Below are 45,222 nucleotides of genomic sequence, written 5' to 3' on the forward strand. Positions count from 1 at the left end.
TCAGCGAACTGATGCTCTAAACCTTGTTCGGGAGCTTGGAAAGACGCCGTTAAATAGAAAATGTTTTTACCATTTTGAATGGCTTTAACGCGACGAGTTGAAAAACTTCTACCGTCTCGGACATTTTCAACTTCATACACCACTGGATAATTGGCATCTCCTGGTAGTAGAAAATAGGAATGAAACGAATGGGATATCCTACCTTCTGGCAACGTATTATGAGCGGCAGCTAACGCTTGCCCCATAACTTGACCACCAAATAAAGCGCGAAAACCAAGATCCCAGCTTTGCCCTCGATACAATGAATCTTCAATTTTTTCTAACTGCAATAAAGACTTTAAAGTCACTTCTGCCATGCAATACTCCCCGTTGTTTATTGCGCTAATTTGTTTTTAATTTTTTTGGATGAAATTTTTCTGGTAAACCCGAAGCATGTTCAAAGTAACGCGTGTCTTTATACGGCAATTTCATAAATCCTGAAATCCCTAATCCTTCTATTTCTGGCACTAACTCAATTATGGTTTTTAATAAGGCTTTAAATTCCTTCTCCATACTGTGATCAAGTAAGGTGTAATAACTGTGTATTTTTAAATTCGTTGGTAATGCTTCAAATATTATACAGCCAGTATGATGAATATTATTTAATTGCCGAATAATGACCATCATTTTGTCAGGTAGAACTAGCAGCTCATCCGGGTCTTCGCCATCTTCAAAGTAAGAATGATTACGACTTTGATCCTCTGTTATCGAGGTGTGACTTAATTCATAGGGGATTTGCATGTCAGTTTCAACTTGATAAGGTATGTTTTCACTATCTCGTTCTATGTGCAAGGTATCACGTGCATTGAACATGCAGCTTTTAAACACCCCTACTCTGTGAATAGCCCTCGCTAGGGTAATAACATTGTTTACGGATACATCAAATGAACGTTTCAAGGTCGGATCATACAAATTTAAACTAGAGTCAATATAAACGCCTTCTGGTTGCCACCTCAGCACTAAACCACCTACAACGGGATATTTACCTAGTCTCCCTACTGCAGAGATAAAGGCTTTTTCGGTCTCTCCCATTCCCTGCATGTAATTTTTGTAATAACGTTCGAATTGCGCATCGTTTACATAATGTAATTCAGTAGAAATATCACTATTTTCAAGCTTTAAAAATGAACGCCTTGAGCTATATACCACGGTATCGATGTCTTTTTTCTTGGCAAAACTCCAAGTGGGGATAAGTGCAATATGTTCATTTACATCTGATTTGGCAAACACAACATTTTTCATGAATTTCATATTTTTCATATAATAGTCACCGCCCAATCGACGTTTATCAGCATCATCACTTAACATCGCAGTTAGCACCTCTGACAACTCTTTTGGCAATCCTAATGAGTTAGGCGTGATAATATGCCGTCCAAAGCGACTAGATTGGCCAGACGCCAACGCATAAAGTGTGCTCGCCAAACCTTGTTCATCAAACCTCGGACTAGATAACTGACCGTTTAATTGTTCGTCACCAATGAAATATACATCTCCAAGACGTGCGTTTGTTTGTTGCAAATCACTAGACATTAAATCCATAACATTGTTGGCAATATATTGTCCTTGGTGATCCATTTGCGCAAACACGCTGGATCCCCAATCGATTAAACCGATGGTTTCTGTGTGCTCATCAAACACAATATTAGAAGGTTTAATATCACCGTGCACGATTGGTTTAGTTGTGCCTTGCTCTTGATGTTGGCGTAAAAATAACAAAATATCGCAAAGTTGAGCGGCAATTTTAGTGATCAGTCGCGCTGACAATGGACCTTTTTGTAGGGAGTATACTTCTAAGTCAACACCTTTAGCTCTTTCCATTACCAATATGGCTTGCTTTTTAATTCGCTGAAACTCGATTAGTGAAGGTACGTTGGGGTGTTCAACCTGACTTAGCATAAATGCCTCGTCTTCCAGCTGTTCCTGAACATGTTGAGGCAGGTTAATACGCGAGAACTTAAACACTAATTGATTTTGGCGAGGATCACTTCCTGCAAATGCAAATCCAAACGCGCCTTTACCGATAAGCTCGATGTTACTGTAACCAAGCAACTCGAGTTGCTCTTTACATAATTTGATCCAATCTTTTAATTTTTGAGCATCTTTATGAGACAAAAGATAAATCGATTGTTCATCTGGAATATAAAAATGTTTTAGATCAGCAACCGTCATCTTAGGTGACCTTAGTTAGTCAGGCTTTTTCAGCCACTCAACGTAGGCTTTGCCAGGCACTTTGTCTGGAGTTAGGTGGGCTAATAATTCAGGCAGTAGGTCGTTTAAATCAGAATCCAGTTGCCATGGCGCATTCACAATTATTAAACCAGAGCCATACATACCCGCATCTCCTGTATTTTGTGTAATCTGCATTGCAACATTGAGTACACTTTTACAGTCAAACTGAGCAATTTCGTCGAGCATTTTTTCACTTAATCCAGCTTTCTGACCTGCTCGACTGGATAAAAGAGGATACCAAATAGCGAAAATCCCCACCGACCATTTTGTTATTGCCTTTTTGAGGGTCGTCACAACTTGCTGATATTCACTGGCAACTTCATAGGAGGGATCGATCAGGACAAGACCTCTTGCTGGAGTTGGCGGTAAAATAGCTAGCAACCCTTCATATCCGTCTCTGTGATGAACACCAATGGTTGCTAAACTGCCATAAGCAGATAGATTGGTTCGCAAGTTGTCAATTTCAGTATTGTGTAATTCCATACACACCATCTTGTCTTGCTCACGAAGCATATTGGCTGCGATAAGTGGCGACCCAGGGTATTGATTAGCAGTGATGAATTCATTTGTGAGCTGTTGATATTCTGCAATACCCTGTTGCTTCGACTGATAATCTTGAATGGCCGTGATACCACTTTTAAATTCTTGGGTTTTTTGGGCCTCTTCACCTTTTAGTTCATATAAACCTGCGCCACTATGGGTATCAATATAGATCGCAGGTTTGCTTTTCATTTTCAGTTTTTTGATGATCAACATCTGGGTAATATGCTTTAAAACATCAGCATGATTACCTGCATGAAAACTATGACGATAACTTAACATCTCAATCGTTACTTTTATAACTGTACATCAGTCAATGATACTTAAATAAGGCGCTACCACCAAGGTTTAAAAACCATCTGCCATATTGGTAAAATATGGCAAACCATAAAATTAACTCAATTCAGTCAGCATACGGATTGGGTTTTCCAAGTAGGACTTCCACAGGTTACTAAACTTCAGCATAGTTGCGCCGTCAATAATGCGGTGATCTCCAGACCAACTGATGTGCATAATATTCACTGGGATCACATTATCATCTTCATCGAACCTGGGTAGTCGTTGTATTTTGCCTAAGGCAACGATGGCGCTTTCAGGTTTATTGATCACCGGTGTTGCTGTGGTACCTCCAATTACGCCGACATTGGAGATACTAATCGTCCCGCCTTTTAAGTCTTGATTAGACAGTTTACCTTCTCGAGCTAAGCCTACTAAACGTTCAACTTCTTGGGCAACTTCAAACAGTGAGAGGTTTTCAACGCCTTTAATGTTTGGCACCAGTAAACCAAGTTTTGAATCAACAGCAATGCCTATATTGTGTTGTTTTAAATAGGTTATCTCTGTGCATTGGGGGTTAACTTGGCTATTAATGATTGGAAACTGTTCTAACGCCAAAGAGAGGGATTTAATGAAAAATGGCATCATACTTAACTTAACGCCTTTTTCTGCAAACTCTTTTTTCAGATCTCGACGCACATCCATTAACCTATCCATTTCAATTTCTTCACTCACACTAAAGTGAGGAATAGTGTATACAGAATCAGTCATTTGTTTAGCCATTATGGCTTTGATGCCACGAATGGGCTCAACCCTATTATTGTGTTGCGAACTTTCTTTAAGATTGCCTTGGGTTACATTATTATCCGTTGGGTTATCGTTTTGTTTCGATACTTCATTGTGGTTGATTTTATTCATGTGAACGGCAATATCTTGTTTTAACACTCGCCCTTTTTTACCACTTCCCAATACGCTGGCTATATCAATGTTATTTTCTCTGGCTAAGCGGCGAACGGCAGGACTGGCTAAGGCTTTCTTTTTAATTGCTTGTTGTTCCGGCGCGCTGCTTTTCTCATTTTGATTCTGTTTTGTCGCTTTATTCGAATCCTCGTTAACATTACGGTGAGTCTTTTCCCCCTCAGCGGTGTTAAGTGAATATAAGGGACTATGAACCTTCGCAATGTCACCTTGTTGATAGTGTAATTGATTAATGAACCCTGAATATTTTGCTGGGATTTCAACCAAAGCCTTATCAGTCATAACCTCGACCACGGCTTGGTCTTCTTCTACTTTTTCACCTTCCTCAACTAGCCATTTTACGATTTCACACTCAACTATCCCTTCACCTATATCGGGTAGAATAAAATCGATGATTTGTTGAGAAGTCAAATCAGATTCCGAGGAGTTGGTTTGCTGAGTGAGCTTTTCGCTGTTAGGTGTTGAATTTTCAGTATTAGGTTGTTTACGGGCGTCATCCTTAGAACTGTTTTGAATATTTTGCTTATCTTCAATGTCTCCATCTAACGCAAATAAAGGTTCATGAACCTTAGCCACTTCCCCCACTTTGTAATATAACTTGCTCACTTTTCCAGCGTGCATCGCTGGAATTTGAACAGTGGCTTTATCTGTCATGACTTCTGCAACGGGTTGGTCTTCTTCTATCAAATCCCCTTCTTTTACTAGCCACTCTAAGAGTTCACATTCTACAATTCCTTCGCCAATATCAGGCAATATAAAGTCGTGCATGGTATGTCTCCTGATTAATAATTGACTGAGCGTTTAATGGCTTCATAGGTTTTTAAATGATCGGGCATGTATTCCTTTTCATGTGACAAAGGATAAGGAGTATCTAAGCCACAGACACGAGCGATGGGAGATTCTAAATGTAAAAAACATTTATCTTGAACCGTCGCCGCAATTTCACTGGCAAAACCACCTGTTTGCGGTGCTTCATGGTTAATTAACAAACGTCCTGTTTTTATCACTGATTCGCACACTGTTTCTACATCCCAAGGCAATATGCTGCGCAAATCGATAATTTCACAGGAAATACCGTCGTTTTCTGCCATTTCTGCGGATTTTTGCAGTATTTCCACCTGAGCACCCCATGCCAGTAAGCTAATATCAGTACCTGATTTCACCAATTCTGCTTTACCTAGGGGGAGTTCGTAATCTTCTTCTGGTACCTCTCCTACAGAGGCTCGATAAAGACGTTTAGGTTCCATAAATAGAACGGGGTTGTCGTCTCGAATTGAGGCGAGTAACAACCCTTTAGCTTGGTATGGATTTCGAGGAATGACTATTTTCATACCTGGAATATGAGCGAAAAAAGCCTCTGGAGATTGTGAGTGATAATGGCCACCGGCAATGCCACCGCCGTAGGGTGTTCTTATGGTTAAACTTCCGCAGGTAAATTGTCCGCCGGAGCGATATCTAAATTTAGATGTCTCATTTACGATTTGATCAAAAGCAGGAAAAATATAATCAGCAAACTGGATTTCAGCAATGGCCGTTGATCCCTGCGATGCTAATCCGTTGGCGAACCCTATTATTCCCTGTTCAGTTAACGGTGTATTAAAGCAACGCGCTTTACCAAACTTTTCTTGTAAATTGCTTGTGGCTCTAAATACTCCACCAAAGTGACCCACGTCCTCACCAAAAACCATTGCAGTTTTATCTGCTTCCATAGCCGTAATTAATGCATTATTCACGGCTTGTAACATGTTCATTTTAGTCATTTTTAATTCTCCCTGAAGTCTTCGGATAGGCATCTGGGTACTGACGAATATGTTGCTTAAGTGATTGAAGTTGTTCTTTTAAATGCCATGGTGGTGCGTCATAGACATCTTCTATGATATCTTCAATGGGATTGATGGGCTCTTTTTCCACTTGTTTTAAGGTTTGCAATACTTCCTGACGGGACTCACTGGCAAAGTGTTTAATTGCCTCCTCGTCTAGCCAGCCTTTACTTTTCATCCATTTTTCAAAGCGTAGCAGTGGATCTTTTAATCTCCATTTAGCCTCTTCCTCTTTAGAGCGATACCCAGTGGGATCGTCCGAAGTCGAATGGGCTGCAAGTCGATACGTCATAGCTTCAATTAATACTGGACATTTTTCTTTAAGTGCAACCTCTCGCGCTTTTTTTGTTGCCGCAAAAACGGCCAAAACATCATTGCCGTCGACTCGAATCGTGCGAACACCGTAACCAATCCCCCTCGATGCAATGCCATCTCCTGCAAATTGCTCCTCCGCTGGTGTGGAAATCGCGTATCCATTATTTCTACATAAGAAGATAACGGGACAATTTAACACTGCCGCCATATTTAAACCGGCATGAAAATCGCCTTCGGATGCTGCTCCTTCGCCAAAGTAGCAAATAGTTAGCGCATCTAACCCCGCCATTTTTTGTCCGTATGAATAACCTGATGCTTGTGGGATCTGCGTTCCCAAAGGAGAAGAAATAGTCATGAAATTTAATGCTTTATCGCCGTAGTGAATGGGCATTTGGCGACCTTTATTTGGGTCTTTTTGATTACTAAACATTTGATCCATAAATTGTTTAGTTGTATATCCGCGGTATGCTAACGAGCCTTGCTCGCGGTATTGAGACATGATCATATCTTGGGGTTCTAATGCTGCTGCACTGCCGATTGTAGCGGCTTCTTCGCCTGTGCAAGCCAAGTAAAAACTGATCCTTCCTTGCCGTTGTGCAGCAATCATGCGCTCATCTAAAATTCTAATGTAGTGCATGGTTTTTAGAATTTTTTCTGAGGTTTCTTGGTTTAACTCAGGACAGGGCTGATGATTATGCTCCGTACCTTCAGGGGATAATAATTGCAGCATGGGTATGTCCACTAATCCATTGGTAATCATTTGTACTTCATGGATCATCCCGATATCGGAAAGGTGATTTCTGTCTTTCATTTAAGAACCTATGTTAGGAGTTAAATAAACTGTTATTAATATGTTAATTCTAGTTCACAATTACGGGAGATGTGTTGCGAAAATGAATGGTGCAAAATACAGATGAGATAGAAGTATTCTAAGAACACCAAACTAATTAGGATGTTTATCCTATTTAATTATTCACTCAATTAAGTTTGTTTAAGTAAGCTGGAAAATTAATACATAGTTGCGGGATATAGAGGTGAATGAGGTTATTAATCACTCATGGAGAAAATAGTTAAGTAATAGAAGTTTGCATCTAAGGCTAACAAAACCAAATAAGTCTTTGTTGACTGCTTACTTAAGGAATAAATTAACGGATCTAGTTGCTAGACCCGTTATTTAATGGGATGGATTACTCAAATTTGCGTTCGCGTTTGGTTTGAATTGTTTCAATATATCCGTGCCATGTGGCATACCCTATTAGCGGCATGAGTAGCACAAATCCAACAAAACCAGTTAAAAACCCTATGACCACTGCCACAAAAATAATCATTGCCCAAACAAACATAGGGCCTTTATTCAACCAAACTGCGTTAACCGTAGTTAATACTGCAGTAGCCAAGTCTACTTTACGTTCCATTAAAATAGGTTGGGTAAATGCACTGAGCAGAAATACGATGCCAGTGAAAACCGCACCGACACAGGTTCCTAACACTAAGAATGGTAATAACTCTTCTAAGTTATCTCCCAGGTATGATGGGTATAATGCATGTATCATTGAGGCAACTCGTAACCAAAAAATCATCAACACCATAAGCAAAATGCCAAATCCCCACTCGTTCACCGCATTACGTTTCACCGCTTTTACCGCGTGCCATAGTGTTGGCTTATGTCCTTTTCCGAATTCCCAACTAATATCGTACAACCCCGCCGCCAAAAAAGGCCCAATAAGCATAAAGCAAACCATCGCAGGTAAAATAACCAAGTGCCAACCAGTCAGTGCAACTAAGTAGGTTATAACCCAAGGTATGAGAGCAAAAAACACACCAAAGAAGACGGTTAAAATAGGTGCTCTTAACAGATCTCTAAATCCTAATGCGAGCCATTTGAAAGGGTCTGAAAATGCTAGTTCATTACATGGAATAACGCGGGCAATGCTGCTATCTGTTATTGCATTATGGGGTTCTTCTTGGAAATGCTGTGACATACTTAACTCCAAAATTTTAAATCGATTCGGTTGGAAACACATTTATCATTCAAATTGGACATATCAATAAGTATAAGCAAGCAATGAAAGTTTGCCATTTATTCGCTGAAATATTGTTCAACTAAACAATTTTCTAAAGACTAGGAGTCCACATGAATAGAACCATAATTAACACAATAATAACAATATAGAAACAATATTTAATCGCCAGTAGCAAGGGTTAAGCATTAAAATTAGCAGGACGCCAACTTAAAGAGGAATCAAAATAACCAAAAAGAGCTTTATTGAGATCAGAAAAACTAGTGATCGCTTCTTCAGAATGAGACACACAATTCCACACAAAACGATGACAATTATTTTTAATTAAATCATAGTCACTATAGGTGTATAGCTTAGAAGCGGCTATTGAAGCCGCATGTTTAGATATGAGTGGCAAACCTAAATCATCACATAAAACGTATATACATTTACCACTTCTATTGGATAAAAAACGCTGCGGAGAAATCCCCCGAATTAGCCCATTCCCTTTCAGTTCAATTATATTGCCATCCACCCAAATCCCAGAATGTTCAAACACACCAAATATGCCACAACACACAATAGCTCCGTCTTGAAGATGAACTAGAGTTTGTTCTTCACCCGGATAATGTTTCACATACTGACGCTTAATTTTATTTGCTTGGTGTACTTTATCACTAGCATATAAAGCTGCGATTCCAGCTCCTAACCAAATTAATGGAACAGGCATAATGGTGTATTCCTAAATATACTTCGACCTTAGAGTGCTAGATCTAAAGATTTTAGACAAGATTAAGTTTGTAAACAGATGTTATGCAAAAAATACGAGTCATATATAAAAATAATTATTAGATCCCTCTTAACACTAACCCCTTGGTTGTATTATTCTGTGTTATCAAATTAAGGTGTGGGCATTCATGAAAATAATTAACAAATCCAACAAATTAGAGGGCGTATGTTACGACATTAGAGGACCTATCCTCGATGCGGCTAAAAAAATGGAAGACGAGGGACATAGGATCCTCAAACTTAATATTGGTAACCCTGCCCCATTTGGATTTGCCGCACCAGAAGATATTCTAAAAGATGTTATTCATAATTTGCCCACCGCGCAGGGTTATTCTGATGCCAGTGGTATATATACGGCACGTGTAGCCGTAATGCAGTATTACCAACAAAAGAACATTAAAAACATTTCCGTTGATGACGTATTCATCGGCAATGGTGTTAGCGAATTGATTGTAATGGCAATGCAAGCATTGTTGAATAATGGCGATGAAGTCCTTATTCCTAGTCCTGATTATCCATTGTGGACTGCTGCCGTTAGCTTATCGTCCGGTACCCCAGTACATTATAAATGTGATGAACAAGCTGGATGGTTCCCTGATATTACTGATATTCGCAATAAAATAACTGCCAACACTAAAGCGATTGTATTGATTAACCCGAACAATCCTACTGGTGCTGTGTACAGTAAAGAAGTGCTGCAAGACATCATTGAAGTTGCCCGTGAGTTCAACTTGGTTGTATTTAGTGATGAAATTTACGACAAGATTTTATACGACGATGCACAACATAATTGCATTGCTGCTATGGCCGATGATTTGTTTTTTATTACCTTAAGTGGTCTTTCAAAAAATTACCGAATTGCTGGTTTCAGAGCAGGTTGGTTACTGGTTAGCGGTAACAAACGAATAGCTAAAAACTATATCGACGGAATCAATATGCTAGCTTCGATGCGCATGTGTGCCAATGTCCCTTGCCAATATGCAATTCAAACTGCGCTCGGTGGATATCAAAGTATCAATGATTTGATCGTGGATGGTGGACGTTTAAAAACACAGCGGGACATTGCCACCAGAATGTTAAATTCCATTGATGGTATCAGTTGTGTCGTGCCAAAAGGTGCAATGTACTGTTTTGCTAAAGTGGATGCTGAAAAATTCAATATTACCAATGATGAGCAAATGATTTTAGACTTACTGACTAAAGAAAAGATTTTGTTGGTTCACGGTAAAGCATTTAACTTTTCTGATGGCTGCTATTTTAGATTAGTATTTCTTCCCCATAAAGATGAATTGGAAACGGCTATTAATCGTATTGGTAATTTCTTCTCCTACTATCAGCAAGTTTAACTTCATTTAAATAAGTGAGAGTGTAATTAACTACACTCTCATAGTTTAACTATTAAAATTAATCAGTAGTTTGCATTACAAACATCAGAAAAATTCAACACTTCAATGTATCATTTAGCTTAACAGCGGATTGTTTACGTAGATAGGTCATTGTAAACCTATCCCTTCATCAAAAACGCATTATTACTTCGTAGATTCAAAGGTCTTAAATATGAACCAAAGTACATTTATGGCATGGATTATTAGAATGCCATTGTTAGAGCGCTGGGCGCTAATGCATTGCTTTCAATCAGAAAATGTATCTGAACACTGTCACCAAGTAGCAGTGATCGCGCATTTGCTAACTGTGATAAAAAATAAACGTTTTAACGGAAAGTTAAATCCTGAAAGAGCGGCAACGTTAGCTCTGTATCACGAAGTTTCAGAAACTAAATTACAAGATATCAACACTAATACCAAATATCATAATCCTGAATTTACGAAGGCATTTAAGATGCTAGAAGACCTAGCAGAGAAAGAATGTTTGTCAACGTTGCCTGAAGACCTTCGTAGTGAAATGGAACCATTGCTGGTGCAATCAGAAGTTGATCCTGAATATAAAGCCATTGTAAAAGCTGCGGATATTTTGCAAGCCTATGTGAAAACAATGAATGAACTTCGTTTTCACAACGATGAATTTTTACATGTTAAAGACAAGTTAGATAAAACCATTCAAGAACTTATTGTTACTATGCCTGAAGTCGAATGTTTTGTAGAAATATTTTTAGATAGTTGTACTACTACCTTAGATAAATTATCAGAAGCTCAGTTATAAATGGGATAACAATAATCCCAACTACTCTACTTTCAAAAGTGGTTTAACACATGTTTTGTTGAGTCACTTTTATCAACCTCATGTCAGCGATTCAGCTGATAAAATGTTGCAAATCTTTAATGGTTATTATCAAACGTTTACCCATCAGATGGATTAGGAATTTTTCCTATATGAAGTTTATTTAACGATGTATAGCATGTGTTTTTTGTTAAATAAAAGTGAATAGAAAACATGATTCTGAAACCAACACTGATCAACACCGCCATAGTGTCATCTTTATTACTCGCTACTCATCCGTCTGAAGCTCAAGACAAACCAATAGCCGATATTGAAAGGCTTGTGGTAAATGGTATTTTACCCAGCCGAATTGAAACTGTTGGTGGGTCATTTGATACCCTTGAAGAAGAATATATAAAAGCTCGCCGACCACTGTCTATCAATGAGCAGTTAAGAACCATGCCCGGCATAATGGTGGTAGCAGATGGCAGTATGAGTTTTGATTTAAATATTGGTATCCGCGGCCAAAACCCTCGTCGAAGTGCCAAAGCGATGGTGATGGAAGATGGCATGCCTCTGCAATTAGCTCCTTATACAGATCCTGTAAATCATTATGCAACACCCTCTACATCGATTACACGTGTGGAGGTTGTCAAAGGTGCAGGTCAAATTCTCTATGGTCCGCAAACTCTAGCTGGCGCAGTAAATTTTGTGACAAAACCGGTTTCCAGAAATGGCGATATTGTTGGGAGCTTAACATCACGCTTTGGTAATCAAGACTTTCGTGGTTTACATGGGAGCATTGGCTTTGGCAACGCCCGTGGTGGCGTAGTGTTAGATGTTTCACAAAGTAAAGGTGACGGTATATTCGAGAACAGTGACTTCGATATGAAAGATTATCGAATTAAAGGTGAATACAACCTTTCAGAAAGCCAAGTAATAGGGCTAAAAGTGGTTCATACCCATGATCGTCGCAATCAAACTGAAAACTATTTGACCCGCGATGAATACGCTACTGACCCCTACTCTCATCCAACAGCTGCGCTCGATAAATGGCAACAAGATAGAGATGTCGTGCAACTAACCCACAAATTTGAAATAAACAATAATGTTACATTAAGCTCTCAGGCTTATTATACGGACATTTTCCGTAATGGTTTGCGGGGTTCCAATAGTGGACGAGAAGTTGATGGCATTTGGGAGTCACGCTTACGTAACTGTGACGCAATAGGCGATAACAATGGAGATGGCAACATAACGGTATCAGATGTAGAGGGTTCTGATATTAATTTATGTGGCGGTCGTCATGCGCCCCGCCAGTATTTCACTTGGGGTGCAGAAAGTCGAGCTGACTTTGGGCATAGCATATTTGGTCTTGAAAATGATGCCATTATGGGTGTTCGCTTTCATAAAGAAAAAGTACATCGCCAACAAGTTTATGCAACCACAACGGCACAACGATTAGATTATCAATTAGCTTTAGTTGAAGGTGATGATATAGAAGGTGAACGTTTTGATGCTTATGCGCTATCGTATTACGCGCAAAATACCACATATATCGACAATTGGGCTCTCACTGCTGGGTTTCGTTTTGAAGATGTCCGTACTAGAAACACTGACGACTTCTCCACCGATAGCGCGTCGGATAATTATACCAAATTCTTACCCAGCCTAAGTGTTGCCTACAATGGCATAAAAAACACAACGTTCTTTGCAGGAGTGCATAAAGGTATTTCACCCTCTCGTGCTGATAGAGATTTAGATGCGTCAGGTGCGCGTGCGGTGCCTGAAGAAAGTACCTTGTATGAGGTTGGTATGAGAAGTCATTATGCCGACGGAATTAGACTTTCTGCGGCACTATTTCATAATGATATTGAAAATACCATTGTAGATAACGGAGCCACATTTGATAACAGCGGTGAAAGCGAGCAACAAGGTGTTGAATTGTCTGGCAGAATTAACTTCGGTGAAATCTACAATCAGGCAAGTAATTTCTATATATCTGCTGCGTATACAAATCTATGGACAGCTAAATATATTAAGGCGTCTAACCCAGATAACGATGGTAATCGTATGCAGTACGCACCTAAGCAGTTGTTCAATTTAGATATAGGGTATGAACATGCTAGTGGCATTGATGGACGAATTGGTGTTCAGCATGTAGGTGAACAGTTTGTTGATGATGAAAACACTGTTTTGGAAAGTGGCAATGGCATTGAAGGGCTTATACCTAGCTATACCATTTGGAACGCAACACTGAACTACACTATTCCTAATAGCAGAGTCACTTTATTTACCAGTGTTGAAAATCTATTTGATAAAACCTATTTAGTTAGCCGCAATGAAGGCAAATTAGCCGGTCGGGAACGCCTGTTTTTCGGTGGTATCACTTTCGATTTCTAATCTCAACTTTTAACCTAACAAGTTAAAATATACAAGGTGAATACGCACTAAAATGATTCATAGGGCGTGTTCACTTTAAAAATTTAGCTCTTGCCTTTATCTTAAGCATAACAGCCCCCCAAATAGCGTTTTGAGGTTAAAACCTCGTCACTTCAATCCCCTCTTGTAAAGCAAATTACAGGCTAATTCATTGCACATTGTATTCATAATTGTTCGATATTGGACCTTATAGTTCCAAAGTATAAGGAATATGAACCCAAGGACCAATGCCGATGGTTTATATGATGGGTATGATTCATTTTATAGAGTTGGATAACCAATATTGGAATTCTACACAATGAGTTTGCGCGCTCTTATCAACTTGAGAATTATTATTTCGGTCATCGTGATTCTTATTTTCAGTGCCATTATTGCCGTTTGGCAAGCAAGAACCTCAGTTGAAAAAGAAGTGCGTTCATCAATTCATCTAGCGGTACAGATGATTGCGTTTGGTTTTGAGCAAGTACCTGAGGGTAGCGAAGAAAAACATGCGTGGTTTGATAAAATTGCAACTATGCAGTCGGTACGACACCTCAACATTTCAATTGAGGATACAAAAAGTACTGCAAGGCAACACGAAACGCTTTATGAAAGCGATGACAACAATGCCACACCACTTTGGTTTATTAAGTCTGTGATGGCTGACTTTCTAACTCATAATTATGACATTGAAATTGGTAACGGTGCGGTAAAAACGATTTTCATTACCGCAAACCCCATGGATGAAATAAATGAAGCTTGGGGCGAAACAAAAGCTTTTTTTTGGTCAATTGTGCTAATGCTGTCGATTATTTTTATTACCGTAAATCTTGTTTTCAACTCCATGCTTAAAGCCGTTAATGCAATTTTGTCAGGTTTGCGTCAGGTTGAAAATGGGCATTTCGATTTGCAACTACCCCACTTTAAAATTAGTGAGTTTGATGTTATCGCAAGGGAGGTTAATGGTATGACTAAAGCGTTGAGAGTAGCTCAGACCAACAATCAAGCGTTAGCCCTTCACACCATGAAGATACAAGAGACGGAGCGGCAAAACATGTCTCGTGAACTACATGATGAAATGGGGCAATCATTAACCGCAATTAAAGCCATGGCGGTTACCTGTCAGCAACCTAAAACAGATGTCAAAGCGATTTGTAGTTCAATAGTCGATATTTGTGATCATTTATCCATAGTTGTTCGCTCAATGATGAAAACTCTCCATCCTCTTAGCCTTTCGGAGCTTGGATTAGGCGCAACTTTGTCTGAATTGATCACTGAATGGCAACGTCGAAACGAAAGTTTGTTGTTTGATTTGGAATACGATCCATCATTGGAAAAACTGAGTGGCGAAGTGACCATTCATGTATACAGAATTGTACAAGAATGTTTAACCAATGTTGTACGGCATGCAAACGCGTCAAAAGTAAAGGTCTTAATATTTAAGGACGCTGATCAGGTAAAAATAACAGTAACGGACGATGGACAAGGTAAGCAACTCAATGCAGCTGGGTTTGGTCTATTAGGTATGCGCGAGCGAGCTGAAAACCTAGGTGGTCAGTTCAATATTGAGTCTATTGAAAACTATGGGGTAAAAGTTAGCGTCGTAATGCCTTATCGAGAGGACAAGTAATGGAAGCAGATAAGTTAAGAGTCTTATTAATTGACGATCATACGGTTGTAAGAGCTGGGTTTAGAATGTTACTTGCCTCTCAGGATTATATTGGCAGTATTGTTGATATTGATCGGGGAGAGTTAGCCACCAAAGAGTATCAACGCTTTCAACCACATGTTGTGGTTATGGATTTATCTATGCCAGGAATTGGAGGTCTTGAGACCATAAGACGACTATGCAAATGTTATCCTGAGGCACTTATTTTAGTTTACAGTATTCATGATGAAAAGATTTATGTAGAGCGCGCTTTAGAAGCTGGAGCAAAAGGCTATGTGACTAAAAATAGTGCCGCTGAGGTCTTAGCTGAAGCAGTTACAAAAATTGCCAGTGGCAAAGCGTACATCGAAAAAGGGTTGTTACCTGTGAACAATGAGATACGTATTAAAGAGCCGAAAAAAACACCACATAAACTGAATGCTCTATCACCAAGAGAATTTGACGTATTTAGGCTGCTATCTAAAGGCTTAAACGCCCATAACGTCGCCAATGAATTAAGCTTAAGTTACAAAACAATTTGTAACTACAATACACAAATTAAAGCCAAACTAAATGCCAGTACATCGGCAGAGTTAGCTAATATTGCCATGGTACACAATATTATTTGAATGCCTTAAAGTGAGTCGTAAACCTTCAATTACAGGGGTATTTATTTATCCTGTTAAAGCTATTCTCACTTCTTGAGGAACGAAATAATTCTCCCGAGTCTGTGCAACTAACAGGCAAGTGACTTTATACGTTAAATAGGTTAATTTAATCTTGTAACTTGCGAATAAAAAATCGAAGAGTTGCGGTTGAAAATGTGCAGTTTGGATCGATAAAAATGATGAGTTTTAATCTCATAATTAGAAACTCGGTGTATCAAAACGGATTAAATTAGTAGGATATTGTAGATGTGGGCCCAAAGAAGAGAATCAAATCAATCTATTCGTACAGGGGATCACCGAAATCCTTATCAACGTGATAAAGCAAGAATTTTGCACTCAGCTGCGTTTAGAAGACTACAGGCCAAAACCCAAGTGTTAGGCGTAGGAATGAGCGATTTTTATCGCACGCGCTTAACCCACTCTTTGGAAGCATCACAAATTGGCCATGGTATTACCTCACAACTTCGCAATAAATATCCAGAACTTACTCAGCAACTTGAGGTAAATGAACAGCTAATCGAGGCACTTTGTTTAGCCCATGACATTGGCCATCCGCCGTTTGGTCACGGTGGCGAAGTGGCGCTGCATTATAAAATGTATCAACATGGTGGTTTTGAAGGCAACGGTCAAACCTTCAGAATTGTTGGCAAATTAGAACCCTACACATTAGAGCATGGCATGAACCTGAGCCGCCGCACCATGTTAGGTTTAGTGAAGTACCCCAATTTTATCGATGAGTTGACTAATCATACAATCGAAACCGAACAAGTACCTCATCGCCAAGTTAAAGCTGATCTATGGCATCCTCCTAAAGGCTTATACACGTGCGATTCAGCAATGTTTAATTGGCTGTTAGAGCCCTTATCCGATAACGATAAGCTAAAATTTGTTGAGTTTAATCAGTTTGACGACAAACACAGTAAAACACGATTCAAAACCTTTGATTGTTCCATCATGGAATTAGCCGATGATATTGCTTACGGTATTCACGATCTTGAAGACGCCATCGTCATGGGCATTATTCATCGGGAACAATTCCAACGAGAGGTAACAGCCAAAATTAAAGATCTAAACGATTTTGCTTTATCAAAGAATATTGAGTCAATCACCAGCAAACTGTTCAGCGAATTTCATCATGAAAGAAAGGATGCAATTGGTGCATTAGTTAATGCCTTTATCACCTCCATTGAGATTATTGAAAAAACTGAACACTTCGATGAACCCTTATTACGTTTCGATGCGGCCTTCCCACCTTCTTGTCACAACGCGTTAGGGTTGTTTAAGACGTTTGTATTTAACCGCGTAATCCGTAAACCAGACATTCAGTTGATAGAATACAAAGGTCAACAAATTGTTATGGAATTATTTGAAGCGATTCAGTCTGATCCTGCACGTCTACTGCCAGAAAATACACGGGAGAGATGGCGAGCAGCTGAGTTAGAAAACAATGGTAATCGTGTTATAGCTGATTACATTTCCGGTATGACAGATGGCTTTGCATCAAAACTTTATAGCAGCCTATTTTTGCCTAAATCAGGCAGTATTAACGACCAATTTAGTGGTTAAGTAAGTGACATGAATTAAAAATATTGCAACTTTTTATCCAAATCATCTTTCTATACGTACAAGTGCAGCGTATTTTGAATTTATTGGATAGCTAATGTTAATAAAAATCCCTAAAAAGAGTGATGAATCTGAAAGCCAGGTAACACCCCAGGCAGTTTACCAACAGCGCAGAAGTATGTTGAAAGCTATGGGATTTTTGGGTACCAGTGCCCTGCTTGCTAGCCAGCCTGTACGCGCATTAAGTTGGTTCTCTGATGATCAAGAGATGTTCAAAACAACCCCTTTGTCATTTACTAAAACCACTGAGTTTAGTACTTCAGAAACACTGACACCATTGGACAAGGTTTCCTCTCACAATAATTTTTATGAGTTCGGAACGGCTAAATCAGATCCCAAAGAAAATGCCCAACAATTTAAAGTTGACCCTTGGACATTAACCATAGATGGTTTAGTCGAAAAACCCATCACCTTAGACTATGACGCTTTAACGACGTTATTTCCACTGGAAGAGCGGATCTATCGTCTTAGATGTGTTGAAGCTTGGTCGATGGTTATTCCTTGGATTGGTTTTTCTTTAGCTAATTTAATTAAACGAGCCAATCCCCTCAGCTCGGCTAAATATGTTGCTTTTGAAACCTTAGAAGATCCTAAGCAAATGCCCGGTCAACGAAATCCCTTTATCGGTGGTGGGATTGATTACCCCTATGTAGAAGGCTTGCGTTTGGATGAAGCACTACATCCATTAACGTTAATGTCGGTTGGTTTATATGGCGAAACCTTACCACCGCAAAATGGTGCACCAATCAGACTGGTAGTGCCTTGGAAATATGGGTTTAAAAGTATCAAATCCATCGTTCGAATTAAGTTAACTGACAAACAACCGCCGACGACATGGCAAAAGTTAGCTGCGAATGAGTACGGCTTTTACGCCAATGTTAATCCTGCAGTTGCGCATCCGCGTTGGAGCCAAGCCAGTGAAAGACGTATTACTAGCGGCGGTCTATTTAATCAATCGCGCATTCCTACTTTGCCATTCAATGGCTATGATGAGGTAAGCGAACTGTACAAGGGCATGGATTTAAGGCGCTATTTTTAAATGAAGTTGAGATTAACCAATAAACACATTTTTGGACTAAAAGTGTTTATTCATCTAACTGCTTTGCTGCCGTTAATATGGGTATTTTACCAAGGAGCGATTGACCAACTTGGCGGTGATCCTGTAAAAGAAATTCTGCACTTTACCGGTATAAGCGCATTTAATTTACTTTTAATTTCACTTCTTGTTGCTCCTTTAGCAAAACGTTTCAAGATAGCCCCGCTAATGAGAGTACGCAGGCTGCTCGGCCTTTACGCTTTTGTATACGCAATGGCGCATTTTCTGAGTTATATATTTTTTGAACTACAACTAGCTTGGCAGCTAATAATTTCTGAAATTATTAAACGGCCTTACATCACAGTGGGGTTTTCTGCCTTTGTGATTTTGATGATCCTTGCACTAACATCCACATCATGGGCGCAGCGTAAATTAGGTAGAACCTGGCAATCGTTGCATAACCTTGTGTATCTTGCTGCAATTTTAGTCGCCCTCCACTACATTTGGTCGGTAAAGTCTGACGTCCTTCAGCCGCTGATTTATTGGGCTATACTACTAATTTTATTGAGTTTTAGAAGACAAAAGATACAACAATTGATTAAAAAACGTAAAAAAACACTTGCATGAATGGACATACAGTACTACTGTATGTATAACCACTGTATAAATAAACACTGTAGAGGCTATTCATGGCACAGGTAGATTTAAATCAGCAAGCATATTTACCCATTAACGATCAATTGCATTATCAAAACTACAAGGCGCATTATGGCCTAAATCAATTATCTGATGATAAATGGATGTATTTAATTTCTGACCGTGTGAGCTTTTCCGGTAAATATGAAAGAGCTATAAAATTGAATAAACCGTCTCACGATATTTTGTTTAATTGGCTAGAAAAAATAATTCTTGGTGGCCAATGTTCAGCGTTATTCGTTGAAGATTTACCCATTGATGATATCCGAACGACAAGAATCAAAGGCCTTTGTGAACAAAACTTGATAACCTTAATTAATTTAACCTTAGATAGCTCTTTACCTGACAACTTGGTTATCGGGCCTTGGCACTAGTCTGATAGTATTAACCTTAGTGTTAAATTATATGTTTGAGGTTTAAATCGTATTTGAGTTTAAAGCTGATGCGGTTAGATTCGAAAACACGGGAAAGCGGTTAAATTTAAAAAGCGAAGAAATAATTATTCATCTTAGTCGTAAATATTTGAAACCATTCTATTAAATTGCGATTTAATACTACTCAGTATCATAGGTATGCTTTGTTTTAGGCTATTGTTTGTTATTCAATTCTAGATTAGATTTAAGGCTGATCATTACCATAGAGTTATTTAAACTATGCAGCATAATAGCCGGTACTGCCCTTGTAACAGTAATAAGTTGTTTGCAGACTGTTGTGAACCATTTCTTTCAAGAAGTGACTTTCCCCAAACAGCCGAACAGTTGATGCGTTCTCGATTTAGCGCATATGTGAAAAATAACTACCAATACATATTGGATACTTACGCGACTAAATCTCGCCAAAACCTTTCCGTGAATGAACTGCAACAAGCTGATAAAGGAACTCAATGGTTATCTTTGGAGGTTGTTAGTTGTGCAAATCAAAACAGCGTTGAATTTAAAGCTTATTCTCAAGTAGACAATACATTCTATTTACTCCATGAAGTATCTCATTTTCAAATTGAAAGTGAAAAATGGGTTTATATTGACGGGAAAATAATAAAAGACACAGGTCCTTTCACGCTGAGTCGAAATGATCAGTGCTTGTGTGGTAGCGGCAAAAAATACAAAAAATGCTGTTTAAGTTAATGATATAAAAATAAATTAGTTTTTTACGAATATTTTCACTCGTTTACTAATATTACTGTGCTTAATACTCCCCCCTTATCTGACAGGCCTTGAGGGTTAAATTACTGACCATATTAATAGTTTATCGTGCTTTCAGAAGTTTTAATCTAACGGATAATCTACCCTTTTTTCCTTATTAACTCCGCCCTTAGTATTCTTTATTATATATTATCTCATTGATTTTATTGTTTTTAATTGTTTTTTAGCTGGAATTTGAAAGAATTAACGATGAAATCTTGCTGTTTTTGATTTATCTAGCCAATGAGTTTGCAGAAAAGCGTTAACAGTCTAAGATCATATGCAACCACTGCCACAATAATAATAAGTTGAATCTTACAAATCCAAGAAAAACATCAACATACAGTGCAGGGTTATTTTACTTTAACATCAGGACACAAAATACATGAATAAAAAACCTATATTTAAAGCCAAAGATCATTGCTTAAAAGTCGCTTTGATGATGAGTGCTTCAGCCGCAATTTTTACTTCCTTACCCGTACTTTCACAACAATCAACTGATGCAGACAATGAATCGGTGGAAAAGATCAGTGTTATCGGCTCTCGCCGTTTAGGAAGAACCGTAGAAGACAGCCCTGTTCCTATTGATATCATTGGGAGCGATGCCTTAAATACTACAGGTCAAACTGAAACAAATATGATTTTGGGTAGTTTGTTACCGAGTTTTAACTTCCCTCAACCTTCATTAACCGATGGGACAGATCACGTTCGTCCAGCCCAACTAAGAGGTCTTGCACCTGATCACACTTTGGTTTTGGTTAATGGGAAACGTCGTCACTCTAATGCGCTACTTAACTTAAATGGTTCAACAGGCCGCGGTTCTTCTGCCGTTGACTTAAATGCAATCCCTGCAAACGCGATTGAACGTATTGAAGTTTTACGAGACGGTGCTGCCGCTCAATATGGTTCTGATGCTATTGCGGGTGTCATTAATATTGTATTAAAAAGTGCTAGCAGTGGTGGTTCAGCCTCTGTGACATATGGTGCCAATGTTACTACTATGGATGGCGTACCTGAGTTACAAGATGTGGGTATTGGTGAAGATGGCAACCTAACCTTTACAGAAGGTGGCGATCGTGAATTAACCGATGGTCAAACTGCCACATTAAGAGGCAACATTGGTTTAGAACTTGGTGATGATGGTTTCATCAATATCTCTGCTGAGTTCCGAGATCGAAGTGCAAGTAACCGTTCAGATTATGACACACGAGAAAACTACGCTCGCTTGGAGGATGGTTCTCTAGATCCCCGCGAACTGACTTGGGATCGTTATAATCATAACTTTGGAAACGGTGATGTTGAAGATATGGCAGTGTTTGTCAATGCTGGTCTAACTTTAACTTCTGAAGCCGAGTTATATGCATTTGGCTCTTACAGTACCCGCGAAGGTGAAGGTGGTGGTTTTTATCGTAGAGCACAAGACAGTCGTAATATAGAAGAAATATACCCCGATGGCTTTTTACCCATTATCACGTCTGACATCAATGATTATTCATTAGCTACTGGTATAAAAGGTGATTTGAAGGAATGGAACTATGATGTATCTGCGGTTTACGGCGAAGATGAGTTTAAATTTGGGGTGATAAACAGTTTAAACACTTCTCTTGGTCCAACGAGTCAAACGGAATTTGACGCTGGAACTTTAATCTATGATCAGTTCACCCTGAACTTAGATTTCAGCCGTGAAATTGACGTTGACGGTTTAGCAAGTGGCGTTAATGTTGCTGTTGGTGCGGAATACCGTCACGAAGGATATGAAATTAAAGCGGGCGAAGAAGCATCTTATATACAGGGTGAATTTGATGGTGCAGCGGGTTCACAAGTATTTCCAGGGTTTACCCCTGAATCAGCCGGTGACAACAGTCGTCATAACATTAGTTTATATGTGGATTTAGAAGCTTATGTTACCGATGATTTGAACCTGACCGTGGCTGCGCGTTATGAGGACTACTCTGATTTTGGTTCTACGGTAAATGGTAAATTAGCAACTCGCTACACCCTAACTGAAGACATTGCTCTTCGTGCTTCTGTGTCAACAGGGTTTAGAGCTCCGTCGTTACAACAACAATATTTCACTTCAATTGCTACTGTCTTTGTGGATGGCGAACCAACCGAAACCGGTACTTTCTCACCTAGCAGTGATGTAGCAATAGCACTGGGTTCGCCTGGTTTAGATGCTGAAGAGTCTGTTAACTATGGAGCTGGTATTACATGGTCACCTGATTCAAACATTAGCGTATCTGTTGATTATTATAAAATTAAGATTGATGATCGTATCGTCTTATCTAACAACTTATCAGGCGCGGAAATTGAAGCATTATTAGCAGGCACGGGAGCTAATCGCGCACGTTTCTTCTTAAACGCCATTGATAGTGAGACTTCAGGTGTTGATGTTGTAGTTTCCTATAACACTGATATACAAAATTGGGGAGATATCGCCTTTAATGCAGGCTTTAACTACAATAAGAATGAAGTTACCGACATTATAGATCCCCCCGCAGTATTAGCAGGTGCAGGTTTTGATCAAGATAACTTGTTTTCAGACGTTGAGTTAAGGCGCTTTGAAGTAGGGTCACCGAAAACTAAATTGAATTTAAGTGCAGTGTGGAATATGGATGAATGGCATGCAACCTTGCGTACCACTCGCTATGGCGAAACCCAAGAACCATCAAGCGATCCTGCGACTAATGAAGTATTACCGGAAAAATGGGTGACAGACTTAGATGTTAGTTACGATGTTTCAGAAAACTTAACCCTAACATTAGGGGCGAACAACTTGTTTGATGTCTACCCTGATACGACGCGCACATTGGTTGAAGAAGTAGGTACATTCTCAAGATTGTTCCCGTATTCAGGTTTTTCACCATTTGGGTTTACAGGCCGTTTCGTTTACGGAAAGGTGTCAGTTACGTTCTAATGTGTTAAATCATTCACTTGTTTTAACCAGCAAGAAGAGAATTTAATATTAGAATACAAGTGGATACAGTCAGTACTGTATCCACTTTTTTATGGAATTGAATCACTATAATATCAAAAACATTGCCACTTTAATTCACCACTCAAATCATCAAGTCATTATGTAAGCAATGTAATCCTCGCGCATATCGTCAAACCTTAAACTTATTTTCTAAACAGAAGATTGCCTATGAAGGTATTCTGTATTGTCGCTTTCGGTAGGAGTTTGAGTAAGGGTGTTGATTTAAAATGACACTGGTCATTTCAAGCAAACTGAAATGACCAATGTCTTCGTTGTAGAGCCACGAAATTGTAATTGTTTGATTCGCAAATCTAAATTTTTGAATCTATCCATGCATGTATATTATCAGTCAGAACAGTTAAATTAACTGAACCATGGATGAGTATTTGATCGTTAAATTCTGGCAAAGAAAACTTATCACCCAACTTTTCTTTAGCCAATTTACGTAACTCAAGAATACGAATTTGACCCAATTTGTAAGAGGTTGCTTGCCCTGGCATCACAGCATAACGTTCTAATTCTCTGGTTAAAGATGCGACACTTTGCCCCGTATTTTTATGCATCCAATCAATAGCGTATTCTCTACTCCACTTTTTGTAATGAATTCCCGTGTCTACCACAAGTCTCGCTGATCGAAAAAGATCTGATTGTAAACGACCAATATCACCTAAGGGGTCGTCTTCGTATAAGCCCAATTCTTTAGCAAGTAATTCTGCATAGAGCGCCCACCCTTCACCGTATGCGCTAAACCACAACATATTCCGAATCATAGGCATATCTTCAATTTCTTGAGCGATACTCACTTGTAAGTGGTGACCTGGACTCGCTTCATGATAAACCAGTGTCGGCAACGAAAGGATTGGCCAGTCAGCGGTATCCTTTAAGTTGATCCAAAAAATGCCTGGACGAGAGCCGTCAAGGTTCGGTGAGGTATAATACCCACCGGGAGAACTGTCTTGCTCATAAATTGATATACGACGCACTTCAACTTCGGCTTTTGGAATCGCGTTTAGAATATTAGGCAGTAATAATTCTACCTCTCTCATTTGTAAGTTGAGATCGTTCAATAACTTATCGCGACCTTCATCGGTATTTTCATATAAATTGGCCGGATCTTCTGACAAAGCAATGACTCTATCGATGACTTCCCCTTGTGAATAACCGATAGACTTTAACAATATATCGATTTCAGCCTTAATCCGAGCAACTTCGTCAAGGCCTAATTGATGAATTTGTTCGGCGGTCATATCTCCAGCGCCAAAATTTTGTAACGCCAATTCATATAGTTTGTCACCATTGGGCAATGCCCAAATACCGGGTTCACTTTGTGCTGAAGCTAAAGTGGCAGTAAGTGCTTTTTGAAGTTTTGCATAACCTGGGTAGACTTTTTCCAACGTTATTTTTTGAGCCCGTTCAATATAGTCTGCCCGTTCTGCATCACTAATCTCTGCGACTGATTTTAACCGGTTGTCTAACACCACTACTAGTGGATTTTCAGCCGGCATGGCACTTGTCATGCCAGAGATAACATTTAACGCCCCTTCAATGGCAAATTTAGGTGGAATGACACCGTGTTTGGCATCTAAGGTCACAACATCAGCCATATCTGTATACGCTTTTTCTAATAAACTCAGGCGTGACAGATAATCTTCTACATCGGCTTTATTGTTGAGGGGGTGTTCAGTTTGCAGGGCTCTTGGTAAGTCAATGTGTATTCCCGTTAACTGAGTGATTGAATAAGGGCTATAAATGGAAAGTGGATTAAAACCACCAAATAAATAAGGTTCATATTGTTTTGTCATTCCAATAGCATTAACTAAAACATCATAAGTGGTTGCCGCTGTACCAGTTAATAATGAACGGTCAATTTTTAATAAATCAGCTTCCATCGAATCACGTAATGCTTTTGACTTGGCGATACTTTCAACGGAATAGTCTTCAAGCTTGTTGTTAAATCTTCCCCCGAAATATTCTTCCGAAACCCCTAAGGTTGTCGCCATTGTTGGTGTACGCTGCAACAACGCTTTGGTTTGTTGGTCCATCAATGCTAAAAACGCAGCGGTTTCATTCTGCTTGGTTTGTTGTTCAAGTACTAATTTAACTTCTTGCTTACTCTCTGGCGTTTGAGGATTACTAAAACAAGCCACTAAATTAAGTGTCATTGCTGTTGTGATGCATATTTTGAATAATTTCATATTTCTTCCATTGCTTTGGGTTCACTTTTGAGAGCTATTTATTTTCTCAATTCTAATTATTTAGATTAATCCAGAGATGAGCACTTACTTTTTTCTATAATCGAGAGCTGGAGCCCGATCACCAATCATCGACTTATATTTCAACGCGTCTTTTCTTTCAAGGTATTCTTTTTTCGCCGCTTCGATATTTTCAGGCTCAGAATACAGACTGATAGCCGTTTGGGTTAAAACATCACTGGCTAAATACATGCCTTTGTATCCTATACCTGTTCCACTCATAGAGGAAGCTTGCCACGTATGGGGTGGTGTTCCTCTTACCCATGTTGCGCTAGAGATCCCGACTGTAGGAACTTGCCAACTAACATCGCCTACATCGGTAGAGGCAGACCAGGTAGCAATATTTTCGCTAAATGGAAGGGAGTCACTGTGCTCTTTCAAATCAAACGAGTGGTTCAAAGTCTTACTTATATTCTTGGCAAAGTTTTGTTCTTCCTCTGACAACATGATGGGTTGTGCATGTAAAATGGCTTGATTCGCTAATTTCGATAATACGACATTAGGCAATACGCTCCACACTCCTCCCGTAACCTCGACTTCCACTCTAGTCTGTGTACCTAAAGCAGCTCCGTCTGCGGCATTGATCAGCCTATCCCATAAAGATAAAACCAGTGCGGGTTTTACTGACCGCACGTAATAATAAACTTCGGCAAATTCAGGTACTATATTAGGCGCAGTGCCACCATGGGTGATCACATAATGAATACGCGTACCATCAGGAACGTGTTCACGCATCATGTTAACCATCATATTCATAGCTTCTACCGCATCCAGCGCGGAACGTCCTTTATCTGGAGCTGCTGCAGCATGAGCGGCAACACCATAAAATCGAAATTTACCACTTTTATTCGCCAAAGAAGTATAGGGCGCGGCGGACGTACTATCTGATGGATGCCAATGTAAGGCTACATCGACATCATCAAAAAGACCTTCCCTGACCATGTAAACTTTCCCTGAACCGCCCTCCTCTGCTGGCGTACCAAACACCTTTAGCTTGCCTTGGTTTGGATGTTCATCTAAATAGTCTGCAAGGGCTAAAGCTGAACCTACCACTCCTCCTGCAAATAAATTATGGCCACAAGCATGACCAGCATGAACATTTCCATTACTGGATATGGGTTGTTTATCTGGCGTATTTTGCACTCCCATACCCGGCAATGCGTCCATTTCAGCAAGTAAACCAATGACTGGACCAGTTTCTCCATATTCTGCAACAAAGGCAGTAGGCATTCCTGCAACTCCGACGTTTACGGTAAACCCACGTTCCCTCAGGACTTTTTGCATTAAGGCACTGCTATTATGTTCAAGAAATCCCAACTCAGGGGTTTCCCACATCGTCTTAGCAATTTGTTTCATCACTAGCTGATGAGATTGGCTATATGACCTCGACTCATTTTGGTTTTGCACTTGGGCAAAATTCGAAAAGCTGGTGAGGGTACACAAAAAACTTGCAGCTAGTGTTTGCTTAAATTTTATTTTCATATATTTTTCTCGCGGTATGCTTATAGTTATTTAACGCAATTTGCTCTTTTAAGGCGAGCAGTACTGAGAACACAGCTTTTTCATTATTTAATCAATATTAGCTTAGTCTTATCGCATTAACTTCAATTACAATAATTTGCTCAAGGTAAGGAGGGAGCATTTTTTAGTTTACCTATGAAATTAAGTAAACTAAAAAAAATGCCTAAATAAAGAGTCTATTTAAATCTTAATCTGATTTAAAACCCTCTTAGAAATTTGCTTTTTGGAGTCTCCAAAACCTGTGACCAAGATCCATAGGTAGGATTGCCTAATATAAACCATTTCACTCCCCAATTATCTTGATATTCATCCACTAACTCTTTTCTAGCGGTTGCAGTAATACCTTTTTTCACGTTGGGTAAAAAGTCACCGAGATCATCGCCAACCAACATAATAATACGATAAGACTCTGCGATTAGTTCGCGTCTTGATTGTTTCTCTGAACTCCAGTTTGCTTTTTGCTTTTTAAGCAAAACATGCCCAGAGTCCACTCCTTGAACGCCTACGCTCTTAAGGTTATTCATAGTTTCTTGTTTTTGAGGACAACTATCTGCAGAGCTACTCCGTGGCTTGCATTCACGGTTTGTTATATAAATAATCTCCACACCCATTTGGCGTGCTCTATTGATAAATGCAACCGCTCCAGGGATCTCAGGCGCAGTTTGCTTCGCCACCCATTGATCCCATTTTTTTGGATCATAAGAATAATTGTTTAAAATCATATCGGCTTGAAATTGTGAATTATCCAGCACAGTTTCATCAACATCCAAAATAATCGCTGGAGGTAAGTGAGTATAATTGCTTTGTTGTTCGATAGCAGAAGTCCAGCTTTTGTCTTTTAATGCATTATCTAACTGAAGCTCGGCGGCTTTATACGTTTGTAATGCATTCGCCTTATATTCTGCGGACGTTTGCATCCATAAGGTGCTATTTACATTAATGAATTCACTTGTATCACGTGATGGTGAAGTTGATTCCTTATGAACCACTACACATCCACTAAGGCTTACAGCCAGCAAAACACTGCACAATCGAACTGAATATCCCATTTATAAAAACTCCTAACTCTCTTTTAATGTTAAATCGGTAGTGTCATCACATTGGCAATGAACAAGCCAAAATGCTTTGTTTTCCACCGATAGACTCTATAAGCTCACTGCCTATATCATGAATTTCATCTAATTCTAATGGCCATGGGTAGGTTTTAGATGAATACGGAAACAACAGATAAAGAATATCTCCTTTGGGTTTACCTGCGCCATTTCTAGGATTTACATTATTCCCTCCCAGGTTTTCCGCTAAAGCCATCGACATCTCACCTAAACTCGCCTTTGATGGCCCAATATCAGCCACCACAAAGGCACTGCTTTCACCGGACTTAAGGTTAAATGCCACACCTATATCGCCTAATTTTCCTGTGCCTTTTTGACTGTAAAATTTTCCTGGATAAACTAAATAGGGAATTTTTGTTGCATCCACATAACGCGACGCATCTAGCTCACCTTTGGTTTTATCAAACAACGACGTCTTAGATATGAAATAACCTTTATACTCCCCTTCCTTTTGAATATAAGGCTTAGTGCTGTCATTGGGATCTTCAAGCAAAACTGAATTCCACCAACTACTGTTTGGATAACCTGCATTTAAGTAGTTATCTAAACCCGTGTTATCGGGATGGTAGGCATTGGGTGCACCATCCGCATCAATAGCTTTATGCTCAGTTTGAAATAAGTAAGCCAATTTTGAGGGGTGACGCAGCAATTTTTCGTGTTTGTAATCTTTCCAAGGTTCAAATTGACATTCAACAGAGTGTACAAAGCAAGCAGGTAGTAATAATAGAAATGGTAGATAACCCAATAAAATTTTAGCCAAGCTTTTCATCTGAATCCCCTAAAAAAACAGAATGTAAACATACACTATAGCCGATATTGGTGATATCGCGTTTTCTGTTTAACTGCCTTGTATCCCATCAAACAAATCATAAAAATTCTGGGTTGTTGCTGCCGCAAGCGCTTCTACACTAATGCCTTTTAAATCAGCAATAAATTCCGCCACTTCAACTACGTAACCAGGTTGATTTTGTTTGCCACGGTATGGGATGGGAGCTAACCAAGGTGAATCGGTTTCAATTAATAACTTATCCAAAGGTAGTGCTTTCACCACCTCTTGCAATTCTTGAGCTGATTTAAAGGTAACGATACCTGAAATGGAAATATAAAAGCCCATTTCAATAGCCGCTTCAGCCATTTCTAACGACTCGGTAAAGCAGTGTAATACACCTTTAGTGTGTTGCGCTTTATGTTCCCGCAATAACGACAAGGTATCTTCTCTGGCATCACGAGTATGAATAATCAGCGGCTTACGTAATGCATTGGCAACTTTGATGTGATCAACAAAGGAAACTAGCTGCACATCTTTAGTGTCGCTACTGTAAAAATAATCTAATCCCGTTTCGCCAACAGCAACCACTTCAGGCCTAGATGCCATGGCGTATAAGTCGTCATAACTACAGGCATCTTCTTGGTGCAAAGGATGGACACCACAGGAAACCGATACATCATTAAATTCACTTACCTTAGCTAACATCTGCGGAAAGTCTTTCACTGATACGGCGACACACAAAAAGTGGTTTACGCCACGCTGTTTAGCAAAGTTAATAACCTCTTGCAGTTCAGCACTGGTTTTATCTAATTTGTCGAGATGACAATGTGAATCTACAAACAAAGATAACTCCTATTTTAATTGGTTTGTTGGCGCATTAAGCTACCAAAATCCGTTAACATATCCGACAATATTAACAAACGGTTCACCCCTGGGTTTTGCAATGCAATGGATGCTTTGATCAACTTATCCTCTAGCGCCCATAATGAATTATTAGCCAATCCAGTCATGGCCAGTTTAGATAATTCGTATTGAAGCCATAAAACCACTTGCTCAGCTTCTTTTTGCCATGTTTCAGCAAGGGTCAGGGAAGACACTTGAGCTTGTCTCAATTGGACAATGGAGTTGGCAAAATCTGTAAACGATATCCCGTCTTTAGTGGCAAGCTGTTCCTTGATTTTGAGGGGACATTGTCCATAAATACGAATGATATCCTCATTTACTCCTGGGATATTTTGCGATTCTAGCCATTGTTTACATAGCGTAAAACTAGGGGCGTATAAATTCACTTTTTCGCAACGACTAATAATTGTCGGTAATAATCGTTCAGGAAATGCGGAGACTAGAAATATAAAGGTATTTTCTGTGGGTTCTTCTAAGGTCTTTAATAGTGCATTGGCAGCTGACTCGGTCATGCTTTCAGCCTGCTCAATTATCAACACTTTATTACCGGAAAGATGAGCCTTACTGGATAACTTCTGTATCGCATCGCGAATAAGATCCACACCTAGTTGTTTTTCTGAAGCGACTTGATGCAAATCAGGATGTGACTGTGCGTCAAAAAGTAAACAGGATTGGCACTTGCCACAGGGCTTTTGAGTATCACTTTTACATAAAATGGACTTGGCTAATTGATAACTAAAATCGGTTTTGCCAATGCCCACTGGGCCCTTAATCAAAAGTGCATGATGCAAGCTGCTATTCTGTGCTCGCGCTCCGAGTTGTAAAAAAGACTCTTCTAACCAAGGGTACACGTATGATCCTTCAAATAACGGCTTAAAGCGGTTTTAATATCCATGTGTACTTTTTCAATTTGTTGCATGGTATTGATGGTCACTATGCTGTTGTCTTGTTCACATAATTGTAAATAACGTGCTCGGGTGCGCTCAAAAAAAGAAATATCTTCTAACTCTATTCTATCCAACTCCCCTCTGCCCCTCGCTCTTTTTAGTCCCTCTTTGGGATCAACGTCCATATACAAAGTAAAGTCAGGTTTGAAACCATTTAATGACAGTTGACTTAATGTGGACATCTTTTGCCTTGAAATCCCTCGACCACCGCCTTGATAGGCTTGTGAGGATAAATCATGACGATCGCCAATTACCCAGTGTCCTTGCGATAAGTTGGGTTTAATAACATTTTCCAGTAACTGGACACGCGCTGCATACATCAGGAGCAACTCCGCCTCTATAGTGACCTTTTCCTGCCATGGATGCTTTACACACTCTCTAATGGATTCCGCCATTGGCGTTCCACCAGGTTCACGGGTACAAATTACCGTCAAACCCGATTCCTCGAGTTGAGTTTTAATTGTGGCGATAGCGCTACTTTTACCTGCGCCTTCTAATCCTTCAATAACAATAAATTTACCAGACATGTAATTAGTTACTTTTACTTCTTTTTAGTTGATATTGCCGTACGGCTCGGTTGTGCTCTTGTAACGTTTCAGAGAAGTAATGGGTGCCATCTCCTTTGGAAACGAAATAGAATTCTTCTGTATATAATGGATGCATTACCGCATCAATACTTAATTTGCTAGGCATTGCTATGGGTGTTGGAGGTAATCCTTTGATGACATATGTATTGTATGGAGTAGCTTGCCTCAGATCTTTACGCCGGATATTACCATCAAATGCTTCACCCATCCCATAAATTACAGTAGGGTCTGTCTGCAAACGCATTCCTCGATTCAGCCGATTGACAAACACAGCAGCTATTCGTGGACGCTCAATGGGCACACCTGTCTCTTTTTCTACGATAGAGGCCATAATCAACGCCTCGTAGGGGCTACTATATGGCAATTCAGATTGTCTAGAGTGCCAAGCTTCTGTTAGATAACTCTTGAGGGCCACATGGGCTGTTTTCACAATATCTTCGACTTTGGTTCCACTGGTAAAATGATAGGTATCGGCTAACAACCAACCTTCCAAAGATTGACCTGGCAATTCAGGATCTAACATTTGCAACCATTGCTCGTGGGTTTTTGCAGACTTAATTAAATTCGGGTGATTGTTTAATTGTACAATCCAATCTTGCCAGCGTAAGCCTTCAATTAAACTAATTTGATAGGTTTTTTCTAACCCTCTAGCCAGTTTATCGAACATGTTCCGAGCACTCATGCCCAAACTTAACTCGTAGGTACCCGCTTTTATTTGGCTGAGCTCAGGTTCGAGTTTTAACGCTGCTTTTATTAATACCGGGTGTTTGATAATTGAACGTTCATATAGCTTATTGATCACAGAATGGGCGTACTGTCCTTTTTCAACCACTAACGTTTGGCTGCCTACTATGTTCAGGGGACTGTTAAAGGCTGTATTAATCTGATAGACCAAAACAATCATTACCGCAAAACATAACACTATGGTCGCTAATAAAAGCTTTAACCACCTACTCATTTAACACTACCTCGAATTGCTTTGCACTGAACCAATCAGGAAATACATTTTCAGTGCTATTCAATGACATTTGTTGGCCGTTGACATCGAATGATTTCACATTTATGACTTTCATTAAGCTATTGCAGACAAATGCTTCGTCGCTATCAAGTAAAGACGAAATTTTAAACTCTGCGACCACTAAAGGCACCTTATGACGCTCGAACACTTCAACAATATAGTTACGCATAACCCCGCTAACGCCACTATTATCGAGGTTGGGGGTGAACCACTGATTTCCTTTTCGCCAAAACAGATTAGCCGCACTACATTCTATGATGTTCGAGTCAGTATCACATACAATAACGTCATCGACATCCATGTTTTGCATTTCATGCTTAATTAGAACTTGTTCCAATCGATTTAAATGTTTTATTCCAGCTAACAAAGGTTGTTTAGCCAGTTGTATACTACTAAGACCTAACGTCAGTCCTGTACGGGTCAAACTTGCGTACTGCTGAGGTATTTCAGACAGGCTGATATAACAATGGGGGGTGTTTACACCTGCAGTACCATAACCTCTGCCCCCAAAACCTCGTGAGACAACGACTTTAATGACATGCTTTTCATGTTTAAGGGCAATTTCCTGTAGCCTTTCCCGTAACTCTTGCCATTGTTCAAAATCAATTTTTAATCGATGGCATCCAGCCTTTAGTCTGCCTATGTGCGCCGTTAATAGTTCTATTTTTTGGTGATTAACACACATAGTAGTAAAACAACCGTCTCCGTAGGAGCTGATCCTATCATTACTTAATAAACGGTCATTTGAGGAAAGTTCGATAATCATTTTTTACCAACAAAAAAGCCCAGATAGAACTGGGCTTCATCTTAAACGATTGAATGTGCTAAGCAATAATTCAATTTAAATTGTGTCTAGATTCTTTTAAATAACAAAGAACCATTAGTACCACCAAATCCAAAGGAATTACAAAGTGCGTATTCCATGCTGACTTTTCGAGCAGAATTGGCAACAAAGTCTAAATCGCACCCTTCACCTGGATTATCCAGATTAATAGTCGGTGGTGCTACTTGATCTCGCAGCGCTAATAACGTGAAAATGCCTTCAACTGAACCTGCAGCACCAAGCAAATGACCTGTCATCGATTTAGTCGAACTCACCAACACTTTTTCAGCCGCAGCACCAAATATACGTTTAACCGCTGCCACTTCCGCCTTGTCTCCGGCGGGAGTAGAAGTGCCATGAGCATTGATATAGCCAATCTCACTTGCTGGCAGATCAGCATCATTAAGTGCATTTTCCATGGCCGCGGCAGCGCCTTCACCATCAGGAGGGGGTGAGGTCATATGATATGCATCACCACTCATACCAAAACCCACTAATTCGGCGTAAATCGTTGCCCCTCTGGCTACTGCCTGCTCATATTCTTCGAGCATCACAACCCCAGCACCCTCGCCCATTACAAATCCGTCTCGGTCTTTATCCCAAGGACGGCTTGCCTTAGTTGGGTCTTCGTTGCGTGTCGACAAAGCTCTTGCTGCTGCAAATCCACCTACTCCCAGCGGCGAAATGGAAGATTCAGCACCGCCAGCTAACATGGCATCAGCGTCACCATACGCTATAGTGCGAGCAGCAATACCAATATTATGAACGCCAGTTGTACAAGCAGTAACAATATTTAAGTTAGGGCCTTTCAAACCTTCAAAAATAGATAAAAAGCCTGAAATCATATTAGTAATAGTGGCAGGAACAAAAAATGGTGTGAGTTTTCTTGGACCACCGGCTAACATTTTTTTGTGGTTTTCTTCAATAAGTCCTAAACCACCAATGCCAGAACCAATAGCCACGCCTACTCGTTTCGCATTTTCAGCTGTAATTTCTAATTTTGAGTCGGCAAGTGCTTGTTTTCCCGCGGCTATTCCTAATTGAATAAAACGGTCCATCTTTTTAGTTTCTTTTTTGGGGATGTAACGTTCCACATCAAAATCTTGAATTTCCCCGGCAAAACGAGTACTGAAAGCAGATGCATCAAAGGATGTAATAGGACCTATTCCACTTTTACCTTGTAAAATGCCTTCCCAAGTTGAATTGGTGTCACCACCTAAGGGGGTCAGCATGCCAAGACCCGTTACTACTACGCGACGTTTAGACACATAGGCCTCCGCATAAAGTTTATTATTTTATGTATAAAGAAGAAAACGGCTCAGATAGAGCCGTTTATAGGAGTATCTTACGCGTCTTTATTTGCGTTAACGTAGTCTATTGCAGACTGAACTGTAGTAATTTTTTCAGCTTCTTCATCTGGAATTTCAGTATCAAATTCTTCTTCCAAAGCCATTACTAATTCAACAGTATCTAGTGAATCTGCTCCCAAATCATCAACAAATGACGCTTCAGCTTTTACTTCTTCTTCTTTAACGCCCAATTGCTCGACGATGATTTTTTTAACGCGTTCTTCGATGTTACTCATGATTCTAGTTTTCCCTATAAGTAGCTAGAGTTTAAATTTCCGGTAGTTTATTCAGCTAGCCACTGTCTTGCAAGTAAGACAATTAACTTTTCATCTGGTCAAACCACCGAATCAAATTAGTCTAATAAACAATATATTAACGATCAACCTTAAAAGGTATGACTGTTAAATACGTTTATCATCCCATATACATACCGCCGTTTACATGGATAGTTTCACCCGTAATGTAAGCAGCATTATCACTTACTAAGAAGCTAACAGCCGCGGCAATCTCTTTTGGTAAGCCTAACCTGTTAGCTGGAATATCTTTGAAAATGGCTTCTTTTTGCTCGTCAGTCAATGACTTTGTCATATCTGTATCAATAAAACCAGGCGCAACCACATTTACGGTGATGCCTCTTGATGCAACTTCACGGGCTGTAGATTTACTAAAACCTATCACCCCAGCTTTGGCTGCCGCATAATTGGCTTGTCCTGGGTTACCTGTTGTGCCAACCACCGAGCCTATATTAACAATTCTACCACTACGTTTTTTCATCATGCCACGTAAAACGGCTTTAGTCAGTTTAAAAATTGGTGTTAAATTAGTATTTAGAATATCTTCCCATTCTTGATCTTTCATTCGCATCAGCAAATTATCGCGAGTGACACCTGCATTATTAACTAAAATATCAATTTCGCCATGATTTTCTTTAATTTTAGTCAATACTTCATCAAGTGAGCTCTGATCAGTGACATTTAAGGTTAAACCTTGACCGCCGAATTTAGAAAGATAATCTGTTATAGACTCAGCGCCTTTATCAGAAGTGGCCGTTCCAATGACGACAGCCCCTTGTTCCGCTAATGACTCAGCGATAGCTCTTCCAATACCTCGACTAGCGCCAGTTACCAGAGCAACTTTTCCATTTAAATCGTTCATTATAATACCTTATTACAGTAATTTTTGGACTGATTCCACTGTGTTTAAAGAGTCTGTTTCAATTGTTTTATTGATCCGTTTAATAAGACCGACAAGTACTTTACCCGGCCCTACTTCGTACATTTTTTCAACGTTCTGGCTAGCAAGATATTCAATTGTTTCAGTCCATCTAACTGGACAATAAAGCTGTCGCACCAACGCATCTTTAATACTATCTGCATCTTTAGCAGACTTAACATCAACGTTATTTACAACAGTAACACTGGGTTCAGCAAAAGTAATAGATTCTATTAAAGCTGATAACTTTTCGGCTGCGGGCTTCATTAATGCACAGTGAGAAGGCACACTCACGGGTAACGGCAGTGCGCGTTTTGCCCCCCCTTCTTTACACAACTCTGCTGCTACTTTAGCTGCTTCGGTGGTTCCTGCAATCACAACTTGCCCTGGAGAATTAAAATTAACCGCTGAGACAACTTCACTTGTTTGTTGCTGCGCTTTTTCACAAGCAGCTAAAATCAGGTCATCTGCCAAGCCAATAATTGCATACATTGCCCCCTCACCTGCAGGCACAGCTTGTTGCATAAATTGGCCTCTTGCTTCAACCAATTTTACCGCCTCTTTTAAGCTGATAACCTCTGCACAAACTAAAGCAGAATACTCACCGAGACTATGACCAGCCATATAATCTGGTTTGTCACAACCTAAGTCTAAAAGTAATCGATAAATCGCCACACTTGCGGTTAATAGCGCTGGTTGAGTGATGTGAGTTTGATTGAGTTGCTGATTTTCATCATTTTGCACTAAATCCCACAAATCATAGCCCAACGCTTCTGAGGCTTCGCTAAATGTCTTCTGAATTTGTGGATAATTCGCAGCCAGATCGGCTAACATTCCAACTGTTTGAGATCCCTGACCGGGAAACACAAAAGCTTGTTTAGTCATAAATCATACCTTGGGTAACTGTAAACAAAAAGAAATTAGTATTTAATGAGGGCTGCTGCCCAAGCAAATCCGCCGCCGAATGCTTCTAACAACAAGTTTTGGCCACGTTGAATACGCCCATCTCTTATTGCTTTATCGAATGCTGTGGGCACTGTTGCAGCCGATGTATTACCATAATCTTCTAAGGTTAGAACTACTTGGTCCAAAGACATTTCTAACTTTTTGGCGGTTGCTTTGATAATGCGAAAGTTTGCTTGATGAGGAACCAACCAATCTAAATCTGATTTTTGCATGTTATTTGCTTTTAAAGTCAGCTCTACAACTTCACTGAGTTTAGTCACTGCCACTTTAAAGACTTCGTTTCCTTTCATGCTGCCCCAGTTTTCATGTACCGATTGCTCATTACCATGCTCAACATGACCAATTTGTAACAAGTCTCCGTAGGATCCAGCAGCATTTATATGAGTCGACAAAATACCAGGCTCTTCACTTGCTTCAAGAAGCGTTGCACCGGCAGCATCACCAAATAGAATAACCATTGAGCGATCTTCAGGATTGATCATTTTAGATAAACAATCTGTGCCAATAACTAAAATTCGCTTCACCATGCCGGTTTTTATATATTGATCTGCCACACTTAATGCATAGCAATAACCAGCACAAGCGGCGGCAACATCAAACGCGGGTATACCGTCAATTCCTAACGCTTTTTGAATTTCACAGGCCGTGCTGGGCAGCGCGTATCGGCCACTTGTAGTAGCACATACAATCATATCAATAGACTTTTTATCTATACCGGCTGCTTCAATGGCTTTTAGAGACGCTTCGTATCCCATAGTGGCAGCAGTTTCATCTGCGCCAATAATTCTTCTTTCTTTAATTCCCGTTCGATCTGTTATCCATTCATCAGTCGTATCAACCATTTGTTCTAGATCTGCGTTGCTACGGACTTCTGCAGGGTAATAACTTCCAGTACCTATTATTTTTGAGTACATATTTTAAGAGCGCTCCATTAAAACGGATTCAATTTTATCTTTTATTTTTTTCGGAACTTGTCGTTGTACTTCTTGTTCCGCTTCCCTAATTGCAAATAAGAAAGCATCTGAAGAAGCATTACCATGGCTCTTGACCACAATTCCGCGCAATCCTATCAGACTCGCGCCATTATACTGGTCGGGGTTCACCCTTCGATAAATCTTTCTTAACAATGGCAACGCTATTTTCGCCAATAATTTCGTCAACCAATTTTCGTTTGAAACCCGCTTTGCCTCTTCTAAAACTAATGTGGCAAGACCTTCACAGGCTTTTAGGGCAATATTACCCACAAATCCATCAGCAACCACCACATCAGCGCAATTAGTAAAGATGTCATTACCTTCAACGAAACCAGTATAGTTTATTCCTTTAGCTTGCTGTAATAGTTGCGCGGTAAATTTGACTTGGTCATTGCCTTTGATTTGTTCCTCTCCGACGTTGAGTAACGCCACTCGTGGATGAGTCACCCCTGCCACCTCTTCAGCTAAAACCGAACCCATTACCGCATATTGAAACAAGGTTTCTGAATCACAATTCACGTTTGCCCCTAAATCTAACAGAAACAGTTTGTGATGATCATCGGTAGGTAATGCAGATACGAGGGCGGGACGGTCAATACCCGGTAACGTTTTTAGGACATGATAAGCTATCGCCAACAGCGCTCCGGTGTTTCCTGCACTCACGCACGCATCAGCATCACCACACTCTACACGCTCTAAAGCACGACGCATGGAAGAATCTTTTTTATTGCGCAGGGCAGAACTCGGCCTTTCATCCATGGCAACATGTTCTGAACAATGCTGGATCTCTACGCGCTCTTGAATGGATAAGGGTTGTCTACTGACTACCTTTGAAATGATTTGTTCATCACCGCAAAGTATAAAATATAGGTGTGGGATTTCGTGCAGAGCTTTTATCGCTGCAGGAAGAGTTACATGGGGGCCGTTGTCGCCCCCCATAATATCTAACGCAATGGTTAGACGGCTAAAAGTCATTGCTAGTCAGCGATAACTTTTTTGCCTTTGTAGTAACCGTCAACAGTCACGTGATGACGAAGATGCGTCTCACCTGAAGTTGAATCTACAGACAAAGTCGCTCCAGTCAAAGAATCGTGTGCACGACGCATACCACGCTTTGAACGAGTTTTCTTGTTCTTTTGTACAGCCATTACATTACTCCTAGTCTCGCTTAAGTTCTTTCAAAACCGCGAAAGGGTTTGGACGTTCATCGGCCGGTTCAATCTTACCAAACTGCATTTCATCCCGCTTGATATTGCAATCCTCCTCTGCATGAAGGGCGACAATGGGCAAAGACAATATTAGTTCATCCTCGAACAATTGCAGTAGATTGATTTCTCCATGGTCATTGACCTCTACCGGTTCGTAAATGTCCGGCAATTCAACTTCATCATCTGTTTCAACTGCTTTCCGTTTTACCGGACTAAAACAAAATGATGTGTGAATTGAATGAGCAAATTGCTCATTACATCTCTGACAGACAAGCTCCACTGATGTTGATAGTTGTCCTTGAAAAAAATTCAGACCCTGCTCGTCTTTATCGAATCTTACTTCAGCTTCAACAGTATCAGCAGCGGTGGCCACTGCACTAAGAAAACGCGCCATGTCAGAAGTCATCATCACACCCTTATAATCAGAGCGTTTTGTAGCACTTTTGACTGGTTCGATAAACTTGGGCAATTTCACTTTCTGCATAGGGCGCGCATAATATAGATACTGAAGCCGTTAGTCAAAGGAAAATATAGCCAAAAGCCCCCTATTCCCTAATAATAATGAAGACTTTTTATTAACTTAACGGAAAATTGTGAAAATAGTTCTTGCTTCCACTTCTAAATATCGTAAAGCCCTACTCGATAAACTGCAACTCGATTTCATTTGTCATAAACCCAACGTTGTTGAAAGCCGACGTTTAAATGAGTCGGCTAAAGACATGGCATTAAGACTGGCAGAGGCAAAATCAAAAGACGTGGCGCGTCACTATAAAAGTGGTTTGATAATAGGGTCTGATCAAACAGCCAGTTTACATAACGATATACTAGGCAAACCTGGAACCCCTCAAAACGCCAAAATGCAGTTGCAACAATGCAGTGGTAAAGAAGTCGTCTTTTATACGGGGTTAAGTGTGGTCGATGCAAATAGCAATAAATGTTTATCCTTGGTGGAAGAGTACACTGTCTGTTTCCGCAACTTAACCGATCAACAAATAGAAAACTATATTGCCAAAGAAAGTCCATTAGATTGCGCAGGCAGTTTTAAATGTGAAGGTTTGGGAATTAGGTTGTTCAGCCAATTACAGGGGCGAGATCCAAATAGTTTAGTTGGCTTACCTCTTATTGCCCTTTGTGATGTATTGGCTGAGTTTAAATTTGACGTGTTGAGCTAGCAAAGAATATTAGGCCTGAAGTTTTCTTAACGCCTTGAGTGTCTGATTCAATGAATTATCCAAATTTGCGGTATGGCTCATTTGCTTTCCCGTCACCGGATGCACGTATAAAATTCGATAGGCATGCAAAAATAACCGATTTAATCCTTGTTTTGCCATGTAATGATTAAAATCTTCATCTTTATATTTACTGTCTCCGGCAATGGGATGTCCTGCATGCTGACAGTGCACTCGAATTTGATGGGTCCGCCCGGTAATTGGAGAGGCTTCCACTAAAGTCGCTTGGGCAAAGGATTCAAGGATCCGAAAGCGCGTTTCAGATTCTTTACCCTCCGCAGAGACAGTGACTATGCGCTCACCAGATTTAACGATGTTTTTTAATAATGGAGCTTTTACTTTAAAGCGGTTTTCAGGCCAATGTCCATCAACTAGTGCTTGATAGCGTTTGTCCATGGTCTTGTTACGTAATTGTTCGTGCAAGTGTTTTAGCGCTGAACGTTTTTTAGCGATCAGCAAACAACCTGAGGTATCCCTGTCTAAACGATGCACTAACTCGAGAAACTTTGCAGTGGGACGCAGTGCACGTAAAGCTTCAATTACGCCAAAACTCAAACCACTGCCTCCATGTACAGCCATGCCTGAGGGTTTATTAACCACAATTAATACATCATCTTCAAATAAAATGTGAGATTCTAAAGTGGCCACTTTATCTAGTTTAGTGGAGGGTGCTTGTTGGCTGGATTCAGACACGCGAATAGGCGGCAGGCGAATTTCATCACCACTCACTAATTTGTATTCTGGCTTAATACGCTTTTTATTAACCCTAACTTCACCTTTACGTAAAATCCGATAAATCATACTTTTTGGTACGCCCTTCAATATTGTACGTAAATAATTATCAATTCTTTGGCCTTCATGGTCAGAGTCGATGGCTAAAAATTGTACTTTATTGAAGTTTGAATCGGTCATTAACGAGCCTGTAGAGTTTTACTAATTGGATTTAGTGTTGGGTTAAACGCATTTGAATGCAAAATTAAGTTAAAAGCCAAGTGTTTAGACGTTTTCATTTATCAACGAAAGTTCTGTGGCCCAAAGGGCTATTCTAACTTAAATATTTAAATTAGCTTTATAATTTTTATTTGCTTGCCAGAGTGTTAGTTTTAATGTGATAATCCGACCGTTTAGCTGGCTTTGCTGTTGCAAAGCAGTAAATAATGCGATGAAAATTAGAATTTGTATGGCATCAACGAAATAAATTTCGTAACACACAATGATGCATTGCCGCTGTCGAAGTGAGTATTTTTTCGATTGGTTGGGCAAGCAAATTTACAAATCATCATGCGATATACAATAAAAAAGTACCAATCGCAGAATAGTAAGAATTGAATTTGGCAACAAACTGATGTGTTTTGTTTAACATCACGTCAGTTTGAAAGATAGACAAAAAATTTATTGGGGTGAGGCGTTTCACCCAAGGGTCTGAAGTAAAAATTACCACACGTAATAATTCACTTCCCTAATGAAATCATATGCTTAAGGTTAATCCTTGGCACATCTAAACGCGCACAAGATCTGTTTTTTACAGTCGTGAGACTGAAGGTAATTTCAGCTTGGTGCAGCTTGCAAGCCACGTTTTTCAGTTCTACATTATTCCGCATTCGGTACTAAAACCGAGTCTTATACAATGAAAAGAATGTTAATCAACGCTACTCAACAAGAAGAGTTGCGTGTTGCATTGGTCGATGGACAAAAGCTTTATGATCTTGATATCGAAAGCCCTGGACACGAGCAAAAAAAAGCCAATATTTACAAAGGAACTATTACCCGTGTTGAACCCAGTTTAGAAGCTGCGTTTGTTGATTACGGTGCAGACCGACATGGTTTCTTACCCCTTAAAGAAATAGCGAAAACTTATTTCCCTAAAGGTTATAAGTTTGATGGCCGCCCTAGCATCAAAGATGTGATTAAAGAAGGCCAAGAAGTTATTATCCAAATTGATAAGGAAGAGCGCGGTCAAAAAGGCGCTGCCCTTACGACTTTTATTAGTTTGGCTGGAAGTTACCTAGTTTTAATGCCGAATAATCCTCGTGCAGGTGGCATTTCTCGCCGAATTGAAGGCGATGAGCGTACCGATTTAAAACAATCCTTAAACAAACTCGAATTGCCTGAAGGCATGGGGTTAATCGTCAGAACGGCAGGCGTTGGTAAATCATTTGAAGAATTAGAGCATGATTTAAATGTGCTAATTCGTCATTGGAACGCAATTTCAGAAGCGTCTGAAACTAAGCCAGCTCCTTTCCTTATTCACCAGGAAAGTAACGTCATTGTCAGAGCTATACGTGATTATTTGCGTCGTGATGTCGGTGAAATCCTCATTGATAGTGTAGAGGTTTATGAAAAAGCTCTGCAGCATATTCAATTAGTAAGACCTGACTTCGCAAGCCGAGTAAAACAATACAAAGGTGATGTACCGCTTTTCAGTCATTATCAGATTGAAACTCAAATTGAATCTGCATTTCAACGTGAAGTACGCCTCCCCTCTGGTGGTTCAATAGTCATTGATCCTACTGAAGCAATGATTTCCATTGATATCAACTCTGCCCGGGCAACAAAAGGCGGTGATATTGAAGAAACGGCATTTAATACTAACCTTGAAGCCGCCGATGAAATTGCACGTCAATTGAGATTACGAGATGCCGGTGGCCTTGTCGTAATCGATTTTATTGATATGACGCCAGTGCGCCATCAGCGTGAAGTTGAAAATCGCCTTAAAGATGCAGTCAAACATGACCGAGCTAGAATCCAATTGGGACGTATTTCTCGATTTGGTTTGTTAGAAATGTCACGTCAAAGGTTACGTCCTTCACTGGGTGAGTCAGCTCATATTGTATGTCCTCGCTGTAGTGGCCACGGTAACATTCGTGGTACTGAATCTTTAGCATTATCAGTTCTTCGCATAATGGAAGAAGAAAGTATTAAAGACAACACCGGGCAAATAGAAGCACAATTACCCGTTAATGTTGCTACTTACTTGTTAAACGAAAAAAGACGTTCAATCCAATCTATTGAAAAACGTCATGGGGTAAATTTGTTGATTATTCCAAATCCAAATTTACAAACGCCTCATTACCATGTTGCTCGTAGACGACCGGACGATACTGTCACTGAAGCGAGCTATAACATTGAGTTGATGGATACACAGTCTGCTGAGGTTGATAATCCTACTCAAGAAATCAAGCCAAAAGAGCAACCTGTGTTACAAGGTTTATCTGCGCCACAGCAAGCTCCGGTAGCCACGAAAACTGAAGAAGCGTCATTGTTGACTAAAGTCTCTAAATGGTTATCTACTCTGTTTGCAAGCGAACCAGAGCCTGCGCCGAAAAAGGAAACCAGTAGTTCACAAAATAAACGCCCACAACGGAATACTCGTAATCGCAACGAGCGTTCAGGCAATCGCAAACCAAAAGCATCAGAACGCAGAGAAAAGACAACACGGACTGAGAAAAGCCAAGCTGATAAGCCTGAGCAAAAACGCGATAAGAAGCCTAAGCAGCGTCGTGATAATCGTAATAAAACGCAAGATCCTAATGCAAATCAAACGACTAAAGAGAACGCATCGGTTGAAAACCAACCCGAGCGTAAAAATGAGAAAGTTGCAGAACGCAGAAAAAGACGCGATACCCGTCGAAATGTGCGTGGTGACAAAGGTGAAAATGCCAATGTAGTCACTCAAGCTCAAACTGAAGTCACGAAAACTCCGCAACCAAAAACTAAGGTTGAAGAAGTTAAAAACGATAAGGTTCAAAGCGAAGAAACCAAAAATGACGAGTTGAATAATGCAACTCAAACCACTGAAAACCAAACAGCAGCAACCGAAACAGTAAGTACCGAGTCTAAAGACGAAGGACAAGCAGAGCGCAGCAGAAGCAGACGTTCTCCTCGACATATTCGTGCTGCAGGTCAAAAGCGCAGAAAAGAAGGTTCTGGGGCAGAAGAAGGCAATGCAACTGATTCAACTGAAAAGGCTAATGAACAATTAGCTCAAGATGAACTTAAGTTTGAATCACACGATACTCCTGGTGTGCAAGCCACTGATGCTAATGAAGAGGTAAAAGCAGAAAAACCTAAAGCAAAACCTCGTGCGAGAAGACGTACTAAGAAAGCCGACGAAAATGTGGCTGAGTCTACCACTGTAGATGAGAGTGCAAATGCAGAGGCTAAACAGGACGAAGTGATAGTCAATACTGAGACGACAACTGAACCAAAGGAACCGGTTAAAGCTGCTAAGCCAGCAAAAGCTAAGGCAGCTCAACCTGAGCAAGTAGAGATTCAGTTGGATGCAGATAATGCTGATGTTGCAACTACTGAAGAGACAGCTAAAGTTGCAGACGCCACTCCTTCCCCTACTGTCGTTAACACGCCGGTTGAGCAAGAAGTCGATGAAAAGCCTGCAGTAGAAACTGTCGTTGAGCCTGTAGCTGAAGCGCCTAAAACTGCCGATTCAAACGCAATCACTGAACAACCTGAAAAGGTTGAAGAAATTGCGAAAAAGCCGAAGGCAGCCAAAAGACCAAAGGTGACGGTAACCAAAGCACCTGTGTCTCATCCTATGGCAAAGCCTAAAGCAATTGAAACGGATTTTAATGAAATTGAAATTAAAGCACTCGCTGCTGAAAAGCGCGCTGGTTTAAAAGTTTCAGGTAAAACAGCGTCTATGGCCAATACTGCGAATAGTTCGGCTGCCGCAGCCACTAAACCTGGATCGGTTGCCTAACTAGATAACCGCTAGCAAAAAAGTCAACCAAGATAAACGCCGGTGAACAAACATTCACCGGCGTTTTTTTATGCTTTTTCAGGGTACCTTATTAGCTATATCATCCATTAGGTTCTACTGTAATCCCCCCATTTTAAGCAGCAGTTATTCGTAGAAATTAATTAAGCCGCTCTCAATAGTTGTTTAGGTGGTACACCACCAATTGCCATATTAGGTCGTTCATTGTTGTAAAGCCAGAGCCA

39 protein-coding genes (1 of these 39 running past the window's edge) are annotated in these 45,222 nt (G+C 40.0%); 13 read left to right on the forward strand and 26 right to left on the reverse strand.

What is annotated here, in order from left to right; translation table 11 throughout:
• From tesB to ACYVIL_RS00960, 8 genes are all read right to left on the reverse strand, one after another.
• Window positions 1-356, reverse strand: partial view of an acyl-CoA thioesterase II gene (gene tesB / locus ACYVIL_RS00925; RefSeq protein ID WP_460311246.1) — the beginning only. 505 nt of this gene lie to the left of the window's left edge; only the first 356 of its 861 coding nucleotides appear in the window; the start codon lies at window positions 354-356; its stop codon lies beyond the left edge, outside the window.
• A 25-nt stretch (window positions 357-381) separates the two neighbouring features.
• Window positions 382-2,208 (reverse strand): protein kinase domain-containing protein, encoded by a 1,827-nt coding sequence (locus ACYVIL_RS00930; protein ID WP_460311247.1) that lies wholly within the window; start codon window positions 2,206-2,208, stop codon window positions 382-384.
• Window positions 2,209-2,223: 15 nt separating this feature from the next.
• Entirely contained in the window at window positions 2,224-3,090 is an 867-nt protein-coding gene (locus ACYVIL_RS00935; RefSeq protein WP_460311248.1) for a 23S rRNA (adenine(2030)-N(6))-methyltransferase RlmJ, read from the reverse strand.
• A 111-nt stretch (window positions 3,091-3,201) separates the two neighbouring features.
• Window positions 3,202-4,830, reverse strand: a complete 1,629-nt coding sequence (locus ACYVIL_RS00940; RefSeq protein ID WP_460311249.1) for a dihydrolipoyllysine-residue acetyltransferase — start codon at window positions 4,828-4,830, stop codon at window positions 3,202-3,204.
• A 14-nt stretch (window positions 4,831-4,844) separates the two neighbouring features.
• On the reverse strand, window positions 4,845-5,822 hold the full coding sequence (locus ACYVIL_RS00945; RefSeq protein ID WP_460311250.1) for an alpha-ketoacid dehydrogenase subunit beta: 978 nt from the start codon (window positions 5,820-5,822) through the stop codon (window positions 4,845-4,847).
• Window positions 5,815-7,008, reverse strand: coding sequence for a thiamine pyrophosphate-dependent dehydrogenase E1 component subunit alpha (locus tag ACYVIL_RS00950; protein ID WP_303471974.1), 1,194 nt, complete (start codon window positions 7,006-7,008; stop codon window positions 5,815-5,817). Before ACYVIL_RS00950 ends, ACYVIL_RS00945 begins: the two co-directional genes overlap by 8 nt.
• Before the next feature lie 376 nt (window positions 7,009-7,384).
• On the reverse strand, window positions 7,385-8,179 hold the full coding sequence (locus tag ACYVIL_RS00955; RefSeq protein ID WP_303471971.1) for a DUF2189 domain-containing protein: 795 nt from the start codon (window positions 8,177-8,179) through the stop codon (window positions 7,385-7,387).
• Between the two features lie 220 nt (window positions 8,180-8,399).
• Window positions 8,400-8,927, reverse strand: coding sequence for a hypothetical protein (locus ACYVIL_RS00960; RefSeq protein WP_460311251.1), 528 nt, complete (start codon window positions 8,925-8,927; stop codon window positions 8,400-8,402).
• Window positions 8,928-9,114: 187 nt separating this feature from the next.
• Between ACYVIL_RS00960 and ACYVIL_RS00965 the strand changes: the two genes are divergently transcribed.
• From ACYVIL_RS00965 to ACYVIL_RS01015, 11 genes are all read left to right on the forward strand, one after another.
• On the forward strand, window positions 9,115-10,332 hold the full coding sequence (locus tag ACYVIL_RS00965; RefSeq protein ID WP_460311252.1) for a pyridoxal phosphate-dependent aminotransferase: 1,218 nt from the start codon (window positions 9,115-9,117) through the stop codon (window positions 10,330-10,332).
• A 211-nt stretch (window positions 10,333-10,543) separates the two neighbouring features.
• The gene (gene yfbR, locus ACYVIL_RS00970; protein ID WP_303471963.1) at window positions 10,544-11,146 is read left to right on the forward strand and encodes a 5'-deoxynucleotidase; all 603 of its coding nucleotides are present in this window, start codon (window positions 10,544-10,546) and stop codon (window positions 11,144-11,146) included.
• A gap of 231 nt (window positions 11,147-11,377) precedes the next feature.
• On the forward strand, window positions 11,378-13,546 hold the full coding sequence (locus ACYVIL_RS00975) for a TonB-dependent receptor family protein (RefSeq protein ID WP_460311253.1): 2,169 nt from the start codon (window positions 11,378-11,380) through the stop codon (window positions 13,544-13,546).
• A gap of 337 nt (window positions 13,547-13,883) precedes the next feature.
• Window positions 13,884-15,194, forward strand: coding sequence for a sensor histidine kinase (locus ACYVIL_RS00980; RefSeq protein WP_460311254.1), 1,311 nt, complete (start codon window positions 13,884-13,886; stop codon window positions 15,192-15,194).
• Window positions 15,194-15,841 (forward strand): response regulator transcription factor, encoded by a 648-nt coding sequence (locus ACYVIL_RS00985; RefSeq protein ID WP_303471958.1) that lies wholly within the window; start codon window positions 15,194-15,196, stop codon window positions 15,839-15,841. The genes ACYVIL_RS00980 and ACYVIL_RS00985 overlap by 1 nt, the downstream gene beginning before the upstream one ends.
• A 285-nt stretch (window positions 15,842-16,126) precedes the next feature.
• Entirely contained in the window at window positions 16,127-17,446 is a 1,320-nt protein-coding gene (locus ACYVIL_RS00990; RefSeq protein ID WP_303471955.1) for an anti-phage deoxyguanosine triphosphatase, read from the forward strand.
• A gap of 94 nt (window positions 17,447-17,540) precedes the next feature.
• On the forward strand, window positions 17,541-18,542 hold the full coding sequence (gene msrP / locus ACYVIL_RS00995; RefSeq protein ID WP_303471952.1) for a protein-methionine-sulfoxide reductase catalytic subunit MsrP: 1,002 nt from the start codon (window positions 17,541-17,543) through the stop codon (window positions 18,540-18,542).
• Window positions 18,543-19,166, forward strand: coding sequence for a protein-methionine-sulfoxide reductase heme-binding subunit MsrQ (msrQ, locus tag ACYVIL_RS01000; protein WP_460311255.1), 624 nt, complete (start codon window positions 18,543-18,545; stop codon window positions 19,164-19,166).
• Between the two features lie 62 nt (window positions 19,167-19,228).
• Entirely contained in the window at window positions 19,229-19,609 is a 381-nt protein-coding gene (locus ACYVIL_RS01005) for a hypothetical protein (protein ID WP_303471946.1), read from the forward strand.
• A gap of 279 nt (window positions 19,610-19,888) precedes the next feature.
• Window positions 19,889-20,359 carry a YchJ family protein gene (locus tag ACYVIL_RS01010; RefSeq protein WP_460311256.1) on the forward strand — a complete coding sequence of 157 codons (471 nt, stop codon included), beginning with the start codon at window positions 19,889-19,891 and terminating at the stop codon, window positions 20,357-20,359.
• Between the two features lie 442 nt (window positions 20,360-20,801).
• Window positions 20,802-23,333, forward strand: coding sequence for a TonB-dependent receptor plug domain-containing protein (locus ACYVIL_RS01015; RefSeq protein WP_460311257.1), 2,532 nt, complete (start codon window positions 20,802-20,804; stop codon window positions 23,331-23,333).
• 371 nt (window positions 23,334-23,704) lie between these two features.
• Here ACYVIL_RS01015 and ACYVIL_RS01020 read toward each other — a convergent pair whose 3' ends face one another.
• The 17 genes from ACYVIL_RS01020 to yceD all read right to left on the reverse strand — a co-directional run bounded on the left by ACYVIL_RS01020 (window position 23,705) and on the right by yceD (window position 39,518).
• Window positions 23,705-25,588: a DUF885 domain-containing protein gene (locus ACYVIL_RS01020; RefSeq protein WP_460311258.1), complete on the reverse strand. Its 1,884-nt coding sequence runs from the start codon at window positions 25,586-25,588 to the stop codon at window positions 23,705-23,707.
• 84 nt (window positions 25,589-25,672) lie between these two features.
• A complete protein-coding gene (locus ACYVIL_RS01025; RefSeq protein WP_303471934.1) occupies window positions 25,673-27,127 on the reverse strand; it encodes an amidohydrolase in 1,455 nt (484 codons plus the stop codon).
• A 236-nt stretch (window positions 27,128-27,363) separates the two neighbouring features.
• Window positions 27,364-28,215 (reverse strand): 5'-nucleotidase, lipoprotein e(P4) family, encoded by an 852-nt coding sequence (locus ACYVIL_RS01030; protein ID WP_460311259.1) that lies wholly within the window; start codon window positions 28,213-28,215, stop codon window positions 27,364-27,366.
• Window positions 28,216-28,261: 46 nt separating this feature from the next.
• Window positions 28,262-29,047: a hypothetical protein gene (locus tag ACYVIL_RS01035; protein ID WP_460311260.1), complete on the reverse strand. Its 786-nt coding sequence runs from the start codon at window positions 29,045-29,047 to the stop codon at window positions 28,262-28,264.
• Window positions 29,048-29,116: 69 nt separating this feature from the next.
• On the reverse strand, window positions 29,117-29,890 hold the full coding sequence (locus tag ACYVIL_RS01040) for a TatD family hydrolase (RefSeq protein ID WP_303471928.1): 774 nt from the start codon (window positions 29,888-29,890) through the stop codon (window positions 29,117-29,119).
• 14 nt (window positions 29,891-29,904) lie between these two features.
• Entirely contained in the window at window positions 29,905-30,801 is an 897-nt protein-coding gene (gene holB / locus ACYVIL_RS01045; protein ID WP_303471925.1) for a DNA polymerase III subunit delta', read from the reverse strand.
• Window positions 30,786-31,424 carry a dTMP kinase gene (gene tmk / locus ACYVIL_RS01050; protein ID WP_460311262.1) on the reverse strand — a complete coding sequence of 213 codons (639 nt, stop codon included), beginning with the start codon at window positions 31,422-31,424 and terminating at the stop codon, window positions 30,786-30,788. Before tmk ends, holB begins: the two co-directional genes overlap by 16 nt.
• A gap of 4 nt (window positions 31,425-31,428) precedes the next feature.
• Window positions 31,429-32,442, reverse strand: a complete 1,014-nt coding sequence (gene mltG / locus ACYVIL_RS01055; protein WP_303471919.1) for an endolytic transglycosylase MltG — start codon at window positions 32,440-32,442, stop codon at window positions 31,429-31,431.
• Window positions 32,435-33,268: an aminodeoxychorismate lyase gene (pabC, locus tag ACYVIL_RS01060; protein ID WP_460311263.1), complete on the reverse strand. Its 834-nt coding sequence runs from the start codon at window positions 33,266-33,268 to the stop codon at window positions 32,435-32,437. The genes mltG and pabC overlap by 8 nt, the downstream gene beginning before the upstream one ends.
• 86 nt (window positions 33,269-33,354) lie before the next feature.
• A complete protein-coding gene (gene fabF / locus ACYVIL_RS01065; protein ID WP_303471915.1) occupies window positions 33,355-34,593 on the reverse strand; it encodes a beta-ketoacyl-ACP synthase II in 1,239 nt (412 codons plus the stop codon).
• Between the two features lie 77 nt (window positions 34,594-34,670).
• The gene (gene acpP / locus ACYVIL_RS01070) at window positions 34,671-34,910 is read right to left on the reverse strand and encodes an acyl carrier protein (protein WP_008844663.1); all 240 of its coding nucleotides are present in this window, start codon (window positions 34,908-34,910) and stop codon (window positions 34,671-34,673) included.
• Window positions 34,911-35,088: 178 nt separating this feature from the next.
• Entirely contained in the window at window positions 35,089-35,829 is a 741-nt protein-coding gene (gene fabG / locus ACYVIL_RS01075) for a 3-oxoacyl-ACP reductase FabG (RefSeq protein WP_303471913.1), read from the reverse strand.
• 12 nt (window positions 35,830-35,841) lie between these two features.
• Complete coding sequence (gene fabD / locus ACYVIL_RS01080; RefSeq protein ID WP_460311264.1) at window positions 35,842-36,771, reverse strand: ACP S-malonyltransferase; 930 nt, start codon at window positions 36,769-36,771, stop codon at window positions 35,842-35,844.
• Between the two features lie 35 nt (window positions 36,772-36,806).
• Window positions 36,807-37,766, reverse strand: coding sequence for a beta-ketoacyl-ACP synthase III (locus ACYVIL_RS01085; RefSeq protein ID WP_460311265.1), 960 nt, complete (start codon window positions 37,764-37,766; stop codon window positions 36,807-36,809).
• 3 nt (window positions 37,767-37,769) lie between these two features.
• Window positions 37,770-38,801, reverse strand: coding sequence for a phosphate acyltransferase PlsX (plsX, locus tag ACYVIL_RS01090; protein ID WP_303471909.1), 1,032 nt, complete (start codon window positions 38,799-38,801; stop codon window positions 37,770-37,772).
• Between the two features lie 2 nt (window positions 38,802-38,803).
• Window positions 38,804-38,974, reverse strand: a complete 171-nt coding sequence (rpmF, locus tag ACYVIL_RS01095; protein ID WP_216046542.1) for a 50S ribosomal protein L32 — start codon at window positions 38,972-38,974, stop codon at window positions 38,804-38,806.
• Window positions 38,975-38,984: 10 nt separating this feature from the next.
• Complete coding sequence (gene yceD, locus ACYVIL_RS01100; RefSeq protein ID WP_303471902.1) at window positions 38,985-39,518, reverse strand: 23S rRNA accumulation protein YceD; 534 nt, start codon at window positions 39,516-39,518, stop codon at window positions 38,985-38,987.
• A 109-nt stretch (window positions 39,519-39,627) separates the two neighbouring features.
• Between yceD and ACYVIL_RS01105 the strand changes: the two genes are divergently transcribed.
• A complete protein-coding gene (locus tag ACYVIL_RS01105; RefSeq protein ID WP_460311266.1) occupies window positions 39,628-40,206 on the forward strand; it encodes a Maf family protein in 579 nt (192 codons plus the stop codon).
• A gap of 9 nt (window positions 40,207-40,215) precedes the next feature.
• Here the strand turns inward: ACYVIL_RS01105 and rluC are convergent, their stop codons facing one another.
• A complete protein-coding gene (gene rluC / locus ACYVIL_RS01110) occupies window positions 40,216-41,175 on the reverse strand; it encodes a 23S rRNA pseudouridine(955/2504/2580) synthase RluC (protein ID WP_303471898.1) in 960 nt (319 codons plus the stop codon).
• A gap of 724 nt (window positions 41,176-41,899) precedes the next feature.
• Here rluC and rne point away from each other — a divergent pair.
• A complete protein-coding gene (gene rne, locus ACYVIL_RS01115; protein ID WP_303472319.1) occupies window positions 41,900-44,980 on the forward strand; it encodes a ribonuclease E in 3,081 nt (1,026 codons plus the stop codon).
• Window positions 44,981-45,222: the final 242 nt, after the last annotated feature.

The organism is Aliiglaciecola aliphaticivorans, from assembly GCF_054782055.1.

Excerpts from the sequence above, each read along its gene's own strand:
- ACYVIL_RS01085 (WP_460311265.1), bottom strand. The coding sequence starts at position 37,766 with ATGTACTCAAAAATAATAGGTACTGGAAGTTATTACCCTGCAGAAGTC.
- ACYVIL_RS00945 (WP_460311250.1), bottom strand. The coding sequence starts at position 5,822 with ATGACTAAAATGAACATGTTACAAGCCGTGAATAATGCATTAATTACG.
- ACYVIL_RS01010 (WP_460311256.1), top strand. The coding sequence starts at position 19,889 with ATGCAGCATAATAGCCGGTACTGCCCTTGTAACAGTAATAAGTTGTTT.
- rpmF (WP_216046542.1), bottom strand. The coding sequence starts at position 38,974 with ATGGCTGTACAAAAGAACAAGAAAACTCGTTCAAAGCGTGGTATGCGT.
- ACYVIL_RS00990 (WP_303471955.1), top strand. The coding sequence starts at position 16,127 with ATGTGGGCCCAAAGAAGAGAATCAAATCAATCTATTCGTACAGGGGAT.
- ACYVIL_RS00930 (WP_460311247.1), bottom strand. The coding sequence starts at position 2,208 with ATGACGGTTGCTGATCTAAAACATTTTTATATTCCAGATGAACAATCG.
- ACYVIL_RS01030 (WP_460311259.1), bottom strand. The coding sequence starts at position 28,215 with ATGGGATATTCAGTTCGATTGTGCAGTGTTTTGCTGGCTGTAAGCCTT.
- ACYVIL_RS01020 (WP_460311258.1), bottom strand. The coding sequence starts at position 25,588 with ATGAAATTATTCAAAATATGCATCACAACAGCAATGACACTTAATTTA.
- ACYVIL_RS01015 (WP_460311257.1), top strand. The coding sequence starts at position 20,802 with ATGAATAAAAAACCTATATTTAAAGCCAAAGATCATTGCTTAAAAGTC.
- ACYVIL_RS00980 (WP_460311254.1), top strand. The coding sequence starts at position 13,884 with ATGAGTTTGCGCGCTCTTATCAACTTGAGAATTATTATTTCGGTCATC.
- ACYVIL_RS01035 (WP_460311260.1), bottom strand. The coding sequence starts at position 29,047 with ATGAAAAGCTTGGCTAAAATTTTATTGGGTTATCTACCATTTCTATTA.
- ACYVIL_RS00985 (WP_303471958.1), top strand. The coding sequence starts at position 15,194 with ATGGAAGCAGATAAGTTAAGAGTCTTATTAATTGACGATCATACGGTT.
- ACYVIL_RS00960 (WP_460311251.1), bottom strand. The coding sequence starts at position 8,927 with ATGCCTGTTCCATTAATTTGGTTAGGAGCTGGAATCGCAGCTTTATAT.
- ACYVIL_RS00965 (WP_460311252.1), top strand. The coding sequence starts at position 9,115 with ATGAAAATAATTAACAAATCCAACAAATTAGAGGGCGTATGTTACGAC.
- fabD (WP_460311264.1), bottom strand. The coding sequence starts at position 36,771 with ATGACTAAACAAGCTTTTGTGTTTCCCGGTCAGGGATCTCAAACAGTT.
- tmk (WP_460311262.1), bottom strand. The coding sequence starts at position 31,424 with ATGTCTGGTAAATTTATTGTTATTGAAGGATTAGAAGGCGCAGGTAAA.
- ACYVIL_RS00940 (WP_460311249.1), bottom strand. The coding sequence starts at position 4,830 with ATGCACGACTTTATATTGCCTGATATTGGCGAAGGAATTGTAGAATGT.
- ACYVIL_RS01025 (WP_303471934.1), bottom strand. The coding sequence starts at position 27,127 with ATGAAAATAAAATTTAAGCAAACACTAGCTGCAAGTTTTTTGTGTACC.
- msrQ (WP_460311255.1), top strand. The coding sequence starts at position 18,543 with ATGAAGTTGAGATTAACCAATAAACACATTTTTGGACTAAAAGTGTTT.
- mltG (WP_303471919.1), bottom strand. The coding sequence starts at position 32,442 with ATGAGTAGGTGGTTAAAGCTTTTATTAGCGACCATAGTGTTATGTTTT.
- yfbR (WP_303471963.1), top strand. The coding sequence starts at position 10,544 with ATGAACCAAAGTACATTTATGGCATGGATTATTAGAATGCCATTGTTA.
- pabC (WP_460311263.1), bottom strand. The coding sequence starts at position 33,268 with ATGATTATCGAACTTTCCTCAAATGACCGTTTATTAAGTAATGATAGG.
- yceD (WP_303471902.1), bottom strand. The coding sequence starts at position 39,518 with ATGCAGAAAGTGAAATTGCCCAAGTTTATCGAACCAGTCAAAAGTGCT.
- rne (WP_303472319.1), top strand. The coding sequence starts at position 41,900 with ATGTTAATCAACGCTACTCAACAAGAAGAGTTGCGTGTTGCATTGGTC.
- ACYVIL_RS00935 (WP_460311248.1), bottom strand. The coding sequence starts at position 3,090 with ATGTTAAGTTATCGTCATAGTTTTCATGCAGGTAATCATGCTGATGTT.
- ACYVIL_RS00975 (WP_460311253.1), top strand. The coding sequence starts at position 11,378 with ATGATTCTGAAACCAACACTGATCAACACCGCCATAGTGTCATCTTTA.
- acpP (WP_008844663.1), bottom strand. The coding sequence starts at position 34,910 with ATGAGTAACATCGAAGAACGCGTTAAAAAAATCATCGTCGAGCAATTG.
- fabG (WP_303471913.1), bottom strand. The coding sequence starts at position 35,829 with ATGAACGATTTAAATGGAAAAGTTGCTCTGGTAACTGGCGCTAGTCGA.
- msrP (WP_303471952.1), top strand. The coding sequence starts at position 17,541 with ATGTTAATAAAAATCCCTAAAAAGAGTGATGAATCTGAAAGCCAGGTA.
- ACYVIL_RS00950 (WP_303471974.1), bottom strand. The coding sequence starts at position 7,008 with ATGAAAGACAGAAATCACCTTTCCGATATCGGGATGATCCATGAAGTA.
- ACYVIL_RS01005 (WP_303471946.1), top strand. The coding sequence starts at position 19,229 with ATGGCACAGGTAGATTTAAATCAGCAAGCATATTTACCCATTAACGAT.
- ACYVIL_RS00955 (WP_303471971.1), bottom strand. The coding sequence starts at position 8,179 with ATGTCACAGCATTTCCAAGAAGAACCCCATAATGCAATAACAGATAGC.
- plsX (WP_303471909.1), bottom strand. The coding sequence starts at position 38,801 with ATGACTTTTAGCCGTCTAACCATTGCGTTAGATATTATGGGGGGCGAC.
- rluC (WP_303471898.1), bottom strand. The coding sequence starts at position 41,175 with ATGACCGATTCAAACTTCAATAAAGTACAATTTTTAGCCATCGACTCT.